The organism is Salinimonas marina (genome assembly GCF_015644725.1).
Taxonomy (GTDB): Bacteria; Pseudomonadota; Gammaproteobacteria; order Enterobacterales; family Alteromonadaceae; genus Alteromonas.
In genome coordinates this window covers 2,680,099-2,737,769 of the sequence record NZ_CP064795.1, presented here as the reverse complement: position 1 = coordinate 2,737,769, position 57,671 = coordinate 2,680,099, and the positions used below count along the sequence as shown (strand labels likewise).

Annotated in this window: 45 protein-coding genes, 3 tRNA genes, 1 other RNA gene and 1 pseudogene; 38 read left to right on the top strand and 12 right to left on the bottom strand. The window is 48.5% G+C overall.

Translation table 11 applies throughout. The annotated features are described in order from the left end of the window. Nucleotides 1–55 precede the first annotated feature (55 nt). Nucleotides 56–2,077, top strand: a complete 2,022-nt coding sequence (locus tag IT774_RS12210) for a methyl-accepting chemotaxis protein (RefSeq protein WP_195810010.1) — start codon at nt 56–58, stop codon at nt 2,075–2,077. A gap of 1,694 nt (nt 2,078–3,771) precedes the next feature. Here IT774_RS12210 and IT774_RS12205 read toward each other — a convergent pair. Then, nucleotides 3,772–4,725: a hydrogen peroxide-inducible genes activator gene (locus IT774_RS12205; RefSeq protein ID WP_195810009.1), complete on the bottom strand. Its 954-nt coding sequence runs from the start codon at nt 4,723–4,725 to the stop codon at nt 3,772–3,774. A 128-nt stretch (nt 4,726–4,853) separates the two neighbouring features. On the opposite strand from IT774_RS12205, the gene IT774_RS12200 reads away from it, so the two are divergent. The 3 genes from IT774_RS12200 to IT774_RS12190 all read left to right on the top strand — a co-directional run bounded on the left by IT774_RS12200 (nt 4,854) and on the right by IT774_RS12190 (nt 7,985). Continuing rightward, nucleotides 4,854–5,480: a carbonic anhydrase gene (locus IT774_RS12200; protein ID WP_195810008.1), complete on the top strand. Its 627-nt coding sequence runs from the start codon at nt 4,854–4,856 to the stop codon at nt 5,478–5,480. 209 nt (nt 5,481–5,689) lie between these two features. Beyond that, a complete protein-coding gene (locus tag IT774_RS12195) occupies nt 5,690–6,328 on the top strand; it encodes a carbonic anhydrase (RefSeq protein WP_195810007.1) in 639 nt (212 codons plus the stop codon). A gap of 19 nt (nt 6,329–6,347) precedes the next feature. Beyond that, nucleotides 6,348–7,985, top strand: a complete 1,638-nt coding sequence (locus IT774_RS12190) for a SulP family inorganic anion transporter (RefSeq protein WP_195810006.1) — start codon at nt 6,348–6,350, stop codon at nt 7,983–7,985. 131 nt (nt 7,986–8,116) lie between these two features. Here the strand turns inward: IT774_RS12190 and IT774_RS12185 are convergent, their stop codons facing one another. Both IT774_RS12185 and IT774_RS12180 read right to left on the bottom strand, forming a co-directional pair. Next, entirely contained in the window at nt 8,117–10,192 is a 2,076-nt protein-coding gene (locus IT774_RS12185) for a M13 family metallopeptidase (RefSeq protein ID WP_195810005.1), read from the bottom strand. A 29-nt stretch (nt 10,193–10,221) separates the two neighbouring features. Then, on the bottom strand, nt 10,222–11,400 hold the full coding sequence (locus tag IT774_RS12180) for a GNAT family N-acetyltransferase (RefSeq protein WP_195810004.1): 1,179 nt from the start codon (nt 11,398–11,400) through the stop codon (nt 10,222–10,224). A gap of 59 nt (nt 11,401–11,459) precedes the next feature. Here IT774_RS12180 and IT774_RS12175 point away from each other — a divergent pair, with 59 nt between their 5' ends. From IT774_RS12175 to IT774_RS12135, 9 genes are all read left to right on the top strand, one after another. Further along, nucleotides 11,460–11,933, top strand: coding sequence for a regulatory protein RecX (locus IT774_RS12175; protein WP_232364979.1), 474 nt, complete (start codon nt 11,460–11,462; stop codon nt 11,931–11,933). A gap of 135 nt (nt 11,934–12,068) precedes the next feature. Then, entirely contained in the window at nt 12,069–14,666 is a 2,598-nt protein-coding gene (gene alaS / locus IT774_RS12170) for an alanine--tRNA ligase (protein WP_195810003.1), read from the top strand. Nucleotides 14,667–14,801: 135 nt separating this feature from the next. Beyond that, nucleotides 14,802–14,999 carry a carbon storage regulator CsrA gene (csrA, locus tag IT774_RS12165; protein WP_195810002.1) on the top strand — a complete coding sequence of 66 codons (198 nt, stop codon included), beginning with the start codon at nt 14,802–14,804 and terminating at the stop codon, nt 14,997–14,999. 538 nt (nt 15,000–15,537) lie between these two features. Next, a tRNA-Ser gene (locus IT774_RS12160) sits at nt 15,538–15,628 on the top strand. Between the two features lie 39 nt (nt 15,629–15,667). After that, nucleotides 15,668–15,744, top strand: a tRNA-Arg gene (locus IT774_RS12155). A 51-nt stretch (nt 15,745–15,795) separates the two neighbouring features. Continuing rightward, nucleotides 15,796–15,872 (top strand) — tRNA-Arg (locus tag IT774_RS12150). A 368-nt stretch (nt 15,873–16,240) separates the two neighbouring features. Continuing rightward, complete coding sequence (locus IT774_RS12145) at nt 16,241–16,513, top strand: OadG family protein (RefSeq protein ID WP_195810001.1); 273 nt, start codon at nt 16,241–16,243, stop codon at nt 16,511–16,513. Nucleotides 16,514–16,527: 14 nt separating this feature from the next. Continuing rightward, nucleotides 16,528–18,342 (top strand): sodium-extruding oxaloacetate decarboxylase subunit alpha, encoded by a 1,815-nt coding sequence (gene oadA / locus IT774_RS12140; protein ID WP_195810000.1) that lies wholly within the window; start codon nt 16,528–16,530, stop codon nt 18,340–18,342. Nucleotides 18,343–18,345: 3 nt separating this feature from the next. Then, entirely contained in the window at nt 18,346–19,476 is a 1,131-nt protein-coding gene (locus tag IT774_RS12135) for a sodium ion-translocating decarboxylase subunit beta (protein ID WP_195809999.1), read from the top strand. Here IT774_RS12135 and IT774_RS12130 read toward each other — a convergent pair. From IT774_RS12130 to pspF, 6 genes and pseudogenes are all read right to left on the bottom strand, one after another. Next, entirely contained in the window at nt 19,473–20,279 is an 807-nt protein-coding gene (locus IT774_RS12130; protein WP_195809998.1) for an ATP-binding cassette domain-containing protein, read from the bottom strand. The two genes, IT774_RS12135 and IT774_RS12130, sit on opposite strands and share 4 nt — an antisense overlap. Then, nucleotides 20,276–21,270 (bottom strand): annotated as a pseudogene (locus tag IT774_RS12125) (oligopeptide/dipeptide ABC transporter ATP-binding protein). The gene IT774_RS12130 and the pseudogene IT774_RS12125 overlap by 4 nt, the downstream one beginning before the upstream one ends. Continuing rightward, the gene (locus IT774_RS12120) at nt 21,270–22,163 is read right to left on the bottom strand and encodes an ABC transporter permease subunit (protein ID WP_195809997.1); all 894 of its coding nucleotides are present in this window, start codon (nt 22,161–22,163) and stop codon (nt 21,270–21,272) included. The pseudogene IT774_RS12125 and the gene IT774_RS12120 overlap by 1 nt, the downstream one beginning before the upstream one ends. Continuing rightward, nucleotides 22,150–23,181: an ABC transporter permease gene (locus IT774_RS12115; RefSeq protein WP_195809996.1), complete on the bottom strand. Its 1,032-nt coding sequence runs from the start codon at nt 23,179–23,181 to the stop codon at nt 22,150–22,152. The genes IT774_RS12120 and IT774_RS12115 overlap by 14 nt, the downstream gene beginning before the upstream one ends. Continuing rightward, nucleotides 23,178–24,761 (bottom strand): ABC transporter substrate-binding protein SapA, encoded by a 1,584-nt coding sequence (gene sapA / locus IT774_RS12110; protein ID WP_408641218.1) that lies wholly within the window; start codon nt 24,759–24,761, stop codon nt 23,178–23,180. The genes IT774_RS12115 and sapA overlap by 4 nt, the downstream gene beginning before the upstream one ends. A 58-nt stretch (nt 24,762–24,819) precedes the next feature. Further along, nucleotides 24,820–25,914 carry a phage shock protein operon transcriptional activator gene (pspF, locus tag IT774_RS12105; RefSeq protein WP_195809994.1) on the bottom strand — a complete coding sequence of 365 codons (1,095 nt, stop codon included), beginning with the start codon at nt 25,912–25,914 and terminating at the stop codon, nt 24,820–24,822. 197 nt (nt 25,915–26,111) lie between these two features. Here pspF and pspA point away from each other — a divergent pair, with 197 nt between their 5' ends. The 9 genes from pspA to maiA all read left to right on the top strand — a co-directional run bounded on the left by pspA (nt 26,112) and on the right by maiA (nt 34,394). After that, nucleotides 26,112–26,783, top strand: a complete 672-nt coding sequence (gene pspA / locus IT774_RS12100) for a phage shock protein PspA (protein ID WP_195809993.1) — start codon at nt 26,112–26,114, stop codon at nt 26,781–26,783. A gap of 87 nt (nt 26,784–26,870) precedes the next feature. Further along, a complete protein-coding gene (gene pspB, locus IT774_RS12095) occupies nt 26,871–27,110 on the top strand; it encodes an envelope stress response membrane protein PspB (RefSeq protein WP_195812288.1) in 240 nt (79 codons plus the stop codon). After that, nucleotides 27,107–27,565, top strand: coding sequence for an envelope stress response membrane protein PspC (gene pspC, locus IT774_RS12090; RefSeq protein WP_195809992.1), 459 nt, complete (start codon nt 27,107–27,109; stop codon nt 27,563–27,565). Before pspB ends, pspC begins: the two co-directional genes overlap by 4 nt. Nucleotides 27,566–27,785: 220 nt before the next feature. After that, entirely contained in the window at nt 27,786–28,595 is an 810-nt protein-coding gene (gene phhA, locus IT774_RS12085) for a phenylalanine 4-monooxygenase (RefSeq protein ID WP_195809991.1), read from the top strand. An 80-nt stretch (nt 28,596–28,675) separates the two neighbouring features. Further along, nucleotides 28,676–30,232: a transcriptional regulator TyrR gene (tyrR, locus tag IT774_RS12080; protein ID WP_195809990.1), complete on the top strand. Its 1,557-nt coding sequence runs from the start codon at nt 28,676–28,678 to the stop codon at nt 30,230–30,232. Between the two features lie 203 nt (nt 30,233–30,435). Continuing rightward, entirely contained in the window at nt 30,436–31,542 is a 1,107-nt protein-coding gene (gene hppD / locus IT774_RS12075) for a 4-hydroxyphenylpyruvate dioxygenase (protein ID WP_195809989.1), read from the top strand. Continuing rightward, complete coding sequence (locus tag IT774_RS12070; protein WP_195809988.1) at nt 31,535–32,677, top strand: homogentisate 1,2-dioxygenase; 1,143 nt, start codon at nt 31,535–31,537, stop codon at nt 32,675–32,677. Before hppD ends, IT774_RS12070 begins: the two co-directional genes overlap by 8 nt. 21 nt (nt 32,678–32,698) lie before the next feature. Continuing rightward, nucleotides 32,699–33,712, top strand: a complete 1,014-nt coding sequence (locus tag IT774_RS12065) for a fumarylacetoacetate hydrolase family protein (RefSeq protein WP_195809987.1) — start codon at nt 32,699–32,701, stop codon at nt 33,710–33,712. 19 nt (nt 33,713–33,731) lie between these two features. Then, on the top strand, nt 33,732–34,394 hold the full coding sequence (maiA, locus tag IT774_RS12060; protein ID WP_195809986.1) for a maleylacetoacetate isomerase: 663 nt from the start codon (nt 33,732–33,734) through the stop codon (nt 34,392–34,394). Between the two features lie 16 nt (nt 34,395–34,410). Here maiA and IT774_RS12055 read toward each other — a convergent pair whose 3' ends face one another. Beyond that, nucleotides 34,411–34,878, bottom strand: a complete 468-nt coding sequence (locus IT774_RS12055; RefSeq protein ID WP_195809985.1) for an Lrp/AsnC family transcriptional regulator — start codon at nt 34,876–34,878, stop codon at nt 34,411–34,413. 190 nt (nt 34,879–35,068) lie between these two features. On the opposite strand from IT774_RS12055, the gene IT774_RS12050 reads away from it, so the two are divergent. Next, the gene (locus IT774_RS12050) at nt 35,069–36,127 is read left to right on the top strand and encodes a Glu/Leu/Phe/Val dehydrogenase (protein ID WP_195809984.1); all 1,059 of its coding nucleotides are present in this window, start codon (nt 35,069–35,071) and stop codon (nt 36,125–36,127) included. Between the two features lie 79 nt (nt 36,128–36,206). Continuing rightward, nucleotides 36,207–36,303, top strand: an RNA gene (gene ffs / locus IT774_RS12045) — signal recognition particle sRNA small type. Nucleotides 36,304–36,318: 15 nt separating this feature from the next. Here the strand turns inward: ffs and IT774_RS12040 are convergent. Next, nucleotides 36,319–36,591: a late competence development ComFB family protein gene (locus IT774_RS12040; protein ID WP_195809983.1), complete on the bottom strand. Its 273-nt coding sequence runs from the start codon at nt 36,589–36,591 to the stop codon at nt 36,319–36,321. A gap of 97 nt (nt 36,592–36,688) precedes the next feature. Between IT774_RS12040 and IT774_RS12035 the strand changes: the two genes are divergently transcribed. From IT774_RS12035 to IT774_RS17480, 8 genes are all read left to right on the top strand, one after another. Next, nucleotides 36,689–37,780, top strand: a complete 1,092-nt coding sequence (locus IT774_RS12035) for a tryptophan 2,3-dioxygenase family protein (protein WP_195809982.1) — start codon at nt 36,689–36,691, stop codon at nt 37,778–37,780. A 235-nt stretch (nt 37,781–38,015) separates the two neighbouring features. Then, nucleotides 38,016–38,372 (top strand): hypothetical protein, encoded by a 357-nt coding sequence (locus tag IT774_RS17500; protein WP_232364978.1) that lies wholly within the window; start codon nt 38,016–38,018, stop codon nt 38,370–38,372. Nucleotides 38,373–38,381: 9 nt separating this feature from the next. Next, nucleotides 38,382–39,806, top strand: a complete 1,425-nt coding sequence (locus tag IT774_RS17495) for a TonB-dependent receptor plug domain-containing protein (RefSeq protein WP_232364977.1) — start codon at nt 38,382–38,384, stop codon at nt 39,804–39,806. Between the two features lie 47 nt (nt 39,807–39,853). Continuing rightward, nucleotides 39,854–40,933: a TonB-dependent receptor gene (locus IT774_RS17490; RefSeq protein ID WP_232364976.1), complete on the top strand. Its 1,080-nt coding sequence runs from the start codon at nt 39,854–39,856 to the stop codon at nt 40,931–40,933. Between the two features lie 469 nt (nt 40,934–41,402). Next, complete coding sequence (locus IT774_RS12025; protein ID WP_195809981.1) at nt 41,403–44,336, top strand: TonB-dependent receptor domain-containing protein; 2,934 nt, start codon at nt 41,403–41,405, stop codon at nt 44,334–44,336. A gap of 1,111 nt (nt 44,337–45,447) precedes the next feature. Beyond that, nucleotides 45,448–48,336 carry a TonB-dependent receptor domain-containing protein gene (locus IT774_RS12020; RefSeq protein WP_195809980.1) on the top strand — a complete coding sequence of 963 codons (2,889 nt, stop codon included), beginning with the start codon at nt 45,448–45,450 and terminating at the stop codon, nt 48,334–48,336. A 567-nt stretch (nt 48,337–48,903) separates the two neighbouring features. After that, nucleotides 48,904–50,007: a tetratricopeptide repeat protein gene (locus tag IT774_RS17485; RefSeq protein ID WP_232364975.1), complete on the top strand. Its 1,104-nt coding sequence runs from the start codon at nt 48,904–48,906 to the stop codon at nt 50,005–50,007. A 41-nt stretch (nt 50,008–50,048) separates the two neighbouring features. After that, nucleotides 50,049–50,288: a putative 2OG-Fe(II) oxygenase gene (locus tag IT774_RS17480; RefSeq protein WP_232364974.1), complete on the top strand. Its 240-nt coding sequence runs from the start codon at nt 50,049–50,051 to the stop codon at nt 50,286–50,288. Between the two features lie 4 nt (nt 50,289–50,292). Here IT774_RS17480 and IT774_RS12010 read toward each other — a convergent pair whose 3' ends face one another. Further along, on the bottom strand, nt 50,293–51,000 hold the full coding sequence (locus IT774_RS12010) for a 2OG-Fe(II) oxygenase (RefSeq protein WP_195809978.1): 708 nt from the start codon (nt 50,998–51,000) through the stop codon (nt 50,293–50,295). Nucleotides 51,001–51,610: 610 nt separating this feature from the next. Between IT774_RS12010 and IT774_RS12005 the strand changes: the two genes are divergently transcribed. Genes IT774_RS12005 through IT774_RS11980 form a run of 6 tightly spaced genes read left to right on the top strand, consistent with a single transcriptional unit; the run spans nt 51,611 to nt 56,557 of the window. Further along, nucleotides 51,611–52,375: a DUF3450 domain-containing protein gene (locus tag IT774_RS12005; protein ID WP_195809977.1), complete on the top strand. Its 765-nt coding sequence runs from the start codon at nt 51,611–51,613 to the stop codon at nt 52,373–52,375. A gap of 6 nt (nt 52,376–52,381) precedes the next feature. Then, a complete protein-coding gene (locus tag IT774_RS12000) occupies nt 52,382–53,740 on the top strand; it encodes a MotA/TolQ/ExbB proton channel family protein (RefSeq protein WP_195809976.1) in 1,359 nt (452 codons plus the stop codon). Nucleotide 53,741: 1 nt separating this feature from the next. Then, a complete protein-coding gene (locus tag IT774_RS11995; protein WP_195809975.1) occupies nt 53,742–54,266 on the top strand; it encodes a MotA/TolQ/ExbB proton channel family protein in 525 nt (174 codons plus the stop codon). Nucleotides 54,267–54,277: 11 nt separating this feature from the next. Next, nucleotides 54,278–54,676 carry an ExbD/TolR family protein gene (locus IT774_RS11990; RefSeq protein ID WP_195809974.1) on the top strand — a complete coding sequence of 133 codons (399 nt, stop codon included), beginning with the start codon at nt 54,278–54,280 and terminating at the stop codon, nt 54,674–54,676. Nucleotide 54,677: 1 nt separating this feature from the next. Then, nucleotides 54,678–55,289, top strand: a complete 612-nt coding sequence (locus IT774_RS11985; RefSeq protein WP_195809973.1) for an energy transducer TonB — start codon at nt 54,678–54,680, stop codon at nt 55,287–55,289. A 2-nt stretch (nt 55,290–55,291) separates the two neighbouring features. Continuing rightward, nucleotides 55,292–56,557 carry a tetratricopeptide repeat protein gene (locus tag IT774_RS11980; protein ID WP_195809972.1) on the top strand — a complete coding sequence of 422 codons (1,266 nt, stop codon included), beginning with the start codon at nt 55,292–55,294 and terminating at the stop codon, nt 56,555–56,557. Nucleotides 56,558–57,671: the final 1,114 nt, after the last annotated feature.

The window sequence follows — 57,671 nt, the reverse complement described above, 5'->3', positions numbered from 1 at the left end:
GTATTAGCAGGTCTAGTCGACAAAGAGATCATGGATGCAGTCAGGTAGGGAATAAATGAAGTCGTTATCTCTTCGCAAAAAATTTATGTTAATCGTGGGTGGCAGTCTTGCAGCAATAATGCTGGTTACGGCAATTGTCACAGTCAGCTATGTGGGCGACCAGACTCGTCAGTCGGTGGAGCAGGATCTTACCAGCCGGGTGGCCATGGAAGCTGAAAAAATTGAGGGGTTCTTTTCTCGCTATGGGGAAGTCGCCCGAACATTTTTAAACAGTCCCTTCGTCACAGACTTTTTTGCTGACCACACCCAACGTGGTACAGCCGATTCAGGCCTGAATGATGCCCCGCGCATTTATTCCATGTTCGAAAACATCAGTCAGGCAGATGAAAATATTAAGTCTGCTTTTTTTGGTTCCGCCGCGACCGGTGAATACTTTTACGAAGCAGGCCGCGTCGGTGTGGACACCAGCGGTCCCACTGCCAATGATCCCACTCAAGGCTATTTTGCCAATCAGCGACCCTGGTTTAAGCAGGCGATAGAAACCGGTGAGCTCTATGTCAGTAAGCCCGCGGTGGACTCCCAGGATGGCAGCGTGTCGGCGGTGGTACAGGCGCCGGTATACCGTGATAATGAATTGCTGGGTGTGGGCGGTATCGATATTCTCATCAGCACATTGGGTGAAGTGTTAAGCAAGGTGAAGTATCAGGGTGAGGGGACTGCATTTTTGTTAGATGCCTCACAAAACCTGGTCTACTTTCCCACTACCGACAAATCCTTGCCGCTGCATACGCCACTGAACCTGCTGGATACCACCTTCGATGACACCAAAGGGTTTGCTGAACTGGCAGGCACCATTCAAAATCAGGCAAATGGGATGGTCCGACTGACATGGCGTGGTGAGGAGTATGTCGGGGTGTTTGAGCATGTGACCCTGGACAATGTCCAAATGGACTGGACCATGGGGCTGCTGGTGCCTGAAGCACTGATAAGCGAGCCGGTCGAGCAAACCTTTACCTGGGCGATGCTCATTGCTATCGCAATTATTCTGGCGGTACTGGTTATCACCTACCTGACCGGAAGCGCTATTGTGGCACCCATTCTGGCTATGAAAAACGCCATGGCTGATATTGCCCGGGGAGATGGCGATCTTACCCAGCGTTTAGAAGTCAAATCCGATGATGAGCTGGGGCAGTTAGCGGCCGAGTTTAATCGTTTTACCGACAAGCTGCGTGACTTACTAAGCCAAACTGCAGCGAATACCGATGCTGTCGCGGCGGCGGCTCAACAGCTTAAAGCTGTGTCTGAAAATACCAGCCAAGAGATTTCTCAGGAACGCGATCAGGTGGATACTGTATCGTCGGCGGTGACCCAGATGGCGGCTACGGTAAATGAAATTTCTGAAAATGCAGCGCAGTCCAGCGCTGCAGCCACCAGTGCCGATGAGCAGGTACGCGCAGGTACGCAACAAGCACAGGATACCATGGAAGAGATAGCCGCTCTGGCAAAAGCCAATAACGAGGCAGTATCGGTGGTGCGCGAGTTAAGTCAGGAGTCTGATAATATCGGGGCTGTAATTGATGTCATTAATAGCATTGCCGAGCAAACCAATCTGCTGGCCTTAAACGCGGCCATCGAAGCAGCCCGGGCGGGAGATCAGGGCCGCGGTTTTGCCGTGGTGGCCGATGAAGTGCGGTCCTTGGCCAGTCGGACTCAGGACTCTACCGATGATATCCGGCGCATGGTGGAGCGGTTACAAACCATGGCCAGTCAGTCTGATGCGGCAATGCGCGATGGCCAGACACGTTCTGAACGAACCGTGGAAAAAACCGCCTCGGTGGTCACCACCTTAGAGCTCATCAGTCAGAGTATTGGCACAGTGCAATCGCAAAGCGGCTATATTGCAGAAGCTACTGAGCAGCAGTCTGTTGTGGCTGAGGATATCAATCGTTCACTGGTTAAAATTACCGGGTTAAGCGATCGAACCAATCAGCATGCGTATGAATTGGCGGCTCAGGCTACGCAGCTTAATGGCGTAGCCGAAGAACTGCAGTATGTGGTAAGCCAGTTCAGAATCTAAATCTGCACACCTTACTGTTGAGCCAAACAAACAACGCCTGAGGTGCTCCTTCAGGCGTTTCTTTTTGATAAATAGCGGATGCCAGGGTTTGACCATGCTGTATCTTCTATCCACTTTCCATACTCGGCTTTAGGGTAAGTAAATGCTCACTGTTGTGCCGGCCCGATACGGCCAGCACATCGCTTTGGACACTTTGTATTTACAGCAAGATATTTGTGGTTTTAATATATTATAACGCCCGATCCCATGCCGTCTGGTGCCAGCAACTGATTAAACTTTGTAGCCGAAAGGGACCACCGGGTAGCGAAGCAACGCCTCATCGATTTATTACTCCGTTGTAACCCAGGCGTGGTTGCTTGATAAGCAACCAGTTCATGTTTCAACAATACGTCGCCGTGCAATTCAACGGGCCTAAGCCCCTGAGAAGCCCCTGAGAGACACCCACTCACTTAGCCCTCAATGGACACCCACTCAATTAGCCGAAAATTATTTGAACAAGCTCTGCTACCTTGAGCCTCCCACTGATAGCAAAGCCACACTTCATGTCTATATAAAAGCCCCTGTTTGTTGTCTCAGGTTTGCGCGCCAAATTGTGAGTCCCAGTTGGACACCCACTCACTTTGCAGAAAGCGTATCAGTGAGTCCCAGTTGGACACCCATTCACTTTGCAGAAAGCGTACCAGCACAAGCTTTGCTACCTGCAGCTTCCACAAATAGCAAAAACAACATCCATATTTATTTGCAGACCAGCCTGTTTGGCTGGTAGCTGTGTGCGGCAGATTGGCAAATCTGGGTACAGCAGAAAGTTTGCCGTTGTATCGAAACGTGCCGGCCTCTGAAGGCCCGTGTATAACGAAGCCCAGCACAATATTTGGGACGAGTTGCAGAGGGATTTGAAGGTCTGAGATCATTTTGTTGGGCTGGCTACCCCATTATGGTTCATGTTGTATAATCGCCCCTTTGAACACGATCACCTATTTGACGCAGGACCCATGTCCGCCAGCCGGGCCATTTAGTCCCGATTCAATCCCTTGTCGGCAATCCAATAATGGGCGTGCTCAGCTATCCGGTGCTCCTCCCCGGGACGTTTGTTGGGTGAGAGCTACCCTCTTGCAATAAAATAACGGGGCAGCTGGCTTTAGCAAAAAACGATCAGCGCCCGGGTTCAAAACGGGGGAGCGCCAACATTGTGTAGATGGAAAGGGCTGTACGTCGTAAAGACTTCCCCTTACGGGGGCCGGTAAGCAAGATTATACAACCGGGCCCCTCACTGTCTTTCGGTTTGCTATTTGCCACCGTCCGGAGCGGGGATAAAGCACGGCTGCATTTCTTTTCTGGCGATGCCGTGACCAGCAATTATCATTAGCAACTATTGGCAAAGAGGTGCTGATGAGGGGCATCCCCGATACCGGCTACTCACACCCCAGATTGTCCAATGTATTTGAAAGCATGGGCGCTTTGCACTGGTGAGGCCCGGGGAGCAATGGCCATACCAAAGCACCCTCTTGCAAACTTTCGATTAAAGAGCTTTCAATTTGTAGAGGGCGCCAACCAGAGCAAGGTGCGTTTAAAATAAACGATAGGAAATCTTCGTGATACCTGAACGTACAAGCCGAAAAGGTGGGGGCGGTCAGGCCTGATAAGATGCCTTGAAGCCATAAAAGCAGACTGATACTAGCTTGCCCCATTCTGAATCAGGATGTGGCTGGCTCGGTTACTGCGACGGCATCGCCTAGCCTGTCGCGGATAATAGTGCGCATGAGAGCCGACAAATCCCGAAAAAAAGCACGGGCGGGCGAGGTATTACGCCAGGCCAGCACGTGCTGCCTGACAACCGGCATATCCGCCAGCTCGCATACATGTAATGCTTCTGGTTTATGCAGCTCAGAATGAACATACAAACCGGGTAAAAAGGCCACACCCATGCCCATCACCACCATCTGACGTAACGTATCCAGACTGGTGCCCTCGTAATCCCGGGCCACATTCGCACCCAACTGCAAACAAATCTCCTGTACCTGATGATGAAAATGGTGACGATTTTCCAGCGTAAGGACTTGCTCATTTCTAATCTGCTCGGGGTGGATATGAGTTTTGCCGGCCTGCGGGTGGTCGAAAGGCATGACAAACTTAAGGGGCTCATAAAACAATGGCTGGCTTTGAATCTGGCTATTGGTGGTCGACATCGGTGACAAAATCAAATCATACTCACCGGTCAGCAACCCCTGAAACAGCTGATCGGGGGCTGCTTCGCGGACATAAAACTTAAGACCAGGCTTCAGCCGATGAATATCAGGCAGAATATGAGGTAATAAGTAGGGCCCTAGCGTCGGGGGGATGCCTAGCCGGTACATGGTATTTTCGCCATCGGAAAGATTGCGTGCCACTTCATGAAAATGCAGGTTCGCTTTTAGCACCTGTTCAGCATAATGTAATAAGGCGTGACCGTGGGCACTGAGCAGGGTACCTGAGCGTGAACGTTCAAATAAAATCAATTCCAGCTGCGATTCCAGCGTATTAATCTGGCTGGTGAGCGTTGGCTGGCTCACCCCAAGTTCGTGAGCCGCGCGCCGGAAATTAAGTTTTTTTGCAACAGTAACAAAGTACCGAAGTTGATTAAGTGAAGGATTTTTTCTATCAGAGAGCATAATAAGGCTTAGAAAACAGGGGGCGTAATAGCCCGATTAACTGATAGCCTTAGCTTATCACTATATGAAGCGTAGCAATAAGTAGTAACCTTAACCGCGATTTTTCCTTTTAGCAGAGCAGGTAAACTATGAAACATTTGATTAAAGGCGTGGCTAAATTTCAGCATGATGTTTATCCCGACAAACAGGCAACCTTTAAAAAACTCGCCAACGGCCAGAACCCCGAAGTGTTATTTATCACCTGTGCCGACTCGCGCATTGATCCTAACCTGATTACCCAGACCGATCCCGGTGAATTGTTTATCTGCCGCAATGCCGGGAATATCGTGCCGCCCCACTCAAATCAAACCGGCGGCATGACCGCCTCGATTGAATTTGCCGTGGCAGCCCTGGGGGTCAGTCATGTGGTAATTTGCGGTCATACTGACTGCGGGGCGATGAAAGGCGCGATTGCGCCAGAAACGCTGGACGCACTGCCACATGTAAAAGAGTGGTTAGGTCATTGCCGCGGTGCCACCGAGGTTGTCCGAGAAAAGTATCATGAAGTCGGCGAAGCGCAACTTAAAGCCGTGACCGAAGAAAATGTATTGCAACAAATCCAGCATTTGAAAACACACCCTTCGGTCGCTGCAAAACTGGCAACCGGCAAGTTACAATTGCATGGCTGGGTGTATGATATCGAAACCGGCGATGTGCTGTGCTTTAACGATAAGACCAATGGATTTGCCCCGATGGCAGAGGTCTACAAATCATAAAAACGGCGTTTGTGGGCTGGCCTTAGGGTTATTTGGGTCGGTTAACAACATCCATCTCTGAATACATAATTAACGATTTTGAGGGCCACCTCGTGATAGCTTAGAGCTATCACGAGGTGGCGTATTATTCTATAAAGCTATCAGGTGACACTTCTATAACACATTGTTAAGATTTTCGTACACTGATCGAAATTCACAGGAGTATCACTATGGATCATGTCATCTCAGGCGTTGCCAAGTTTCAAAAAGACGTTTTTCCAGAGAAAAAAGCAACATTTCAAAAGCTGGCAAGTGGCCAGAACCCTGAAGTGCTTTTCATCACCTGTTCTGATTCGCGTATCGACCCCAACCTGGTTACCCAAACTGACCCGGGTGAACTTTTTATTTGTCGTAATGCCGGCAATATTGTCCCGCCCCACTCGAACCAAACCGGCGGTATGACAGCATCTATCGAATTTGCCGTTGCTGCTCTGGGCGTCACCCATATTGTGGTCTGCGGTCACAGTGACTGCGGTGCGATGAAAGGGGCGATCAACCCCGAAGGATTAGATAATCTGCCTCATGTTAAAGAATGGCTGGGTCACTGTCGTTGTGCCACAGAGGTAGTAAAAGAGCGCCGTGGAGAAGTGACCTCTGAGCAATTAGAAGAAGTTACGCAAGAAAATGTAATTCAGCAACTGCAGCACCTGCGCACGCATCCGTCAGTAGCAGCTAAACTGGCCACCGGTCAGGTTAAGCTTCATGGCTGGGTTTATAACATTGGTTCCGGTGACGTACTTTGTTACGACGAAGCCAATGGTGAATTTGAGCGCATGAGTCAGGCTTACGCAGAACAAACGCTCGCGTAAGACATAATTAGGGTCTTAAATGATTAAAATTAGTACATCTAACATTCGAGGCGATCTTACCGGCGGTTTAACTGCCGGTATCGTGGCATTACCATTAGCTCTGGCGCTGGGTGTGGCCTCAGGTCTGGGCCCTATGGCCGGGCTGTATGGTGCCATTGCCGTAGGCTTTTTTGCCTCATTATTTGGCGGTACCCCTTCTCAAATTTCCGGCCCCACCGGGCCGATGGTGGTGGTGCTTGCAGGCTTGTTCGCCAGCTTATCGGGAAATGTTGAGCTGATATTAACCGCTGTGGTGTTAGCCGGGGTTTTCCAGATTGTCTTCGGGGTCCTGGGCGTGGGGCAGTATATCCGTCTGGTGCCTTACCCGGTAATATCCGGCTTTATGTCCGGTATCGGTGCCATCATTATCATCTTACAGCTGGGTCGATTGATGGGGCATGAGCCTCCGGGCGGCACCATTGGTGCGTTAAGCTATCTGCCCACCGCACTGGCCGATATCAATATTACCACCCTGGCCCTGGGCATAGGAACGTTGTTAATTGCTTATAAATGGCCAGCCAAGCTGGGTAAATACGTGCCCGGCGCTCTGGCAGCACTTATCATTGGTACCTTAGCCAGCCTGATGCTGACGAACGTGCCTATTTTGGGTGACATCCCAACCGGACTGCCAAGTATCCATCTACCGGTGTTCGAACAAGGTCAGGTGTTTATGGTGGTGGAAGCAGCCTTCATTTTGGCGGTGCTGGGTGCAATTGATAGTTTGCTGACGTCGCTGGTAGCCGACAACATGACCCGTACACGTCATGACAGTAACCGTGAACTGATTGGCCAGGGTATCGGTAATACCATTGCCGGATTAATTGGCGGTATCGCGGGAGCTGGTGCCACGATGCGTACTGTGGTCAATATTCGTAGCGGTGGTAAAGATCGTATTTCGGGCATGACTCACGCCCTGGTACTGCTGGCTATTGTACTGGGATTAAGCCCGTTGGCAGCGCAAATTCCTCACGCCGTGCTGGCCGGTATTCTGGTTAAAGTTGGCCTGGATATTATTGACTGGGGATACCTGAAACGTGCCCATACCGGACCCCGCTGGGACTTTGGTTTGATGGTGCTGGTATTAGGCCTGACCGTCTTTGTCGATCTTATCACTGCGGTGGGCGTGGGTGTGGTGTTAGCGGCACTGGCTTATGTACGCCAGGTAGCCCAGCTACAGATTGAAGAAGTGTCGAAGATACCCGCCTATCTGGCCGACGCCGAAGAAAATGCGTTGTTAGAAAAAGCCAATGGCAAAGTCAGTTTGTTCAGCTTCGGGGGACCACTTAGTTTTGGTGCTGCAGCAGATCTTGGCCACCATGTTCGTGAAAAAGTACAGCCTGGTTCGCAGGTTCTGATTCTGGACTTTAGCCGGGTGCCCGTGGTGGATGTATCGGCTGCCATGGCGGTGGAAACCATTACCTCTGACGCTACGGCGGCAGGGCGTGAGCTGGTTATTAGTGGTGCCACCGATGACGTGAAAAAGGTGCTCGACAGCATCAATGTACATCAGCCAAATGTGCGTATGTTTAGTAGCCGCCTGGAAGCGCTGGATTGTGCATTGCGCATCATAGACAACAACGAAAACAGCGAGTCGGAAGATAATCTGGCCAAGGCCTGATCGTTCTTTGCTGGTGTCAGCACCGGGTGCTGACACCACACCCACAAAAAAAGCCACTTCAATATGAAGTGGCTTTTTTATTTTCAGTGCCTCATCCTAAATAGCGTTGACACTTTTCTAACCGGCATTCCTTACCAGATTTTCACCCGGTCTTCAGGAGCCAGATACATTGCATCTCCTGGTTTGACATCAAATGCCTCATACCAGGCATCCAGGTTTCTGGGGGCCAGGGTACGGTAGCGAGCAGGAGAATGGGGATCAGCACGCAGCTGATTCATCAGACTTTCCTGCGTGCGCTTTTCACGCCACACCTGAGCCCATGCCAGGAAGAATCGCTGGTCGCCAGTAAGACCGTCGATGACCGGTGCTTCCTTACCATCCAGACTCAGTTTATAGGCTTCATAAGCCATGGACAGGCCACCTACATCACCAATGTTTTCGCCCAGCGTTAAGCGTCCGTTGACATGGTTGCCTTCAATGGGCTCATACTGACTGTATTGTTCGTCTAGCTGATCAACTTTATCGGTAAAGGCTTTCAGGTCTTCCTCGGTCCACCAGTTGCGCTGAATACCATCCGCATCTGATTTTGCCCCCTGGTCGTCAAAACCATGGCCCATTTCGTGGCCGATTACCGCACCAATGGCGCCATAATTTACCGCCGGGTCGGCGTTGGGATCAAAAAATGGTGGCTGCAAAATAGCGGCCGGGAACACAATTTCGTTAAACGAAGAATTGTAATAAGCATTAACCGTTTGAGGGGTCATGCCCCAACGCTCACGATCGGTAGGCTTCAGCTCGTTTTGTACATCTTTTTGCATAAAGAACTTACGCAGGTTACGCACATTAGCAATCAGATTGTCTGGGGTGATCTGAATATTATCCAGTTCAATCCATTCATCCGGATAGCCAATCTTAGGTCTGAATGCAGCCAGTTTTTCTTTGGCCGCTTTTTTGGTTTCCTCACCCATCCAGTCAAGATTTTCAATCCGTTTTTTCAATGCCGCGCGCAGATTTTCTTCCAGCTCGGTCATTTGCTCTTTTGAGCTTTCCGGGAAGTACTCTTTTACGTAGGTTTTGCCAATAGCGAAGCCCAGGGACTCGGTTCCCGACATCTGTGACAGGGCCCGCTTCCAGCGTGGGCGAGGCTCCTGCTGTCCGTTTAGAGTTTTGCCGTAAAAGTCAAAGTTGGCCTGAAAAACATCCTGCGACAACATACCGGCATTATTTGAAATAGTGTGGTAGGCCAGATAATCCTTCCAGATCTGCATGTCTTCAGAGCTAATCAATTTGATGACTTCTTTAACCGGCTCTGGCGTGGTGACATTGACCTGTGGCGCTTGCAGGCCGGTTTGTTCGAAATACAAATCCCAGTCAAAACCATTATAGGAGTCTGACAATTCCGCCCGTTCAATCTGGTTGAGTGTCAGATCCCGGTCGCGACGTTTTTCACGGGGCCATTGCGCTTCAGCAATTTTTGTTTCCAGTGCCAGTATCGCTTTAGCTTTTTCTGACGAATTTTCCGTCTTGGCAAAGCCAAGCATTTGTTCAATATGTTTCAGATAGGCTGTGCGGATGTCCTTGAAGCGGGGCTGGTCAGATAAATAATAGTCACGATCAGGCAGACCTAAGCCACCCACACCAATGGACACCTGATACTCGTTAGGATCCAGGCGGTTATACCAAAGACCGGCATAAATAGGTGTGGCATTACCATATAACCAGGCATTACCAAACAAGCGGGTCAAATCCTGTTGATTCTCAGCCGCTGCAATCTTGTCCAGCACATCGGCAATGGGCTCAATGCCTTTTTTATTGATGCTCTCTACATCCATATAAGCGGTGTAGTAATCATGGATCATCTGTTCATCGGCATTCAAATTTTCTTTCGCCATGATGTCATCAATGATGGTTTTGACCTGCTCCTGGCTACGATCGCGAAGCACTGTGAAGGCGCCATGGCGCACTTTATCGGCAGGCAGTTCAAAATTGTCGTACCAGTTGCCGCTGGCATAACGGAAGAAATCTTCGCCCGGGTCAACCGATCTATCCATTGCACTTAAATCCACCCCAAAGGTGCCTAGCTCGGCTTCACCCTGGTTTTGGGCGGTGGTTTCGGTTTTGACCTGTTGTTGGCTCTGTTCCGACTGGCCGCAACCGGTCAGTCCCAGAGATGCTGCCACCATGGCGGCAATTACACTATATTTCATTATTGTTTCTCTGTTTTTTGGTGATGCTGTCAGGGTATGACAGACAGTGTTGTGGTAGTAACAAGACGCGATGTAAAGGCGTCATTGAACGGTAAAATACTTCGGGCCTGCTCATAATACGCTTCGATAGCGGGGGTTTCCCGTTGCACAAAATCGCCCACTGCTGCATGAAACGCAGGCTCGTATAAATAATGGTGCGAGCAGCATATAACCGGCTCAAAACCGCGCAATATTTTATGCTCACCCTGGGTGCCGGGATTAAACATCGGCAGTTGCTGCTCAATGGCAAATTCAATGCCCTGAAAATAACAACATTCAAAATGCAGCCCGTCAATCTCATGGGTGGCGCCCCAGTAGCGTCCGTATAACCCGTTGCTATCAAAAAAGAACAACGCGCTGGCACAAGGTTGTTGTTGCTCATAGGCAATCACCAGTAACACGCTATCTGCCATAACGGTAAATAGCTCGCGCAAGAAACCTTCACTGAGATAACCGGTATGACCGCTGCGTTTGAGGTAAGTACGCTGGTAACACAAAATGAAAAAGTCGATATCGCGGGCCGTGATGGCTTCACATGTTTTGCGTTCAATATGAATGTGTTGCCGGGTAAGTTGCTGTCGGGACTTTTTGAAAGACCGGCGCTTACGAGAAGTCAGGGCCGCCAGAAAATCATCAAATTGCTGATACTCATAGTTGTACCACTGAAACTGTACACTGTAGCGCGAGTGCCAGTCGGCGCTAGGGGCAGGATTACCGGCCGGGGGGAAAAGCAGATGCAGCGACGACACCCTGGACTGTAGCAAAACACTGATATCGGTGCACAACTGCGTACGCACCTGTTGCCCCGGATAATCAGGGTGGACCAGCATACGTGGGCCGGTTACCGGGGTAAATGGAATCGCACTAATCCATTTCGGATAGTAGTTCAAGCCATGCTGATGATAGGCCTGTGCCCAGCCCTGATCAAAAACATACTCTCCATAACTGTCTGTTTTTAAGTAGCCGGGCATGGCCGCAATCAGGGTCGGGCCATCATGCAGTACCGCAAAATAAGGCTGCCAACCGGTATTTTCACCTACGCACTGATGTTGTTCTAATCCTAACAAAAACTCATAGCGTAAAAACGGATTCGCCGCTGCGCTTAGATTCTGCCACTGGCTGCGCGGAATTTGCGAAATGCTATTGAAAAATGATGTCTGGTATCCCATAAAGAAACGATGCGCCGCAGGGTGTGAATTTATCGTTATTGTAAAAAGGGAATAAAAGTTTGCCCTGTGATAGCCAAAGTACCATGTCAGAACCCGATCGAAAAATCATTATCGACGCGATTACCCGCATGTTGGCGCGACGAGAGCATAGTATCGCCGAAATTGTCCGAAAGCTGGCTCAAAAAGAGGTCAGCGAGGCCACCGCATTGCCCATAATCAACGAGTTTTGTGAAGCCAATCTGCAAAGTGATGAGCGCTATGCCGAGGCAAAAATTCGTTCATCGATGGCGCGCGGGGTAGGCCCGCGTCGGGTGAAGGCCGATTTAAATCAGCATGATATCAGTGAAGCTATGGTGGAGCGGGCGATGGATGAGGTCGACCCTGACTGGTTTGAGCTGGCACGCGCGGTACGTGAAAAAAAGTACGGCTTGAGCGAGCCCGGGGACTTTAAACAAAAGCAGAAACAAATGCAGTTTTTGCAGTACCGTGGTTTTTATCAAAGCCATATTCAGTATGCGATGGATAGCGATTAGGTGCCGATGCAAGTTGCTTAACAAAACCCGGCATTCCATGGTATTGTTGCACCAGCCCAGCGCCTGCCATAACTGGCTTTGTGGCGCTCTTAATTTATGTTTATTAACAGTTTTAGATAGGAAGTTTGGATCTCAATGACATTATCAACTGCCCAGATTCGTCAGAAGTTTATCGACTATTTCAAACGTCATGGTCATCAGCCAGTGGCCAGTAGCTCGTTAGTACCGTCAGACGATCCAACGCTGTTATTTACCAATGCCGGGATGAACCAGTTCAAAGATGTCTTTTTAGGCTCAGAGAAACGCAGTTATACCCGGGCTACCTCATCACAGCGCTGTGTACGTGCCGGGGGCAAACACAACGATTTAGAAAATGTGGGTTATACGGCGCGTCACCATACCTTTTTTGAAATGATGGGTAACTTTAGCTTTGGCGATTATTTCAAGCAACAGGCGATTGAGTTTGCCTGGAACTTTTTAACCCAGGAGCTGGGGCTGGCCAAAGAAAAACTGTTAGTTACGGTTTTTAGTGATGACGATGAGGCGTTTGATATCTGGGAAAACCACATTGGCGTACCCAAAGAAAAAATCATTCGTATCAGCACCTCAGACAACTTCTGGTCGATGGGTGATACCGGCCCTTGTGGTCCCTGTTCAGAAATTTTCTATGACCACGGCGAACACATCTGGGGTGGGCCACCAGGCACCCCCGAAGAAGACGGTGACCGCTTTATTGAAATCTGGAACCTGGTTTTCATGCAGTACAATAAGCAGTCAGATGGCACCATGGCGCCATTGCCTAAGCCTTCAATTGATACCGGCATGGGCCTGGAGCGGATTTCTGCTATTTTGCAGGATGTGCACAGCAATTACGAAATCGACCTGTTTCAGAATCTTATTAAAGCCTCAGCTGAGGTAGTCGGAACCACCGACTTACAAGATAAGTCGCTGCGGGTGATTGCCGATCATATTCGCTCATGCAGCTTTTTGATTTGTGATGGAGTGATGCCTGGCAATGAAGGTCGCGGTTATGTACTACGGCGCATTATCCGCCGCGCAGTCCGTCATGGTTACAAGCTGGGCGCCAAAGATATTTTCTTTTACAAGCTGGTAAAGGCATTAACCAGTGAAATGGGCGAAGCCTATCCTGAACTGGCCGATCAGCGTCCGGTAATTGAAAAAGTGCTCAAAGTAGAGGAAGAACAGTTCAGCAAGACCCTGTCCCGGGGCATGGCGATGTTAAATGATGTACTTCGTGATCTGGAAGGCGATGTTGTTCCAGGCGAAGTGGTCTTCAAGTTGTACGATACGTACGGCTTCCCGGCTGATTTGACGGCCGATGTGGCCCGCGAGCAGGACTATACCATTGACGAAGCTGGCTTTGAGGCCTCAATGCAACAACAGCGTCAGCGGGCGCAACAGGCCAGCAACTTCGGGGTGAATTATAATAGTCAGCTGACCACCGACCATACGACTGAATTCACCGGTTATACCGATGAACAGGGTGAAGGCCAGGTGCTGGAAGTCATTTGCAATGATGAATTTTGCGAAGCGCTCAGCGACGGTCAGGAAGGGGTAATCCTGCTGGATAACACGCCTTTTTATGCCGAAGCCGGCGGTCAGATCGGCGACAAAGGCGTGCTTGAAGTCGCCAATGGCGAATTTGTGGTTACCGATACGAAGAAGATGGGCAATGCGTTTGCCCACTATGGTACCGCGCGCGGCACCGTGCACAAAGGCGATAAAGTGAGCGCCAGTATTGACGCTTCAAACCGGGCGGCTATCAAGAAAAACCACAGTGCCACGCATTTGCTGCATGCCGCTTTGCGGGAAGTACTGGGCGAGCATGTGACGCAAAAAGGCTCACTGGTGGAAGCTGAGCGCATGCGTTTTGACTTTTCCCATTTTGAAGCCCTGACCAGTGAACAGCTGGCGTTAATCGAACAACGTGTTAACGAAGAAATTCGGGCAAACCATACTCTGACCACCGAACTGATGGAGTTGGATGAAGCCAAAGCATCGGGTGCGATGGCCTTATTTGGCGAAAAGTACGAAGAAAAAGTTCGGGTGGTAAAAATGGGGCCCTTCTCTATCGAACTGTGTGGCGGCACGCATGTTCAACAAACCGGCGAAATTGGGTTGTTTAAAATTGTCGGCGAAAGCGGTATTGCTTCAGGCGTGCGTCGTTTAGAAGCGATTACCGGTGAGACGGCCATTGCCCATGTACAACATCAACAGCAGCTGCTTACTGAAGTCAGTGGCCTGCTTAAAAGTGATATTTCCGGTATCACCAGCAGAATTGGTCAGTTACAGACCCAACAAAAAGAGTTAGAAAAAGCCCTGGCGGCTGCCAAACAAAAACTGGCCAGCCAGCAAGGCGCCGATATGCTCGGCCAGGCGGTAGACATCAACGGTACCAAGGTGCTGGTCTCTAAGCTCGATGGGGTCGAGGCCAAAGCATTACGCGGTATGGTTGATGATCTTAAAAACCGAATGGGTGAAGGCGTCGTAGTATTAGGGGTGGCAGGAGAAAGCAAGGTGAACCTGATTGTCGGGGTGACAAAAGGGTTAACCGCCAATGTCAAAGCCGGAGAGCTGGTGAACTTCCTGGCGGGACAGGTAGGCGGAAAAGGTGGCGGCCGTCCAGATATGGCTCAGGCCGGGGGCGATCAGCCTGATAATCTGGGCGCTGCACTCGACTCTGTTAACGCTTGGTTGTCAGATAAGCTATAATCTACTGTGACAGGTAAACAGCGAGTTTTTGCAAGTGACACAAAAACAAGGAATCGCTGCTGCCTTCATCGGGTCGTGCCGGTGTGGGGTGTTAAAGAATGGAAGTGTCCATAAGTAAGGAACAGGAGCAAACGAATGCTTATTTTGACTCGTCGTGTGGGTGAAACATTAATGGTAGGTGACGAAGTCACTGTGACCGTGCTGGGTGTGAAAGGCAACCAGGTTCGGATCGGAGTTAATGCGCCAAAAGAAGTATCGGTACACCGTGAAGAAATCTACATGCGGATCCAGGCTGAGAAAGGCGGACAAGCCGGTTCTGCTGATTCAGAGTAATCTGAGGTAACCACGTAGTATCAAAAGGCCGGTTATTGACCGGCCTTTTTTTGTGCGCATGTTTTGGGAGCTTTAGCATACTGGCCCCGCATGCCCGGGTACCGCGATGCTCTTCTCTACAGCAACAAAGCGTCGGCCTGGCGCCCTGGGGAAGTAATAAGTGTTTTATTATTTCGGCAGGTTTGGCCGCCCCTATTTGCAGGGGATAAGCTCATGTTTTGTTGAAAAAGCAGCCATTGTGGTTACTTTTTGAGTAAACAGTTCAAAAGTTTCATCTTATCGTTTTTCTTATGCCAGATCTTTGCTATTATTCTTCGCGTTGACAGGGCAGGCGCTCTTATGACTTCTCATTTAATTAATGACAAGTCCGGCTAATGTCCGACAATTTAATGCAGGATGGCAAAGAGTAAATTCACTTTGACTATCCAGGTTGAAGCATATTGTTTTAACTCGCTTAAATTGTCACCGGGTATGCATTTTTCTTTGAAAAAAGAATTGACACCAACAGGTGAATCCGTAAAATGCAGCCCCACGTCACGGAGAGGTGGGTGAGTGGCTGAAACCAGTTCCCTGCTAAGGAACCATACCTATTACTGGTATCGAGGGTTCGAATCCCTCCCTCTCCGCCATTATTCAGGTTGGATGTGGCAACCAACAAAAAGTTTTGCGCGTGTGTAGCTCAGCTGGATAGAGTACCTGGCTACGAACCAGGCGGTCGGAGGTTCGAATCCTTCCACACGCGCCATATTTTGCAAATGCCACCTTGTGTAGTAAAATACATAAGTAAAAGTTTTACGCGTGTGTAGCTCAGCTGGATAGAGTACCTGGCTACGAACCAGGCGGTCGGAGGTTCGAATCCTTCCACACGCGCCATATAAGAAAACCCACCCTAGCGGTGGGTTTTTTTCGTCTATAAAGCCTATCCCCAGGCGTATCTCGCAGCGGTAACTCCTCATGGCCGTACTACTCGTGTTGGTTCTTCCCTATTTTTTAGCTGGCAACAAATTCCTTTCACTAGACAATTTACTGCGCCTGGGTGAACAAAAGCAGAGTTTTTCACTTATTATCTATTCATAGAAGGGGAGTACGCCAAAAGCGCGGCAGTCTGGCATAAATCAAAATGGCTGAATTAGCTCAAAATATGCGCTTTTCTTGAATATGTATTCAATTTTGGCGGTTCAGATTTGTGCTCAACGGCCAATCATGTTACTAAATGCATTCCTCAGAAAAATGGGCGTGTTATGAATAGTGAGATTACAGCTCAGCTTTATGAAGCCGCCAGTCTGATGTTGGTGGGAATGGGCTTTGTATTTGCATTTTTAACGCTGCTGATTGGCGGCGTTAAAAGTATAGAATTATTTTGTCGGCGATTTGCCGGGCCGGTAGCCGCCCCCGATCAGCGCACCCCCCGGCCCAAACCCGCTGCTGCTTCCAGGCAGGACGCTTCACCCGACCCCGCGACAGTGGCTGCTATTAGCGCTGCTATCCATCTTCACCGCCATTCTAATAAGTGATATCAGGAGAAATCATGACTAAACCTCTGGCGCTAACCGAACTGGTACTGCGCGATGCTCACCAGTCCTTACTGGCCACCCGCATGCGTGTTGAAGACATGCTCCCCATTGCCAAAGAACTGGATGAGGCCGGCTTTTGGTCGGTAGAGTCCTGGGGCGGGGCCACGTTTGATTCCTGTATTCGTTATTTAGGTGAAGATCCCTGGGAGCGTATCCGTCAGCTCAAAGCAGCAATGCCCAATACCCGTCAACAAATGTTGTTACGTGGGCAAAACCTGCTGGGCTATCGCCATTATGCAGACGATGTTGTAAAACGGTTTGTCGAGCGAGCCCATAGCAATGGCGTCGATGTGTTTCGCATTTTTGATGCCATGAATGATGTGCGCAACCTGGAAACGGCGATAAAAGCCGCCATCGATTGCGATGCCCACGCGCAGGGCACCATATCGTATACCGTCAGCCCGGTACATACTCTGGACACCTGGCTGACCATGGCCCGCCAGTTGGAAGACATGGGGGTGCATTCTATTTGTATTAAAGATATGGCCGGTTTGCTTAAGCCCTATGACTGCGAAGCACTGATCAAAGGCTTAAAAGAGACGGTTAAGGTGCCTATTGCGATGCAATGTCACGCCACCACCGGACTCTCTACCGCCACCTATCAAAAAGCGGTGGATGCGGGCATAGATATGCTCGATACCGCTATCTCGCCAATGAGCATGACCTATGGGCATACGGCGACCGAAACCATGGTGTCGATTGTCGAAGGGACTGAACGGGACACGGGTATATCGCTGCCACAGTTAGAGCCCATCGCGGCGCATTTTCGTGAAGTGCGCAAAAAATACGCACAATTTGAAGGCAGCCTTAAAGGCGTGGATGCCCGTATCTTACTGGCCCAGGTGCCAGGTGGTATGCTGACCAACATGGAAAGCCAGCTTAAAGAGCAGGGCGCCGAAGACAAGTTTGATGAGGTACTTAAAGAAATACCCAAAGTGCGCGAAGATTTAGGGTTTATTCCGCTGGTCACGCCGACCTCACAGATTGTGGGTACGCAGTCGGTACTGAATGTTTTAACCGAAGAGCGCTACAAAAGCATCACCAAAGAAACCGCTGGGGTGCTAAAGGGTGAATATGGCGCCACCGCCGCGCCGGTAAACAAAGAACTACAACAGCGAGTACTTGACGGTGCCGAACCAATTACCTGTCGGCCGGCGGACCGTCTGGAGCCCGAACTTAATAAACTTGAAGATGAGCTGGATGAACTGGCACAGACAAAGTCCTTTAGTCTGGCGGATGAAAAAATTGATGATGTACTGACCTATGCGCTGTTTCCGCAGATAGGACTGAAGTTTCTGGAAAACCGGGGTGATGCCAGTGCGTTTGAGCCGGCACCGTCTGCCGAAAACGTGGCTGCAGCCAAACCGGAGTCGTCGGAGCCAGCTGCTAGTGCCACCGGTGCAGCCAGCTACGATGTGCGGGTTGATGGGAAAGTCTATCAGGTTGAAGTTGCCGCCAGCGGTGAGCTGGAAACCATCAATCAGAAACCCGCTGCGGCCAGCACCGCCAATACCACGACCAATGCCCCACCACAAGCTAAAGACACCTCCGGCACCGCTCACACCATCGCAGCGCCGCTTTCGGGTAATATATTTAAACTGATGATTAGTGAAGGCGATGAGATTCACGATGGTGATGTGGTGATGATTATGGAAGCCATGAAAATGGAAACCGAAGTGCGCAGCGCCTATACCGGCACGGTCTCCCGTATTCTTGCCAAAGAAGGCGATGCAGTCACCAGCGGTCAATCACTGATAGAGCTTAGTTAATCCATGGAACAACTTGCCATACTCTGGGACAGTACCGCACTGGCCCACTTCCATTTCCAACAGGTCATTATGATGGCGGTAGGCCTGTTATTGTTGTATCTGGCTATCGTCAAAAAATTCGAGCCGTTACTGCTGATCCCCATCGGCTTCGGGGCTATTCTGACCAATATCCCGCTAGCGGGTTTCTCCGAAGCAGAAGGTCTGCTGCACTATATCTATGCCGTGGGTATCGAAACCGGGGTGTTCCCGTTGCTTATTTTTATGGGCGTGGGGGCCATGACGGATTTTGGAGCCTTGATTGCCAATCCGCGCATGCTGTTACTGGGGGCCGCGGCGCAGTTTGGTATTTTTGCGACCTTATTTGGAGCTATTGCCTTAAACGCGGTGCCCGGCTTTGAGTTTACGCTGCAAGATGCCAGCGCCATTGCCATTATCGGCGGCGCCGACGGACCCACGGCTATCTTTCTGGCCTCCCGGCTGGCGCCAGATTTGTTAGGGGCGATTGCGGTAGCAGCTTATTCTTATATGGCGCTGGTGCCCATTATTCAGCCGCCTATCATGAAAGCTCTGACGACGCCGGCGCAACGCGAGATAAAGATGGAGCAATTACGGCATGTGTCGCAACGGGAAAAAATCATCTTCCCGCTGGCGGTTCTGATGCTGACCATTTTATTTCTGCCATCGGCCACGCCGCTGGTAGGTATGTTTTGTTTTGGTAATCTGATGAAAGAGTGTGGGGTGGTCGACCGGCTCAGCAGAACGGCGCAAAATGAACTTATTAATGTAGTGACCATCTTTTTAGGACTGGCGGTGGGCTCGAAGTTGTCTGCCGAGAAATTCTTAACGGTAGAGACCTTAGGTATTCTGGGGCTTGGCGCCGTCGCATTTGCGATTGGTACCGCTACCGGGGTACTGATGGCCAAACTAATGGCGCGTTTTTCGGCTTCACCCATCAATCCACTTATTGGCGCGGCCGGGGTCTCGGCCGTACCAATGGCGGCGCGGGTGGTGAATAAAGTTGGCTTGCAGGCGAACCCGCATAACTTTTTGCTGATGCATGCCATGGGACCCAATGTAGCCGGCGTACTGGGCTCGGCTGTGGCCGCCGGGGTATTACTGGCGCTGGTGGGTTAGTTCAGCTTTTGCTGAGGTACCAGCGACTGATACGCCATGATCAGCTTTTTGGTCATGGCGTGTTGGGGCCAGCGAAAAATCGTCTCGGTTTTGCCTGACTCCACAATCTGCCCATTTTCCATCACAATCACTTTATCCGCGATATGTCGCACAATACCCAGGTTGTGTGAGATAAAGATAAACGACAACCCCAGGTCCTTTTGCAGCATCAGTAACTGGTTAACCGTTTGCGACCGGATAGACGGATCGAGGGCGGCAAAAGGCTCATCGGCCACCAGAATTTTGGGCTGCAGCACCAGGGCTCTGGCCAGCGCAACCCGCTGCTGCTGGCCATCAGAAAGCATATGCCGATAAAAATACACATGGTCCCGTAACAGCCCCACTTTGTGCAAGGTGTCCTCAATGCGGGCGCGGCGCTCTTTTTCCGACAAGCGGGTATTCAACCGCAGGGGTTCATCTAGAATCATCCCCACTGTGATCCCAGGATTCATAGCCTCACTGCTGTGCTGGAAAATCATGCGGATGTCATTACAGCTATTATAACTTTTGGTGGCTTTGCGCTTGGCGGCATTGTAAATGGTATTGCTAAGATAAATTTCACCTTCATCCGCCGCCACCGCACCTACCAACATTTTTGCCAGCAACGATTTTCCAGCCCGGTTTTCGCCGATGATAGCGATGGTTTCTCCCCGATTCACCGTCAAATCAATTGGTCCCAGCGCAAAGATTTCAGGCTTTTTAAGCCAGCGTTTGCTGTCACTGTGGCGAAATATCAGCCCTTTAACATGCATCAGTTCCTTCATAATTTTTCCATATGCAGAGGAAAGTGGCAGCTGTAGGTATGGTCGTGAATGCGCCGTACCGCCGGCGTGATTACGCAGTCTTTTTGCGCTCTGGGGCAACGCGGGCCGAGACGACACCCAATGGGCACATGTTTAAGTGAAGGGATGGTGCCGTCCATATTAGGCAAAATACTTTTGGCGGTAAATCTTTTCGAAAGCTCGGCGCACTGTCCAGCAGGGCCTTGGTATAGGGGTGCAACGGCCGTTTACGCAGCATCTTCATACGGCCTGATTCCACACTCTGGCCGCAATACAGTACCGACATCGTATGCGCCATACTGGAGATGGCCAGTAAGTCATGGCTGATAAACAAAATGGATAGAGAACGGGTTTGATTCAGCCGGGTCAACAGCTTTAACACCTGAATCTTGGTGGTGGTTTCCATGCCCCGGGTCGGGTCATCCACAATTAATAATTTTGGCTGCGAGATTAGCGCCATGGCAAGCATAAACTTCTGGCCGATATCATTGGGAATCTGATGCGGATAGGCATTCAGATAATGCCGGTGATGCTTGATGCCGACCTTATGCACGGTTGAGATCGCTGCTTTGCGCCGTGAGGCTTTACGCTGCCAGAACCAGTTTCCCGACACCAGCTCATCAGGAATACTTTCTTCAAGCTGCTCACCCAGAGTCGCAGAAGGGTCCAATGCATTAATGGGATTTTGAAATACCACGGCAATATCCCGGCGCATAATTTCCCGTCGCTGCTCGGTCGACATGCTCAGCAGACTTTCACCATTCCAGCTCATGCGATCAGCGGTAAGGTGAAACTGCTCAGGCAGGGCGCCGGAGATCGCCGCGACAATCAGGCTTTTGCCCGAACCTGATTCGCCCACTAATGCCCGTATTTCGCCACTTTTAATGGTCAGGTTAACCCGATCCAGCGCTTTCACCCGACTGGTGCCGTTGTCTATTTCCAACGTGAGGTTTTTAATATCAAGCATTGGCATTAGCGACTGACCCTCTTACGTAGTGCCGAGCGTAAACCATCACCAACCACATTGATGGCCAGCACCATTAAAAAGATAGACAAGCCAGGCAGTGCAACGTTCCATGGTGCCAGATAGGCGACATCCAGACCATCGGCCAGAATAGCGCCTAACTCCGGCAGGGGCGGTTGTGCGCCCAGGTTCAAAAAGCCCAGCGCCGACACATCAATCACCGCAATGGATAAGGCCAGCGAGCCCTGAACCACCAGCATTTCAATCATATTGGGTAAAATGGAATGGCTGAACAACTGCCAGGCATTGGCCCCATCCAGGCGTGATGCCAGGATATATTCTTTTTTCATTTCACTGCGCACAAATGTGCGGGTGAAATGGATAAATTGCGGCGTCAGGGCCAGGGTAATGGCCCACATACTATTCACCAGACCGGTTCCGACAATGGCCACAATGATAATGGCAATCAGCAGGGTAGGAATTGCCATCAGTGCATCGAGCAGGTGATTAACAATACTGGAACGAACCCCACTCATCATGCCGGCGACGGTGCCGATAGTCACGCCTAACACCATCGCAATGATAACCAGTACCAGACTTGAACCAAAGGTGACCCGGCACCCATAAATAATTCGGGTAAAAACATCACGGCCCAGGGCATCGGTTCCAAACAGATGATCAATGGTGCCGTTGCGCTCCCAGCTAGGCGGGATCAATAAGGAATTCAGGTTTTGCTGAATCGGATCGTACGGGGCGACCAGGGGCGCAAACAAGGCAAAAAAGAAAAATATGGCTAAAACCACCAATCCGACAAACGCAATATGACTGGCACGAAACTCCCGCCACGTACGCTGCCAGGGGGATGGATGATGTTCTTCCTCGTAAAGACTAAACTGTGGCACGTTCGTATTTTTCCCTGCTCGGATCAATGATCCGGTTGAACAAATCAATGAGAATGGTCAGTGTAAATACCATAAATGCCACTGCCAGCATGCCAATGCGAAGCGCCGGATAGTCTCGCTGGTAAATAGCCTGAATCAGCCAGTTGCCAATGCCAGGCCAGGAAAACAGCGTCTCTACGATCATCGCGTTGGTGATAAGGGTGGTGATCTGAATCGCCATCAGCGGCAAAATTGGCAACAGCGCATTTCGCAAAATGTGACGAAAAAATATTTGTGATTGCGACAAACCGCGGGTACGGGCGGCGGCCACATACGGTTTATTAATGACATCGATAACCGAACGCCGGGTCAGGCGCACCATCGAGGCAATCGAGATCACACTGATGGCCAGTGTCGGCAACATCAAATGATGCAGCGCGTCCCGCAAGGCAAGGCTCCGGTTAATATTGTCAGCCAGCAAAATATCTACCAGAATAAAGCCGGTTTTAGGTGGGATATCAAACAGCAGACTGATACGGCCTGATAATGGCGCAATGTTCCATTCAAGGCTAAACATCAGGATAAACAACAAGGCCAGCCAGAATACCGGAAATGAATAGCCCACCATGCTGGCTGAGTTTATGGTGTAATCGGCGGTTGTGTAGCTACGCAAACCGGCATAACACCCCACCGGGATCCCAATAACGATGGCCAGCACCATGGCATAGGTGGCCAGTTCAATGGTCGCCGGCAAGGCCAGGCTAATTTCTTCGCTAAGGGGCAGCCCTGAGATAAAACTGTAGCCCCAGTTTCCTGACAGTAAATCGCCCAGGTAATGATAAAACTGCACCGCATAATTGGCGTCCAGCTGAAACTGGCGTGCCAGTGCTTCACGCTGAATATCGTTTTGTGGGGTGATGCCGGTCAGGTTGGTCAGCACATCCCCGGGAAATAAATACGCCAGCGAAAACGACAGAATCGCTAACACCAGCAGGGTCAGCACAAACAAGATGATATAACGCGCTAAAATTTGTATCACAGCTTTTTGGTTACCCCGCCAAATCGTATTCCACCATACGGGTTAATTTGCATGCCCTGCAACTCTTTACGATAGGCCTGATAGCGAAAGGCATGGGCGATAGGGACAATCGGGAGCTCTTTGAACAACAGACTATTAACGCGCTGGTAGATGGCCTTACGACGGGTCAAATCCTCTGTTTGCAGCGCCTCATTGATTAGCGCATCGTAGTTTTTGTTACACCACATGGCCCGGTTGGTGCCAGAAGGAATAGCGCCACAGCTTAGCAGGGGCCGGTAAAAGTTGTCCGGATCGCCGTTGTCTGCCGACCAGCCAATCAGCACAGAGTCATGTAAACCTTCGCGCAGATGTTTTCTGAAGGTGGTCCAGTCGTAGGTGACAATATTAACATTGATGCCGACATCGCCTAAGTAACGCTGGATGAGTTCGGCCATTTTAGCCGCGTTAGGATTGTAGGCCCGCTCGATAGGCATGGCCCAAATGGTCATGGTGAAACCAGGCTCTATGCCTGCTTCTGCAAGTAATTCACGGGCGATGACGGGGTTATACGCGGTATCTTCGGCATCGGCCTGGTAGGCCCAGCTGGCCGCTGGTAACAAACTGCGGGCGCGGGTGGCACTGTCAAAATAGACCGCCTCCAATAAGGTGTTTTTATCTATGGCGTAGGCTAGGGCGCGTCTTACATCGGGATCATCAAAAGGCGGGCGCTGGGTATTGAAGGCCCAGAACCCGATATTCAGGCCGGGTTTTTCTGCCAGTTCCAGCTCTTCACGTTCACGAATGATATCCAGCTCGGTCTGGGCGGGAAATGCAATGGCATCACATTCACCGGTAATCAGCTTTGCCAGCCGCAACGAGCTTTTGGGGGTAATATCGTAAATCAGCCGTTCTACCTGTGGTTTGGCCTTCCAGTGCTGAGGATGACTTTGATAACGGATATTATGATCTTTGCGATAGCTTTCGAATTTATAGGGGCCGGTACCAATCGGAAAATGGTCGAGCCGTTGCGGCGCCGCTTCCTGCATCAGTGATTCAGCGTATTCTGCCGATAAAATCACCGAAAAATCCGTGGCCAGATTGGCTAAAAAAGAACTGTCTCGCTGGGCCAGGGAAATTTCGATCCGATAGCCATTAATGCGTTTTACCTGCTTAATATTTTCAGCCAGTCCCAGACTTTCAAAATAGGGATAACGCCCGCCCGATATCTGATGGAAGGGGTGATCTGGTAAACGCCAGCGGTTCAGGCTGAAAATAACATCATCGGCATTGAAATTGCGGGTGGGAGTAAAGTAGTCGGTTTCGTGAAACTGCACATTTCGCCGCAGCTGAAAGGTATAGGTCAGACCGTCATCCGAGACTTTCCAGCTGCTGGCCAGACTGGGAATGATGCGTCCGGAGTCAGCATCAAAGTCGAGCAAGCGATCGTAAATCTGATGTGATGAAGCATCGGAAGTGGTGGAGGAAGTATCCAGCTGCGGGTTGAAATTAACCGGGTTACTTTCAGAGCAATACATGATGCCGCTCTGGTAAAACGCCTCTTTCGGTGGCTGACTGCACGCAGTTACCCCCAGCAGGGCCATCAGACTGATAAGCAAAACTTGAGGAGTTTTCATTATTGGTATCACAAGATTAGCTTCACTAGGCATCGACCGTCTCTGGAGCAGAGTCTAACAAATTGTATTTCTTAAGATAACCACGCAATTGATGATAGGTGAGCGATAATTTCTCAGCGGTCTTTTTTTGATTGTACTGGCTATCCGCCAGGGCCTGCTTAAGCATGTCGATTTCGTATTGCTGGGAACGCTCTTTTAAATCGATAGGATAATTGGCTGTGCGCGGCCCAGACTCTGGTGTAGGTGCCTGAGTCTCAGTAACGTTGTCTGCCTCGTTAACGGACGGCGGAGCCGGGGCTGAGCAGCGGTCCTGGGTTTTAATACGGCCAGTAGGCCGGAAGGGCGACTCAAAGGGGTCAAGAATAATCTCGTGCACCGGCAAGTGCGGGTTATTACACCGATACACCGCCCGTTCCACCACATTTTTAAGCTCGCGGATATTACCCGGCCAGGCATGCTCCAGTAAGGTTCGGCGCGCTCTTTCGGTAAAGCCGCTAAACAGTTCCATCTCCAGCTCGCGGGCCATATTTATGGCAAAATGCTCAGCCAGCATCAAAATATCATCCCGGCGTTCACGTAACGGCGGGATGGTTATAACATCAAAGGCCAGCCGGTCCAGCAAATCAGCCCGAAACTCGCCGGCCGCGGCCAGTGCCGGCAAGTCTTCATTAGTGGCGGCCACCAGACGAACATCGGTTTTGATGGTTTTGCTGCCACCCACCCGTTCAAATTCGCCGTACTCGATAACCCGCAGCAGCTTTTCCTGAATCAGCCCGGAGGTATTTGCCAGTTCATCTAAAAATAAGGTGCCATTGCTGGCGACTTCGAAGCGGCCCTCCCGACGCTTGGCGGCGCCGGTAAATGCCCCAGCTTCATAGCCAAATAGCTCACTTTCGAGCAGGTTTTCATTCAACGCTGCACAGTTAAGCTTTACATAGTTTTGATCCCAGCGCTGGGATAAAAAATGCAGCCGCGCGGCAACCAGTTCCTTGCCGGTCCCTCGTTCTCCGATAATGAGTACGGGTTTATTCAGCGGTGCCAGCTGTGAAATTTGTTCCAGTACTTCTAAAAAGCTGTTGGCCTGACCCAGTAAATTGTCAGATTGGCGAAATCTACTCATCTATATCCTCAAAGTTAGCCAATTCGACCAATTAATAGTGTAGATGAAAAACAAACCAGAAACGACGATTAATTGCACAATTAAAAGTCTTTCAATTCAGTAGGTTAAATTATTGGCTTAGGTGGCAAGCAAATTGAATAGTGTTATACCAGTAAGTGCATTAAGCACTATTCCTAACATGAGTCAGAGGAAATTTTATGGGTATCTTCTCGCGTTTCACCGATATAGTGAACTCAAATATTAATGCAATACTGGATAAAGCAGAAGATCCAGAAAAAATGGTGCGACTGATTATTCAGGAAATGGAAGACACGCTGGTTGAAGTACGTTCGGCATCGGCGAAAACACTGGCCAGTAAAAAAGAGATTTCTGCTCAGATAGCCAAGTATGAAGCAGATGCCAGTGACTGGTCTGCCAAAGCAGAACTGGCACTGAGTAAAGAACGCGAAGACCTGGCGCGGGCTGCGTTGCAGGAGCGTAAAAAGTCGGCCGAAGCAGCTCAGGCGCTTAGCCAGGAACTGCATGTAGTGGATGAGCAGATTAGCAAACTGCAGGAAGATATTGGTCAGTTGCAGGAAAAACTGGCCGACGCTAAAGCACGTCAGAAAACCATCCTGATGCGTCAGAAAACCGCCAGCTCGCGGCTTGAGGTTAAACGTACGCTGGATAGCAGTAAAGTTGATGCGGCGATGGGGCGTTTTGAACAGTATGAGCGTAAAATAGATGATCTGGAGTCGCAGGTTGATGCCTACGATTTAGGCAAAAAGACCCTCCAGGATGAGTTTGCTGATTTAGAGTCTGATGATAAGATTGATGAAGAATTAGCCGCTTTGAAAGCAAAAATTCAACAAAATAAGACAGCCGAATAAGCTGCCGGCCGTCGCCTGCCACTTTGCTCACAGTGGCAGGCCGGTTTGATCTGGTGAGCATTTCACCCGATATGGAGGAAAAATATGATGGATGAAGCAATTCTAGGACTGTTAATTACGCCTATCATCCTGTTCATGATTTTGGTGGCACCGATTTGGCTTATTTTGCATTATCGCAGTAAAAAGAATATCAATCAGGGGCTTAGTCAGGAAGAGCATGCGGCATTGGAAGAGCTGGTGAAAAAAGCGGACACCATGGCTGAACGCATCAAAACCCTTGAAGCCATCCTGGACAGTGAGGCTCCTGAGTGGAGAAACCGCGCATGAAGGTAAATCGTCAACTCTATCGCGATACCGAGCATGGCCAGATTGCTGGCGTATGTGCCGGGATAGCCAACTTTTTTGGTTTAGAGCGTTGGCTGGTTCGCATCCTGGTGGTTACGGCCTTTTTTCTGTTGGCAGGGCCGTTCATTTTTGTAGGTTACATTGCCTGCTGGTTTATCCTGGAGAAAAAACCCAAGCATCTGGATGCTGAGCCGATTTATAGCAACGGCCAAACCTCGGGGAAGGGCTGGCGCAATAGTCAAAGCCAGAATGAAAGTAGTGACCACGACAGCAGTGTGGAAGTGAAAACCAAGGTCTGGCAGGCTGGGCAGCCGCCCGGTCAGGTGCTGACCCGCTTAACCGAACGTTTTAGCGACAATGAACAGCGATTACGGAAAATGGAAAAACACGTAACCTCCCGTGAGTTTTTGCTGAATCGTGAGATTAATCGCCTGTAACGCTCAGGTAATAATAAAGACCGCCCCGGGCGGTTTTTTTATAAATATGACCTGTATCGCCTTGCGCAAAAGACCTGATTTTTAAAGCACTTCCCCATCGCTTGTAAAATAAATGTTACGCCAGGATGAAGCATTGAGTTTTTCAGATCACTGTTGTCTGCTGACGATTTCGATAAACTGATTCGTACCAATTATAGATTTATTTGAAAGGTTCGTAAGTATGGCAAAGTCAACTGGCTACAAGTCAAGAGAATCTGACGCTCAGGGCTATATACAGTGGAGCGATGAGGAAAATCAGATTTGGTCTGAGCTCTATGAACGTCAGGCGGGACTTATTCAGGGACGGGCCTGCCAGCAATACCATGATGGTCTGGAATACATCGGGCTGAGTGCGCATGAAATCCCGCAGTTACCCGATCTGAATAAGCGCTTGCAACAGGCAACGGGTTGGAAAACTGCCGAAGTACCGGCACTGATTAATTTTTCTGAATTTTTCCGGTTGCTGGCCAATAAAGAGTTTCCGGTCGCCACCTTCATCCGCACCCGGGAAGAATTTGACTATCTACAGGAGCCGGATATTTTTCACGAGGTGTATGGGCACTGCCCGTTACTGACCAACCCGGCTTTTGCCCACTTTACTCATACCTACGGCAAGCTGGGGCTTAATGCCAGTAAGGAAGATCGGGTCTATCTGGCGCGTTTGTACTGGTTCACGGTGGAGTTTGGTTTGGTCAATACCCAGGAGGGCCTGCGTATTTATGGTGGCGGTATTCTGTCTTCACCGGGAGAAACGGTGTACTCGCTGGAAAGTGATAAACCGGTACGTGCACCCCTGGACCCGGTGGACGCCCTGCGCACACCTTATCGCATAGATATTATGCAGCCGCTGTATTATATTTTGCCCGAATTTGACGATCTGTTTACGCTGGCTGAGCAGGACATTATGGCGCTGGTGGAAAAAGCAAAAACCATGGGCTTATTCGAGCCGCGCTTTCCTCCGAAAGACAAGCAGGCTAGCGGACAGAACTAAATCGTTTAAGACGAAAAAACGCTTCACATGTTACAGGCCTGTGATACTCTGTAAAATATACTTTACATGCAGAGTGAGCTATGCGTTTAGAAATATGCTGTCAGGACCGACTGGGAATTGCTCAGGACGTGCTGGATATCCTGGTCGCCCATGAAATCGATTTACGCGGTATTGAAATTGATGTGGGCGGCAAGATTTTTCTTAATTTTCCCAATATTGAATTCGCTGACTTTCAACATCTGATGCCAAAAATTCGTCGGATTGAAGGCATCGACGATGTTAAAACCACCCCTTTCATGCCGGCCGAGCGAGAGCGCAACCAGCTTTCGGCTATTTTACAAACTCTGCCTGATCCGGTGTTTTCGATTGATACCCGTGGCCACATTCTCATGTGTAACGAGGCGGTAACCAGTGGCCTGGAGCTGAGCCTGGCTGAGGTAAAACATACTGAGGTTGAAGAGTGGGTGACCGGCTTTAACTTTCAGCGCTGGATTGAAGCCGATGATATTCGACCGCAATCTATCAAGGTGCAGTTTATCCAGCAGGATTATCTGGCAGATGTATTGCCTATCCATGTCCCTGATGGCGAAGACGGCACGATCATCGCCGGGGCGGTGGTATTGCTTAAATCGGAAATGCGGCTGGGTCAGCAGTTTACGGCTTTCCATCAAAGCGACCCGGACAGTTTTGATCATTTCATTACCCATTCTCCGGCAATGACAAAAACGGTACGCGAAGCCCGCAAAATTGCGGACCTGGATGCGCCGATTCTGATCTTTGGTGAAACCGGTACCGGCAAGGAAATGATTGCCAAAGCTTGTCACCAGGCCAGTCGTCGAAATGAGGGAGCGTTTTTGGCGTTAAACTGCGCATCGTTACCAGACAGTGTGGCCGAAACCGAACTGTTTGGTTATGCCGCGGGGGCGTTCAATCAGCCCGAAGGCAAAGCCGGTTTGTTAGAGCTGGCGGCAGGTGGCACCTTACTGCTGGATGAAATTGCCGATATGTCGACCCAGCTGCAGGCCAAATTACTGCGGGTTATGGAGCATGGTGAATTCCGCCGGGTAGGGGATGACAACCCGGTGTGTATTGATGTGCGCTTTATCTGCACCACCTGCCGGGATCTGGGACAACTGGTAGAAGAAGGACAGTTTCGTAAAGAGTTGTACTACCGACTAAATGTGCTGAGTCTGGTCATGCCGTCTTTAAAAGAGCGCAAGCCGGATATTGTGCCACTGGCAGAAGCTTTTATTGTTCAGCATAGCTCGAAGCTGGGCCGGCGGCCGGCCAAGCTCAGTAAATCCTGTGTGGAGTTTTTACAGCAATATCCATGGCCGGGTAATGTCAGACAGTTGCAAAATGCCTTGTTCCGGGCCTTGTCTCTGCTCGATGGCAAAGAAATCACAAAAGAAGATATCCAGCTGCCCAGTTGTGCCCCCAGCATGACCTACATCGATGAAAACTTTGAAGGCACGCTGGATGAGGAAGTGAAAAAATTTGAGCGGGATTTGTTGCGGCGTCTTTATCCTTCTTATCCCAGTACCCGCCAGTTGGCTAAAAAACTGGGCCTGAGTCATACCGCGATTGCCAATAAGTTACGGGACTATGGCATCAATAAAGCCACTGTAAAGTTTTAATTCCGCAGTAGTCAGTTTTGCTTTACGCCTGTCGCCCCACGACAGGCGTTCTACACCACTCTATTTGCTACTTTTATCAGGTGGCAAATTTTCTATACACCTATACCGTCCTTGACCCCTTGTCTATTCGCAGCAAAAACTTTTCAGCATCGTTATTTTGGTGTTTAGTGTGTAAATACATTGTAAATAATTAAGGCGTTATTATGTCTCAGGAACAGGCTAAAACTGATTTTTCTTACAACCCATTGGGTACCGACGGCTTCGAGTTTGTGGAATACACCGCCGCCGATAAGGCTGGTATTGATGCATTAAAGCAGCTGTTCTCCTCCTTAGGCTTTGCCGAGGTAGCCAAACACAAATCCAAAGAGGTTTGGCTGTACAAGCAAAACGATATTAATTTTATCGTGAATGCAGAGCCGACTTCGCAGGCTGCTGAGTTTGCGCGGCTACGGGGCCCGAGTGTTTGCGGGATGGCCTTTAGAGTGCAAGACGCTGCCAAGGCCTTAAACCATGCCCTGGAAAATGGGGCGAAGCGATTTACCGGTAACTTAGGTCCCATGGAGCTTAATATCCCGGCGGTTTACGGTATTGGTGAAAGTACCCTGTATTTTGTCGATCGTTATCAGGACGGCAATATCTATGAAGTGGACTTTCACTTTTATGATGATGCGTCTGAGCGTATGGGCAAAGCGAATGCGGGTCTGACGGTGGTGGATCATCTGACGCACAATGTGCGTCGCGGTAATATGGCCGTGTGGGCCAACTTTTACGAACGTCTGGGTAATTTCAGAGAAATCCGCTATTTCGACATTGAAGGCAAACTTACCGGGTTGGTCAGTAAAGCCATGACATCTCCGTGTGGCAAGATTCGTATCCCTATCAATGAATCGTCTGACGATAAATCACAAATCGAAGAATTTATTCGCGAATACAATGGCGAAGGCATTCAGCATATCGCGATGACGTCAGATGATATTTACCAGACCGTGGCGGATTTGAAGCAACGTGGCATGAAGTTTATGCACACGCCGGACACTTACTACGAAGCCGTCAATGATCGGGTAGAAGGACACACAGAAGATTTGGAAAAGCTGCAGGATTTGAAGATACTGATTGATGGCGCGCCCATGAAAGACGGTATTTTGCTGCAAATTTTCACTGATACCGTCATCGGTCCGGTGTTTTTTGAAATTATTCAGCGAAAAGGCAACGAAGGTTTTGGTGAAGGCAACTTCAAGGCATTGTTTGAGTCCATTGAAGAAGACCAAATCCGTCGTGGCGTAATCACCCAAGAGCAGCAAGATGCGTAACTGGGTTCGGTTTCCTACCGCGCAGGGCACCCATTCACGCCAGGCCCATGCTGATTTTCCCGAAGAGGGCATTTATGAGCGTGAGCTTGGCCGCAATGGCTTTTTCGGCCCTGCCACACACATGCACCATAAACACGCCCCTACCGGGTGGACCGAGTGGGAAGGACCGTTGCGGCCCCGGGCATTTGATCTGAATCAATTAGCGAGTACCGATCATAAACCGGATTGTGACAGCCCGTTCAATGCGCCGCTTATCCTGAGCAATGCCCATTGCCAGTACCGGTTGTGGCATTGCAACAAAGCGATGACAAAACTGGCCCGCAACGCCGACGGCGATGAATTATTGTTTATCCACGAAGGGGAAGGTGAGCTTTTCTGTGACTACGGCCATCTGCATGTACGCGATGGCGACTATGTGGTCATTCCCCGTTCTACCATGTGGCGTCTGGTACCGTCGACAGCGATGCAGGTGCTGATGATTGAAGCCACCAATGATGCCTACCAGTTACCGGAAAAAGGGATGGTGGGAGGTCATGCTATCTTCGACCCTGCGGTGCTTGATACCCCCCAAATCAACGATGTTTTTCTGGACCAGCAGGATGAAAACCGCTGGCAGGTAGAAGTTAAGCGCCATCAGCAATGTTCGTTGATTACCTATCCGTACAATCCGTTGGATGCCATCGGCTGGCACGGCGACCTGTCTGTGGTAAGACTGAACTGGCGGGATATCCGGCCATTGATGAGTCATCGCTATCATTTACCGCCTTCTGCGCATACCACCTTTGTGGCGGCCCGTTTTGTGGTCTGTACCTTTGTGCCCCGACCGATAGAATCGGACCCCGGCGCGCTGAAAGTCCCGTTTTATCATAACAACGATGATTATGATGAAGTGCTGTTTTATCACGCCGGTGACTTTTTTAGTCGCGATAACATCGAAAAAGGCATGGTCACGTTTCATCCAGCCGGGTTTACCCACGGCCCGCACCCAAAAGCCTTTGCGGCCGGCCGGGCCCATAAAAAAACCTTTACCGATGAAGTCGCGGTAATGCTGGACACCCGTGATGCGCTTACCGCAGGCCCGGCCGCTTACGCGGTTGAAAACCCGGAATATGTTTATAGCTGGCGCGAAAAATAGCGCCAGAGGAGAAAGATACCTATGAAGTTAGCAACCTATAAAAATGATACCCGCGACGGCCAGCTAATGCTGGTTTCCCGGGATTTAGCGGTAACCTGCGCGGTACCGGATATCGCCGCCACCATGCAACATTTGCTGGATAACTGGCATCAGCTTGAAGGACCACTTCGCCAGCGCTACGAAGCCTTAAATGATCGTCAAACCGATCATGAAGAGTTTGTTCAAAGCCGGTGTGAATCGCCGCTGCCCAGAGCGTATCAATGGGCCGATGGCAGTGCTTATGTAAACCATGTGGAACTGGTGCGCAAAGCCCGGGGCGCGGAAATGCCAGAAAGCTTCTGGAGCGATCCCCTGATGTATCAGGGCGGCAGTGACGACTTTATCGGCCCCTGTGACGATATCTTATTGCCCAGTGATGAGTGGGGTGTGGATTTTGAAGGCGAGGTGGCAGTGGTCACTGATGATGTGCCTATGCAATGTTCTGCAGCAGACGCCGCCAGCCGCATTCGATTAATTATGCTGGTGAATGACGTGTCTTTACGTGGCTTGATCCCAGGAGAACTAGCCAAAGGGTTTGGTTTTTTCCAGTCAAAACCCGCCTCCAGCTTTTCACCGGTGGCGGTGACACCCGATGAGCTTGGTGATGCCTGGCATGACAACAAAGTACACCTGCCGTTGCGCTCTACTTATAATGGTCAGTTGTTCGGTAAGCCTGAAGCCGGCGAGGATATGACCTTTGATTTTGGCCAGTTGATTAGCCATGCTGCCAAAAGCCGTAATCTTGGTGCCGGAGCCATCATTGGCTCAGGAACGGTCTCCAATAAACAGGGCACCGAACATGGTTCAGCAGTAGAAGATGGCGGGTTGGGTTATTCGTGTCTGGCCGAGGTGCGCATGATCGAAACCATCCGTGATGGCAAACCCAAAACCCCGTTCATGCAATTTGGTGACAAAATCAAAATTGAGATGCTGGATACCGCCGGCAACAATATTTTTGGCACCATTGAACAGCAACTTAAACCGCACAAAAAATAAGTAAAGAAGGCACCTGTTTATGGCGTTAAAACTGTATGGATACTGGCGTTCTACTGCCAGTTACCGGGTTCGCATTGCCCTGAACCTGAAACAGCTTGAGTATGAATATGTGCCCATTCACCTTGTGAACCAGGGCGGCGAGCAGCATCAACAGCACTATTTGCAGCTCAACCCTGCCGCGCTGGTACCCACTTTGGCGGACGATGATGAGGACATCATCTTAAATCAATCTCTTAGCATTATTGAATATCTTGACGAGCGATATGATCAGGGCACCAGGTTGTTGCCTTGCCATACGCTGGAAAAGGCCAGGGTGCGGGCATTAGCGCAGGACATTGCCTGTGATATTCAGCCGTTAGGGAATTTGCGGGTTATGCAGGCACTGGAAACGCAGTTTGGGGTGGCGAAACCCGAGCAGCTAAAGTGGGCCGCCCACTGGATCCATAAAGGCTTTAGTGCGCTGGAGCAACGCCTGGCCACTCAGTCCGGCAACTACTGTTTTGATTTTGCCGTCTCGCTGGCGGATGTGTGTCTGGTCCCGCAGGCTTACAACGCTAAACGCTTTGGTATCAATCTGGAAACCTATCCACAAATTCATAAAGTGGTCAGCAATTGCGAACAACTTGAGGCCTTTGTGGCGGCACGGCCTGAAAATCAGCCCGACGCGCCGCCCGGGTCGTAACGCATGATGCGTGCTGTTATTGTTGTTTGATCGGAAGCTCAGTGGTGTTTTTAACCTGTTTTAACGCAAAGGTGGAGCTTAAGTGGTCTACCAACGGCAAATGGGTCAGCTTGGCTTTTAGCAAGGTTTCGTATTCTTCAATACTTTCTACCACCACTTTGAGCAGGTAATCCTTCTCACCACTGGTGGTATGACATTCCACGATTTCATCCACTGACTGCACGGCCTGTTCAAAGTCAGTCAGTGAGTCCCCATCATGATTCTTTAAGGTTACAAAAATAAATACAGAAACACCGAGATTCAGCTTTTTACTATTGAGTAAAGTCACTTTGCCCAGGATTATGCCCTCGGCTTCCATTCGCTTTACACGGCGCCAGCAGGGGGTGTGCGAGAGACCTACTTTCTGACTAAGGTCAGCCATAGATACGGTGGCATCGCACTGCAAGACCCGCAAAATTTCGCGGTCAAATTTATCTAATTTCATTCTAGTCTGGTCCAACCAATTATGATGTTCATTATACAATAAAAAACTTTATAGGATAAACGTCCTAGCGGATATTCAATTGTAGAAAAATTATCTCACGGTGTTAAAACCATTAACAAACTTCGCAAGGCATATCCTCCGTGCTTTTCGCTATCATTGCGTAAACTAAATTCTACATATTAGAGGGTCTATGGCGGTTTTCGATCACCCAGAGTTTGATAAACACGAGCACGTAGCATTTTATCACGATGAAGAGGCCGGCCTGAGTGCCATTATTGCCGTTCACAATACCAACCTGGGCCCGGCCCTGGGTGGGTGCCGGATGTGGCCCTATATTAATAGTTCCGAAGCGTTAACGGATGTGCTGCGTTTATCCAAAGGCATGACCTATAAAGCGGCGATGGCCAATTTAAATCTTGGCGGCGGAAAATCTGTTATCATCGGCGACCCTCGTAAAGCCAAAACACCAGAAATGATGACCGCCATGGGCAAATTCGTCGACTCTTTAGGAGGTAAATATTTTACCGCAGAAGACTCTGGTATCGCGGTGACGGATCTGCAAATCATGGCCGAAGAGTCTGAGTATATCGCCGGGGTCAAAGCGCAATATCATATCGCCGGCGAAAAGCCCGACGGCAACCCGGCGCCCTCCACCGCTTATGGGGTGTTTGTGGGTTTGCGTGAAGCGGTTCAGTACAAGTTGAACCGGGATCTGCAGGGCGTAAAGGTGGCGATTCAAGGCATGGGTCATGTGGGCTACCGTTTAGCTAAGCATTTAAAAGATGCGGGCGCCGAATTATTTGTTACCGACATTTATCCTGAAGGTGTGGAGCGGGCCGTTACTGAACTGGGTGCGACTGCCGTGGCACCCGAAGAGATTTATACGTTGGATGTGGATGTGGTGGCGCCTTGCGCCATGGGTGCCTCAATCAATGATGAGACCTTGCCAACCATCAAGGCAAAAGTGATTGCCGGTGCGGCCAATAATCAGCTGGCACGTGAAGAGCTGGGCGATATTTTGCAGCAGCAAGGCATCTTATATGCCCCCGATTACGTAATTAATGCAGGCGGCGTTATCGATATCTATCATCAGCGTATGGAGAGCTCGTCTGATTCGGCGATGCGCGAACATATTGAGCGTATTGGCGAGACCCTGAATGAAATCTTCACCCGAGCTGATAAGGAACAAAAAGCCACTAACCGGGTTGCCAATGTGATTGCCGAAGAGCGATTTGCAATCAAGGGTTGAAACTTAGTAAACAAGACGTCATAATGCGCGCCGCTGGTTAGGAAGCGAATGCTTTCAAACCAGCGTTTCAATGGTGGGCTTTTGGTCCTCTTGCAGTGATACTTTGTGAACTCGGTCAGGCCTGGAAGGGAGCAGCCGCAGCAGACGACTCATGTGCCGAGATGTGGCTGGAAGCCCGCCACCCACCTTTTCTATTTTTTCTCCTGTGGTTGGCTCTTAAGAAAACCCACTGCCTTTTCAACCGCATGGCTCACATTCATTTCCATTTGACGACGCTCACTTTGTGGCAGATAAAACGCCATATCTACCTCATAGCGAATGTAGCGGGGCGGAACCTGGTTTAGCGCCAGACAACAGATGTCAGCCAGATAATCCGCCGAGTAAAGTTTGTCCAGGCCTTTTTGTTCAATGTGTTCAGTGACCAGATGCTCATAATAATTGTGAATATCATCATGCAACTTCATTGCGCGCTTCCCTGTTAATTATTTGTTAGTTCAAAGCCTCATTCTTGTATCATAAATGGTAGACTAAGTGTACCTAAAACAACAAGAAGCCAGAATTATGAAACGCAACAAAACCCCTGTTTATTATGGTGATTACCTACAACTGGACAAGATTCTGGGCGCCCAGAAAATGCAAAGCGCCAATTATGGCGACCCCGCCCACGACGAAATGTTGTTTGTAATAGTGCATCAGGTTTACGAGTTATGGTTTAAGCAAATTCTGCATGAGCTGAACGCGGTGATTACCGTGTTTAATCAGGACGAAATTCCCGACAATGCGTTGATTGAGGTGGTCCACCGACTGCATCGAATCATTCAAATCCAGCAATTACTGAACGACCAGATAAGCGTAATGGAAACCCTAACGCCCCAACAGTTTCTGGCGTTTCGTGATTACCTGGTACCGGCCTCCGGTTTTCAATCCATTCAGTTTAAGCGGCTGGAAATATCATTAGGCTTAAAGCGCGAGTTTCGAATCGACTTCGACAAACAAAGCTTTTATAACCGTTTAACCGCAGAAGATCGCCAGATTCTGGAAGAGTTGGAAAGCAAGCCAAGCTTATTTGAGTTGGTCGAAAAATGGCTGGCCCGCATGCCATTAATGGAACAAGACGAATTTGCCTTTTGGCAACACTTCAAAAACGCCTCCGACGACTGTCTGGAATCAGATAAAAATATTATCGAAAATAACGAAACGCTCTCTGATAAAGAAAAACGTCAGGAGCTTAAAGATCTCGAGTCTACCCGCCAAAGCTTTGCGGCATTGTTTGATAAAAATGCGTATAGGAAATTGAATGAAGACGGCACCTTTCGGTTAAATCACGAGGCGATGATGGCCATGCTGTTCATCAAGCAATATCCTGAAGAACCTATTTTTAATCTGCCATTCCAATTGATTACTGCACTAACTGAAATTGATGAAAAATTGACCATATGGCGATACCGCCATGCGATGATGGTGCAACGCATGCTTGGCACAAAAATAGGCACCGGCGGCTCATCAGGTCATCAGTATCTCAAAAAGACCACAGACTCTAATCGAATTTTTGTCGATTTTTTCAATGCAGCGAGTTTTTTGTTGCCCAAAGATATGTTGCCACCGTTGCCAGAGCAGGTAAAAGATTACTTTGGATTTTATAAGAAAAAATGAATATGATTGGCGGCGATAAGCATAAGTTGATCGAGTTATAGCTAAATCTTCAGGCTGTGCACAAAATGTTACTCGTCGTTACGAGAATATATGTGTTTGTTGTTGAAAATTTGTTCCCATTATGGTTTTTATAATAGGGCGGGAAGGAACAAAACCCTCGCCCTAATTGGACAATAATAAATATCATAATAGACAAAAGCAAAATGGACGTTTTTGCTTTTCAGGGAGACAATTCATGTTTAAAAACTCTAAACTGGCTTCGTCAGTTAAGATCGCGTGCGCGGTTGGCTCAACTGTGGCGCTTTTATCTTCAGGCAATGTATTCGCTCAAGAAAATAGCAAAGATAGTGAAGCTACCGTCGAAAAAATCTCAGTTACCGGTTCACGTATTGCCCGGCCAGAACTATCTACGCCAGCGCCTGTAGTGACTATCGATGCTGCCGAAATTCAGCGTTTCGGTGCCCCCGATCTGGGAACTCTGTTGGCTGAGCTGCCGGCTATCGGAGCCGCCAGCACCCTGATTGGTAATAACAATAGTAACGCCAATGCAGGTATCAGCTCACCCGACTTACGTGCTCTAGGTGCAACTTGAACCCTAACTTTGGTAAATGGCAAGCGTCACGTTGCAGGTTCGCCATTCTCTAACGCGGTTGATACGGGCACCATCCCTACCGCAATGATTGACCGCATTGAAGTCATCACCGGCGGTGCTTCAGCTATCTACGGCTCAGACGCGGTAGCAGGTGTTATCAACGTAATCCTAAAAGATAACTATGAAGGTTTTGAGGCGCGTTATTCACATGCTTCGGATCTAGAGGATGTAGGCACTCAAAATTCTGCGTTTAGCATTTTAGCCGGGGCTACCTCCCAAGATGGCCGTGGTAATGTTACATTTTTCGCGGAAAAAAGCTCAATATCTGAAGTCTTAAAACCTAATCTCCAGCAATCTCAATTTATCGGTACGGTAAACAATCCTGATGACGGCGGAGAAGACGACGGTATTCCGGATAAATTCAGAGTTCCAAATGTAGGATCCGAAATGATCAATGCATTTGGTGTTCTAAACCCATTCTCAGGGAATCCGCGCATTACCTTTACTCCGGACGGTACTGGCATCACTCAGGTCGAACGAAACCGCACCAACAGTTTCGCCTTTGGTAATTTTGACGAAGCTTACGACACGGTTTTCTTTCCTGACCGGTACGAAAACTATATCCCTGCACAGGACACCTTAACTTTAGCCAGTACCTATCGTTATGACCTTACCGACAACATCCGTTTTTATGGGGATATGAAATACGTTGATAAAGATATCGAGCAGCAATTCCAGCCATCATTTCGATTTGGCAATATCGCCATCAATGCTACCGACAACCCGTATCTGGACGATGCTACCCGTCAGCAACTATTTGATGCAGGCCAAACCGGCGAAGTATCAATGGCACGTTTCTTTGACGATATAGGTAACCGTTCTGCGGCCAATGATCGACGTTTGTACCGTATTGTTTCAGGCTTTAAGGGTTACTTTACGCTGTCCGATACAGACTTTGACTACGACACCTATTATACCTACGGCGAAACATCTAACGTGCGTCGTACCCTTAATGATTTGATTCCTACAAATCTTGATGCTGCGATAGATTCAGTAATAGACCCGGAGACCGGAGAAGCCGCATGTCGTAGCCAGGTAGCGTCAGCGCAGGGTGATGATTACGAAGATCCAGCTGCCGTAAACGGTGGCGACTGTGTACCGTTTAACCCATTCGGGTTTGGCAATGCCAGTGCAGAGGCTTATGACTTTATTTCAGGTGATGTAACGCGCGAAGATCAACTTACTCAGGAAATGTATGGCGCCACGGTATCCTTTGATACTGCTGAGTTTGTTACATTGCCTGGCGGCCCAATTGGCTTTGCATTAGGTTATGAGCACCGCAAAGAAGACGTTCGGACAACTACGGATGAATTCACCAAAGCTGGTTTTTACACCGGCGCGGCAACCCCTGACTCGTCTGGGGATATGATGTAGAAGAGTTCTTCATTGAGACTCGTCTCCCAATTCTGTCAGGTGTATTTTTGGCGGAAGAGTTATCTGTGGATGCCGCGTTCCGCTCTGCCGACTATTCTCACGCAGGAAACGCGGATGCTTGGCAAATTGGCTTTTTATGGTCTCCAATCGAACAGGTTAGTTTACGAGGAACCGTGGGTGAAGCAGTTCGTGCACCGAACGTAGACGAAGCATTTAGCCCTATATCTCCAGGTTTTGCGCGTGTATCAGTTCCTTGTGATGCCGATAATATTGATGAGGATGAAGATCGTCGTGCGAACTGTATGGCGCTTGGCATACCAGAAGGCTTCGAAGCAAATGATAATGTAAGTGTGGATACCCTATCTGGCGGTAATCCCGATTTAACACCTGAAGAAAGTGAATCTCGCACTTTTGGTGTAGTGTGGCAGCCGACATTTGTTGAGAATTTGTCTATCACTTTAGATTGGTACGATATCGAAATTACTGACGCTATCACTGATGTTGATGCACAGGATATCGTCAATAATTGCGTCGATGCCACGGGTGGCCCTGATTCCGCGTTCTGTTCACAGGTTGATCGAAATGAGAACTTTGATGTGGAGCTGGTTCGTTCAGGCTTTGTCAATGCTGCGGCTTTGCAAACCTCAGGTCTTGAAATGCAAATTCGGTATACCACGGATTTAGCTCAATATGATTTACCGGGTGAGCTTCGTTTTAACATCCAGGGTAATTATGTCGATGAATTAGAAGAGTTTGCCTTCCAAAATCGTCCAGATGAAATTGATGTTGAAGTCGGTGAAGTTGGTGACCCTGAACTTCAGTTCAGAACCAGTGTTGATTATCGATTAGACAACTGGAAGTTCAACTACACCAGTCGTTTTATTGACCGCAGCGCACTGTTTGACGTCTCCCCTGACGGAGGTAGCGAAGAAGATGTAGACATTAGCTACATTGGCTCTATCTGGACCCATGATTTGGCAGCAAATTATTACTTTGGTGAAAACCTGGAAGTGTACGCCGGCATCCGAAATGTGTTTAACAAGGTACCGGCAGGTTATACTTTTAACCCATTATACGATTTGGTCGGCAGACGCTTTAATGCAGGGGTTATCTATCGCTTTGAATAAGCAACTAAGGTAGGCCCTTTCATAAGGTTGATTCTATAACTGATGAACCAGGTAAAAAGCCCAGCATTATTAGCTGGGCTTTTTTGCTCATGCTTTCAAATCACCTGCTGGTAATAAAACGACCTCATGGTAAAGGTAAAGGGAACACTGAATGCGGCGGTTAAACAACTGCATATTTATTCTATATAGCAAAGATCCAATGAGAAATGCCGCATAGGACTATGTAGCTTTTTTTTACAATAAAATGTCCTTACGCAGCCTATATTTAGCGTGTATGAAACGCATTTCACAAAAAAAGTACAAAAATAGATGGAACTTTTTACTGAACATGTTCTTTAGTCGATTGACCCCATGTGAACAATGTGGTTATTATTTAGCGCCAACCAAAAGTTATAATGAATAAATAGTTGCTGTAGCAACATACAAACCAAGGCACTTTATCGTGCTATTACGTTCTAGGGAGACGAACATGTTTAAAAATAATAAGCTAGCTAGGTCAGTCCAGCTGGCATGCGCTATTGGTGTAACTTCGGTTTCACTGTTTTCTTCAGCACTGGCCAATGCCCAGGATGCTGCAGTAGAAAAGGAAGAAGCGGTAGAAAAAATACAGGTCACAGGTTCACGGATTCGTTCTGCCAGCCTGGAATCTCCTTCACCATTGCAAACATTTGACGCATCTGACATCGATGCTGCAGGTGTAGCCAATATTCAGGAACTGCTGTTACAAAACCCAGCATTTGGTTCGCCAGGCATCAGCCGCACTAACTCAAACTTCAGCACTTCAAGTGCTGGTGTTGCCACAGTTGACTTAAGAAACCTGGGCGCCTCAAGAACCTTGGTTCTGGTCAATGGTCGCCGTTATGTTTCAGGTGTTCCTGGTAGCTCTTCAGTAGATTTGAACACCATTCCTGCGCAATTTATTGAACGTGTTGAAATTCTGACGGGTGGCGCATCATCAGTCTATGGTTCTGACGCGGTTGCCGGTGTGGTTAACTTTGTCTTAAAAGACGACTTTGAAGGTGTTGAAGTTGATCTTAAATACGGTGAGTCAGCTGAAAGCGACGCCACTGAGCGTACCTTTAATATCACCTCGGGCATCGGCGCGGACAAAGGCAACATGATGTTCCATTTGTCCTATTCAGATGAAGGGGCAGTATTTAGCCGCGACCGTGATCGTAGCGCAGTGGATCAGCTTTCTAATGTATATTTTACTAATGAACCTGAAGATATCTTTAACCCGGTGCGTCCATTCTTCTCGTCATTCCCGCCTCAGGGTCGTTTCGACTTAGGTGGCACACGTTACACATTTGATTCAGACAATAATTTAAAAGACAGCTTCAGCACTAATGGTGACGCTGATAATGCCGCTGACGGTTTTAACCGTAGTGCATTCCGGACCATTGCCATCCCCACCGAACGTTACTTGTTTGCTGCCCTGGGTGACTATGAATTGTCTGACAACCACAGTGTTTTCTTTGAAGGCACCTATGCTTCAACCAAAACACAAACCAAACTAGAACCATTTCCGTTTGCCTCTGATGATATTTACGCCGATGGTTTGGTCCCTTATGAGTTTAATGTAACCAACACTGCCACTGGCGAAGAAGCGTTTTTACGTAACCCGTTTGTTCCAGACAGCATTGCCGGGTTAGGCACAGATGGCAATGGTGACGGCCTGCGGGATTATTTCTTCGCTAAGCGACTGGCTGGCATCGCTGCACGCGGTAACGTAGCTGAGCGTGACACTTATCGCTTCACGGTAGGTATGGAAGGTCTTATTTTTGATGACTGGTTCTATGAAACCTATTATATCTATGGTCAAACCAACGAGTCTCAGGTGTCTTCTGGTCAGGTAAACGTACAAAACTTCCGTTATGCGCTTGAAGCGGTTTCAGATGACCTGGACCTTGATGCCGACGGTATTACTGACGAAGCAGTATGTATTGATGCCACTGCCCGTAGTTTTGGCTGTGTACCTATCAATGTATGGGGCAATGGCTCAATCACACCAGAAGCCGCGGCGTATGTAAATGCACCGGGTCTGTTGAACACCTCGTTAACTCAGGAAGTTATTGGTGCCAACATCTCTGGCGATTTGTTTGAATTACCAGCTGGTTATGTAGGTATTGCTGCTGGTTTTGAATATCGTGAAGAAACCAGCCGCGATGAGTTTGATGCCTTGCAGCAAGCCGGTCTGAATGCGGGTAACGCCATTCCGGCCACCTCAGGTGAGTTTGATGTTACTGAATACTATGTAGAAGCGAATGTACCGATTGTTGAAGGTCTGAGCGCTCGCGGTGCGTACCGTGCATCTGATTACTCAACCGTAGGAAGTACTACAAGTTACAATTACGGTTTAGAGTGGGAAGTGACAGACTGGTTGCGTTTACGAGCTATCGAGGCACAATCAACTCGTGCGCCCAATATTTCCGAATTATTCGCGCCACCATCGCAAACCTTCCCATCTGGTCTGACCGATCCTTGTACCCGTGAACTGACTGACGCATGTCTGGCGGCGCCAGGTGTGCAGGATAATGTTAATGCTAATGGCGGCACATTTACCCTAAACCAGTCTGACATTCAGGGTATCAGTGGCTTCAACCTGGGCAACCCGAATGTTAAGGAAGAGAAGGGTAAGTCTACCACTATTGGTATGATCATTACCCCAGATAACAGTGGCATCAAAGTTCTTGAAGACATGAGCTTTACCATCGATTACTTCGATATTGAGATTGAAGATGCGATTGTATCTACACCACGTCAGTTTATTCTTGACCAGTGTTATGGTGGCGGCGATAGTTCGTTCTGTAACTTTGTAACTCGTCGTGCAACTGACGCAGGTAACAACAGTGCCGGTTCTATCGAGTTTATCGACAGTGGTGTAACAAATTCTGGTGGTTTCAACACCGAAGGTGTTGATATTACGTCTCAGTACAGCACTGAAATCATGAACGGTACGTTCCGCAGCAAATTGGCTTACACTTATCTGATTGACGGAGAAACTATTCCGTTGCCAAATGCAGCAGCTGACCCGTTTGGTGGTGAAGTTGGTGCCTCTGAGCATAAGTGGAGCCTGTACCTGGGTTACACTTACGAAGATATTTCTGTAAATGTAAATACGACCTATATTGGTGAAGCTGCAATTGATGACCAGTTCCTGGCAGGCTTCGGTTTCGAGCCAGAAAGCGTCACAATCGGTAAAGAGGTTTATGTTGATCTTCAGGTTAGCTATTTTGCCACCGATAACTTCGAGTTTTACGGCGGTGTAGATAATGCGCTGGACAATGATCCACCGGCTATTCTGAGTGGTATTGCTGGCAGTGATACAGGTACTGAAACAGATGCAGGTACATATGACCCAATCGGTCGTCAGTATTATGTTGGTGTTCGTGCCACGTTTTAAATAGTGGTCTGAGGGCAGAGCATCTCGTTGCTTTACAATAAATACAAATGCCAGCCAGTTACCTGACTGGCATTTTTTTTGGTGCAGCTACTATTGCTTTTGCAATGATTTACCGCAGACCATGGGGTGTTCTTATTGAGTCACTCATCGATCCTGCATTGGCAAAGTATCAGCCTGCCAATTAAGTCGCCATAACTGACGGACGGTCCCAGCGTGTGATTGGCGGGGCAGTAAACCCATAACCTGTGCCTGTTAAAAAGCGGATTACCTGAGGTAACTCAATGAATAGCTACCCCGAAACAGTTAAAGGCCACTAAAGCTTGGTAGTAGCTTATGCAATAAAGCATAAATAGTACTCGCACAATACCGGCTGCACCCGGAGCCCCCACCAGAGTTACAGCCCCCACTACGGATAACTTGTCTTGAAGCATTCTCACATTATTAGCCGCAGGTTTAGCATTGGCCTAATCTGTTAGTCGTAGGCAAATTGGTTACGGTACACGAGCCTGAGTCTCATGCTGTCACTTACTGATTAGTCACTACGGCGTTAATCATGAGCGTTCATATTCAAGGTAGACAATTTTCGGCCTGGTCATTTGTGGATATTTTCAAGATCCGTATTGACTGCATGGGCTTCAAAGCAGGTTTTATGGGAAAAAATGTTTAGGGAAAGGACGTCATTACCAGCTTCTTCGTTCTTGCTCAACAATATATGTTTTTAATTTGTTAAAGGGTATAGGAGAACCCAGCATTACGGCGATGGGGAGTAGGTACCTTGCAGCCAGTGAGCGATAGAAATCGAAAAAATTCGCATAAAAATTCTTTTGTAATGCTTGGAGGCGCTATTCTGAACGGCAAGCTATTAACGCTTTATTCATATATTCGCTCGAATGAAAGTTGGACTATTAACATCTTATTAATTAAAAGCGTAAAAAAAACACAAAAAAAAATGGAACTTTTATTTCATCCCAGAACAATGGTAGTTGACCGCATCAAGCCGATGTGGTTATTATCACCTCAGGGTTTAGTGCCTTAACGAATAAAAAGTCGTTTTAACGTCTTATATTATAAACACTGAGCATAATGTTTTGGTGGTCCAGGGAGACAATACATGTTTACAAATAATAAACTGGCGAAGTCAGTGAAGCTGGCGTGTGCGTTCGGCGCAGCATCAGCTGCCATTTTTTCTACAAATATGGCGGTAGCTCAAGAAGACGTTACAGCTGAAGAAGCTGTAGAAAAGATTTCCGTAACGGGTTCGCGTATCCGTAAAGTCGATTTTGTTTCTAATGCACCGGTTGCAACGGTAGGTGAAGAGCAATTTGAGCTTACCGCAACGGTTAACACCGAATCACTTTTGAATACGCTTCCTCAGGTTGTTCCTGGACTAGACCGAACGTCTAATAACCCGGGTAACGGCACCGCAACGGTGGATCTGCGCGGTCTGGGCACTAACAGAACTTTGGTTCTGATTGATGGCCTGCGTGCGGTTCCTACCACCGCTGGTGGTACGGTTGATATTAACTCTATTCCAACCGCCTTGATTAAAGATGTTGAAGTATTAACTGGTGGCGCATCAGCCGTATACGGTTCTGACGCGGTGGCTGGTGTTATTAACTTCATTCTTAAAGATGATTTTGAAGGCGTTGACATTGCCACAGGTTACGAAGTAACAGAACAGGGCGATGCGGAAATCTGGAATGCGGACTTCACTATTGGTGGCAATTTTGCAGACGGTAAAGGTAATGTGGTTTTCAACATCAACTACACCGACCGTAGCGATTTGTTCCAGGGCGATCGTGGTTTTGCATCTGTTGCTCAGTTTGACGATGGCGCGGGTGGTCTGGAGCCAGGCGGTTCTTCTGGTGTACCAGGTACGTCAATTTTTGCAGGTGGGCTTTCCGATGGCATCCCAGGCTCGCCGGGTATTATCTTCAACCAGGATGGTAGCCTTCGTCCGTTCGTAGCTAGTGGTCAGGTTAACGATTTCTATAACTTCGCCCCGGTTAACTACATTCAGCTTCCTCAGGAACGTCATCAGATTACCGCTTTGGGTTCATATGATGTTACTGACAATGCCGAAATCTATGCCCGTGCAATGTTTACCGACAGCAATGTACCGCAGCAATTAGCGGCCACGCCTATTTTCCAGACCTCAACCTTTACCCTGGATGGCAACCCGTTTTTAACAGCTGATGCTCAGCAGACTCTTTCTGACGGCATTGGTGATGATGTTGATACCGACGGTGATGGCATCGCAGATACAGCGACAGCTTTGGTTCGTCGTCGTATGCTGGAAGTGGGTCCACGCCGCTCAGAAAGTAACTTCCAGTCTTATCAGATGGTTACTGGCCTGCGTGGTAGCTTTGGTGAGTCAGCCTGGACCTATGATGTATTCTATCAAACCGGTCAGGTAACCCAGACAGAAGCCCAGCTGGGTAACGTCAACCGTGGTCGTTTTGATCAGGCTTTATTACTTGAAACCGATGAAGCCGGCAATGTTGTGCTTGACGCCGACGGCAACCCTTCATGTTCCGATACGTCAGCAAATGGTTCAACCCTCGGTTGTACGCCTTTAAATATCTTCGGTGAAGGTAATATTTCACCAGATGCAGCGGCGTTCCTGCGCACCGCGGTTTCTTCCTCAGCGGTATTTGACCAAATCATGTGGGGCGGTAGTATCGCCGGTGACTCTGGTGAATGGTTCGAGTTGCCAGGTGGTCCGGTAGGTATTGCGATTGGTTATGAGAACCGTAGCGAAGACTTCGAATTCTTACCTTCACAGGATTTAGCGGCGGGCACTATTGCCGGCTTTAATGGCGCGCCTCCTGTAGCCGGTGGTTACTCAACCTCTGAGTGGTATGCAGAAGCTTATTTGCCAATTTTATACGGTCTGCCATTTGCTGAGTCGGTTGACATGGAACTGGCATATCGTTCTGCTGACTACAGCACAGCAGGAACGGTAGAAAGTTATAAGATCAGTGCTTCATGGGCTGTGAATGACGACTTACGTTTCCGTGCAGGATTCAACACGGCAGTTCGTGCGCCTAATATTGCCGAGTTGTTCTCACCAGCGGGTGAAAACTTCCCGGGTGCCGCGGATCCATGTTCTGCGTCAGGTGCACCAGCATCTCAAAGTGCCGAACTTGCCGCCTTGTGTCAGGCCACCGGTGTACCAGAAGATGTGCTGTTTGGCTCGGCAATCGATCCGGCTTCAGGCCAGGTTCGCACCAAAGTTGGCGGCAACCCGGACCTGAAAGAAGAAGAAGCTGAAACACTGACAGTGGGTATGGTTGTTACCCCGTTTGAAGATTTCACTTTCAGTATCGATTATTTTGACATTGAAATTGAAGATGCGATTGCAGTGGTTGGTACTAATAACATTCTTAACCTGTGTTATAACACAAGTGCCGGTGGTGTAGGTTCACAATACTGTGATGCGGTAAATCGTCGTCCTGACGGATCTATTGACTTTGTAGCTGATGCGTCGCAAAACGCGGCATCGGTAAAACTGTCTGGTATTGACCTTATCGCCAGCTACAACGTTGATGCGGGGCCGGGCAACCTGAGTTTAGATTACCTGGGTACCTATACCGACGAGTCTAGCTTTGAAGCCTTCCCAGGTGCTGACCCAATCGAATGTGCCGGTAACTTTGGCGCTGATTGTCTGGAGCCATTGCCAGAATACAAACACCGGGTAACGGTTAAGTACAGCATTGATGACTTCACTGGTCAGCTATTGTGGCGTTATGTGGGCGAAGTGAACGACGACGACGATGGCACTGATTACACCGTTGAACAGATTGATGGACACAGTTATTTTGATGCATCAGGTACCTATTACCTGGGCGAAAACTACCGTGTAACCGCAGGTATCGACAACGTGTTTGATAAGCAGCCACCTATCATCGGTGACAACGATCAACAAGCGAATACTTATCCTGCAACATACGATGTATTTGGTCGTACGTACTACGTAAGAATCGCAGCTTCATTCTAATCTATCACTAATTGAAAAAGGCTCCCAGTGGGAGCCTTTTTTTTGTTTATCAAAAGCCTAAGTGAACAAGTCAGCTCAAAAACTAGCCTAAGGAAGTATTGTAATTGGTTAATTTTTAGATAGTATAAGGTAAAGCTTAATAACAAAAAGTGCATAGCTTTGACGTCAGGTAATGCGATTCTCAACAGACTGCAACAATGCCTAGTAACAAAGAACTTTGCTAATCTCGATAGATTATTAGCACAGCTGCTCCTTCGTAATCCCACCAACCCAATGCTGTTACGTTTTCGGGCTGCCAGCCGGTTTTCGCAGGGGGCCTATCAGCCTGCCATTGACGATCTGCAACACTGCATATCCATAACGGGTGGCGATGGTGAGCTATATCTCAACCTGGCAAAATGTTACTTTTTTGAGAACCAAAGTGACCGTGCGCTTACCTGCCTTAGCCAATCTATAGCGTTGCAGGACGGGGCAAGGGTGCCATCGCTCTGTTTTTTCTTTCAAAAGTTACAGCACTGCAGCAAACGGGCTGAGTTTGAGCGCAACCTGCAGCTTGCGGCGTCACTTATGGCTTCCTCCAGAGTATTGTTTCTGGCAGCCACCCGGGCTCTTGTTGACCGTGGGTGTGGTACGCAAGCCCAAAAGCTGGTGGTCAATTTCGCTGACAACTTTAATCAGGATGCCGAGATGCAGTTGCTTAAAGCTCAGGTCGCTAATACCGCGGGTGACTTTCAAACAGCGTATACTTATCTTAGCGAATTAATAAAATCGCATTCGCAAGCATTTGCAATACACCATAATTTTGCAAATTGTTTGGTAGGTATGCAACAATATGACAGCGCGATCTCGCACTATAAAACAGCACAATTATTGAATCCGTCCTACGCCCCGAGTCACAAAAATTTGGCCCAGCTTTTGTTCGAACAGGGCAAGGTTGCCGAATGTTTGCATTCCTATGAACTGTTACAGCAAAACAAACAATTTACGGCCCAAACCCTGGATGATTATTTAACCTTACTCATAAAAATGAAACAACATGATAAGGTGTTGGGGTTACTCGAGTCAGCTGGTGCCCGGGTTGATGGGACGACGCGTAACTATCATCTGGCCCAGGCATACCGGCTCAGCGGTGATAGTACTCAGGCGACCGTGGCCGCCAAACGGGCTATGCAAGGGATGCTAACCGAGGATCGTTTGTGTCAATTGGCCCAGCATCTGATCAGTGCCGGCGAATCTACGGCTGCCCAACATTGTATAGAGCGGGTTTTGTCAGTAAATCCTGCTCATCAATGGGGGCTGGCATTGCTGCCGTTTTTCCCCACTCTGCCAGACGGGTATAAGGCGGCTTTTCAGTGCCGCACCAATTTTATTTATGAAGGTACAATTAGACCACCGTCAGGCTATGCCTCGCTAGCAGCGTATTTAGCAGCCTTGCAAACTTATCTTTTTCTTTGCATCAGTCGCTTCAGGCCCCTCTTGAGCAAACCCTGCATCACGGTACGCAGACTGGGGGTAATTTGTTTGCCCGGCAGCATCCGCTTATTGAGCATCTTCAGCAACAATTTAACTGGCATGGCGCGCAGGCACACCAGCAGTTTTCGCGGTTACCTTCTCCGTATGCCGACTTCAATAAAGTCAGCCAATGTCGGGCGGAACATGCGTGGTCGGTAAACCTGCAAAGCGGTGGCTATCATAATAACCATATCCATCCCATGGGCTGGCTAAGCTCTGTTTGCTATATTCAGCTTCCCCAGCTTAACGATGAGCAACAAGAAGGCTATTTGAACTTTGGTCAGCCTAACTTCCAGGTTCAGCAAAACACTGTTTTTGCGAAGGTTAAACCCGAAGCTGGCAAGCTGGTAATTTTTCCTTCATTTTTTTGGCACGGCACCACGCCATTTAGTGATAACCAGCCCCGCCTGACGGTGGCCTGTGATTTTACCAAAGACTAGGGCTTCACAAGGCAGTGGCACGAAACCACCCTGAGAACGCGTAGCGGGACTGCTGAGCAAACGGTGTTACATAGGTCACACTATGCACCCGAGTTACATCGAACAGGTTCAGACTGTTGAAAAAGGGTGCCCAGCTTTCCTGTGGCTGTCCATGATTGGAATAAAATTGCAACAAACCGCCCCAGTCCGGGTGCCAGGCTCGGCTGAAGTTGGCGACATAGGCGACCCGGCGCTCTTCCGTCGCATGCACATCATTGTGCCGGGTGAGAAAGTGGCCAGGTTCGAAACAGCTGGCTTGCAGCGAGGCGGCGCAAATATCGGTATGACCCGAAAGTTGCTTCACCCAGTCTAATACTTGCGGGCCATTCAGCCATTCAGAAAACTGTTTGAATACGGCGGTTTGGGCGCCGGCATCCGCAAGTGTTGAACGTCCATAACAATAGCCGATTCCCTGTGCGGCATTATTGTGCATCAACTTTTGTATTTCACTTCGTTGCTGGCTCGATAATGCTTGCCATTGTGATGCAGACAGGTTTAACACCTGGTTGTTGATGAAAGCGGCCATCTTATAGTGCCTGTGCGATTCTAATCCTGTCGCCATTGCCTGAGCAAAATCAGTATCAAATGCCTGGGGAATATTAATATGTCCGGCAGACTGAAACAGCGCCGTGTGGCGGCCGTCATGTACCGGCGGATTATTCTGGTTAAACACAGTATTCTCATAATAATAATGGTTAGGAGCATAGCTTAACAAAATATACTGTAGGGTGAGGAAGGTTAGGTACCCAAAAAGCACCCTTTTGTAAAAATAGAAACCATAATTGAAGGGACAAGTCTTTATCTGGCGCCACCACGAGCTAGGTTCAACATTGTCAATCTGAGACGCACCTTATAGAAAATCCCGTGGTAACATTAAGTTAACGAGCGTCTATGTTTTTTGCCGTTAACAACTTTAAACTGCTATATTCAACTGGTTATTTATGCCGCTAGTAATGTAGAGCCTCCCCCCTCCTCGGGATGAATTTTCTGGAGAATACGCTACGTCACATTGTGTTTATCCTTTCATCTTTGGTTATTTATGCTAAATCATTGAATGTTTCGCTCAGCAATTGAACAAACCTCCCGTCCCATGGGGTGTTAAGACTGTGTTACTTGACTCTTTTAGTCATTCCGTGTGACTATTACAGATTCGTAGTGTTGGCGCGACCACGCCACCAGCTACCATTCCGAAAACTAAAAATTGTAAAAGTTTATACGCCCCTTGCTCGAGATAATCTCAGCAAGGATTTAAATAAGAAATTTGGTTGGGAACTATGTCCAAGATGAGCAAGAGAACTCTTATTGCTTCTACTGTCATGGGTGCATTTGCACTGACAGGCAGTGCAGCCGTCTCTGCAGTTACTCTTAACGATCTTCATAAAGAAGAAGCTAAGATCCATGCGGCTGCAGCGAAATCTCAAGAAAAAATCAACGCATTATTCGAGCAGTCACAAGAGTTGTTGGTTGAATATCGTCAAACTGTTGACCAAACAGAAAACCTGAAAGTTTACAACGATTACATTGCCAGCCTGGTTGCAGACCAACAGCGCAGTATCGAGTCGTTGCAACGTCAAATCGACAGCATTGAAGAAACAAAGCAAGGCATCGTGCCGTTGATGTTCCGCATGATCGACAGCCTGGAAAAGTTTGTCGAGCTGGATGTACCGATTCATCTGGAAGAACGTCGTGAGCGCATTCAACGTCTGCGCGATATCATGGCGAACTCAAACGTTACAGTTTCTGAGCAATTCCGCCAGGTTATCGAAGCATACTTGGTAGAAGTGGAATACGGCAGCAAGATGTCTTCTTACCAGGGAACTATTGATGACAACGGTACTGAAGTAACGGTTGACTTCTATAACCTGGGCCGTACGGCTTTGCTGGCTCTGTCCCTTGATCAGACAAGTGCATGGGTTTGGAACAAAGATGCCCGTGAATGGCAGGCTTTGGGTGATGAATATCTGGCGTCAGTGGTTGATGCTGTGAAGATGGCCAACGGCACTATCACACCAGATCTGATTAAGTTACCAATTGAAGCAGCGGAGTAAGTTTTAATGAAACTAGTATTTAAATCTCTTGTAGCCGCTGCAACGTTGGCGGTTATGGCGACCGGTGCGCAAGCACAGGAAGCAGCAAGTCTGTCAGACCTGCTAGATCAGGTGAAGAATAATCGGGTATCTCAGGCCCGTATTAACAAAGAACGCGAAGCCGAGTTTCGTTCAGAGCGTTCAGACAAACAGGCGATGTTACGTAAAGCCCAGTCTGAGCTGAAATCTGAACAGGATCGTGGCGATCGTCTGCAACAGCAGTTTTCTGACAATGAAACGACTTTGAACGACAAGTCTTCAGAGTTGGAACAAGCTACGGGTACGCTGGGTGAGATGTTTGGTGTGGTACGTCAGGCGGCTTCTGAAGCCTACGGTCGTATTTCAACGTCAATCGTGAGCGCGCAGTTCCCGGGTCGTGACGATTTCCTGGCTGAAATGTCTGAAGAGTCTAAAGGCTTGCCGAACATTCAGGAACTTGAAGATCTGTGGTTTGCTCTGCAAACTGAAATGACTGAATCTGGCCAGGTTGTTCGCTTTACTACTGACGTAGTTCTGCTGGACGGCGGTAGCAGCCAGCAGGAAGTAGTTCGTGTTGGTACCTTTAACCTAGTAAGTGAAGAAGGTTACCTGACCTTTGATGCTGAAAACGAAGTGGTACAGCCGCTGGGCCGTCAACCTGAAGGCCACCTGGTTTCTTCTGCGCAAGAACTGGCAACTGCAACCTCTGGTATCGTGCCGTTCTATGCCGATCCTTCACAAGGCGCTATCCTGGGTCTGTTGAAAGAGAAAGCAACAATGATGGAGCGTTATCATGCAGGTGGTCCGGTTGGTTACACCATCACAGTAATGCTTATCATTGGTCTGCTTATCGGTGTTTACAAGCTGGTTACGCTTGGTATGACTGGCAGCAAGATCAAGTCTCAGGTTAAAAACCCTGGCAATCCTTCAAGCAGCAACCCTCTGGGTCGTATCCTGCAGGTTTATCAGGAAAACAAACACGCGGATGCCGAAAATCTTGAGCTTAAGCTGGACGAAGCGATTCTTAAAGAATTGCCTTCAATTGAAAGCGGAATCAATGTAATTAAGATCTTCGCCGCGATTGCCCCACTATTGGGTCTGTTGGGTACGGTTCTTGGTATGATTGCAACCTTCCAGAGCATTACACTGTTTGGTACAGGTGACCCTCGTCTGATGGCAGGTAGTATCTCAATGGCGCTGGTAACAACAGCTCAGGGTATTATTGCAGCTCTACCACTGATTCTGACTCACAGCATCGTTGCTTCTCGAAGCAAATCTATTGTTCACATTCTGGATGAGCAAACTGCAGGTATCATTGCAGCTCACACAGAGGCGGGGAAAGCGTAATATGAATAGCCTGATTGGATTATGGGAATCTGTCAGGGAATTTATCGCTACCGGCGGTGACGTGTTGTATTTTGTTGCTGCCGCGCTCTTTCTTATGTGGGTATTAATGATTGAGCGCTACTGGTATATCACGGCGGTCTTTCCAAAGGTGAAAAAAGATATTATCGCCAAATGGGATGCCCGCGCTGATACTACCTCATGGTATGCGCATAGAATCCGTGAAGCTTGGATTTCCCAGGCGTCTGATAATTTGGACGCGAGGATGTTAATTATCCGTACATTGGTGGCAATGTGCCCACTGATTGGTCTGCTGGGAACAGTGACCGGGATGATTACTGTGTTCGAGACAATGGCAACGCAAGGCACCAGTAACGCACGCTTGATGGCATCTGGTATCTCTATGGCCACAATTCCGACCATGGCCGGAATGGTAGCAGCGCTGTCTGGACTGTTCATAAGTTCTCGTCTCGAAGCGAAAGCTAAGTTGGCAAAAGAAGGCTTGGTTGATAGCCTGCCACATCACTAGAGAGAGAGATTATGGCGCGGAAAGTCAGAACCGAAGAGGAAGATGCGCAGATTGATATGACGCCAATGTTGGACGTTGTATTCATCATGCTAATTTTCTTCATCGTTACCACTGTTTTCGTAAAAGAAGCAGGTATCGAGGTAAATAAGCCAGAAGCGAATCAGGCGTCACTGCACAAAAATGCCAATATCTTCATCGCTATTACAGATGATGGAAGTGTATGGCTGGATAAACGTGAAGTGGCGGTTGAAAGTGTCCGAGCAAATATAGAGCGATTGTTGACGGAGCAGCCGACAGACTATGTCATTATCCAGGCTGACGTTAAGGCCAAGCATGGTGTCGTCGTGAAAGTGATGGACCAGATTAAAGCTGCAGGTGTTGATCGCATATCAGTAGCAGCAAGGGGATAAGATGGTTCGATTTATCGTTTCTATACTACTAGGTGCCGCGGTTGCCTTTGGGTTATTCGTATTGATGGCTAAGTTGATCGAAAACTCAGGCCGCCCGGCAGATGAAATTCCCGATGCACCCGTAATTGATGTGGTGATGCAGGAGCCCGATGCTGACACGCAAACACGTCAGCGGACGCCACCGCCACCACCTCCACCGCCTCAGCAGCCGCCTAAAATGCAACCTGTTGAGCCGGATGCCTCTGAAGTAGACTCTGACGGATTCAGCCTGGCTGTTCCATCAGTTGATACCGGTGGCGTAGGGGTGAACATTGGTGCAGTTGGCGCGATGCAACAAGATGGTGAAGCTACACCAATTGTACGTATTGATCCTAAGTATCCACCACAAGCAGCACGTGATGGCCGGGAAGGCTGGGTTAAGCTTTCATTTACTATTAACGAAGCCGGCGGTGTGGAAGACATCGATGTTATCGATGCCGACCCTAAACGTATTTTTGACCGCGAAGCGCGTCGTGCGTTGAGCAAGTGGAAATACAAGCCAAAAATTGTTGAAGGTAAACGTGTTAAGCAACCTAATATGTTTGTTCAGCTAGACTTCAAACTGGAGCAATGATCATGATGAAAACAACATTCAAAATGTCAGCCCTTGCTTTAGTCATGGGAGTATCAGCTGTACTGTCTGCGCCGGTCATGGCGCAGTCATCTGCTCCGGTAGTTTGTCCAGGATATGAAAAGGGCAAAACGAAGTTGGTGGGTGAACGTGCAGGTAAAAAGGTTCAGAAAGCGTTTGATGCCTATAACGAAGACAGAGTAGGAGAAGCATTAGACATCCTTTATGATGTAGATGCATCTGATGACTTTGATAAAGCTTACGTGGGCCGTTTTATTGGTAACTTATTGGCCTCGCAAGAGGGTAAAGGTAAAGAATCACTTCGTTACCTAACCAGTGCGGTTAAACCAAAAGTACTTAATGATACCGAACATGCGCAAACCCTGAAGCTTATTGGTGATCTGAATTTACGTGAAGAAAACTACAAAGAGGCCATTAACTGGTATCAGCAGTGGATGGACTTCACGTGTAAAGAAGACAAAATGGTTTATGTTCGTATCGCACAGGCATATTTTGAAACCAAGCAATTGGACAAAGTGATTGAGCCTGCTGATAAAGCCATTGCGCTTTATGAGGAGCCGAACAAAAATCCTTATGTGTTGAAATTACAGTCTTATTATCAGCGTAAGATGTATCCTGAAACCGTCAAGGTTGCCGAAACTCTGGTTAATACGTTTCCTGAAACGCCGGGATGGTGGACACAACTTGGTGTGTTCTACATGTTGGTAGAAAACTATTCAGATGCGCTTGCCACCATGGAAATTGCCTATAACGCTGGATATCTGGAAAAAGAGTCACAATTTAAAAACCTGGCTCAACTGTATTCCACTAATGGTATCCCATACATGTCAGCAAAAATTCTTGAGAAGCACGTTGAAAACGGCGATATCAAGAAAGATGACAAGATGATGCGTAATATTGCAAACTCATTCCACCAGGCTAAGAACTACGATCTTGCTGCTAGATACTATGGTAAAGCAGCTCAATTGAGTTCTGATCCCCAGGATTTCCAAAAGCAGGGTACTCTGCTGATGGTTGCTGAGGATTACAAAGGAGCCATTACCGCTTTAAACAAGGCGTTGGAACGAGGTGCTGAAGAAGAAGCAAAAATCCATTTCTCATTAATGGAAGCAAACTTCTATCTGGGTAACTTCAAAAAAGCCTGGGACTATGTGCAGCTAGCGAAGAAAGAGAAATCTATGCGTCGCAATGCTCTGGCATGGGAACCGTACATCAAAGAAAAAGCTAAGAATCGTGGTATTAAGATTTAATTCCTGATTGTTAAGTTTAAAAAGCCCCTATCTGATAGGGGCTTTTTTATGCGTGTTAGCCTAGGAAATCTGCCGATGTCTGACAGTATCACCCTCCTATCGTTGCTTTTCATAAAAAGGCCATGCAACCAGCCAATACAGCTGATTATAATAAAAGTGCAGCCCTTAGAGGACTCAGGCTAGTACAAGTTAGATTTGTATAGATAGACCCTGATTCAGATAAAGCACCTGATATATATGCACTTTTAAATTGCCATACCTTCGTCTTCTCATTTATAAAGCATAACAGTAGCTTTCCGCCATATGTGCTTTCAACATACCAGAAGTGAGTCAGCTTTCATTCGATTCCACCATCCCTGCTAACTCCCTAACGATTAGCATAGCAGTCCTTTTCTTGGTGACCGTTGTGGGTGACCACAACTGACAATTGTTTTGGGATGAGCAAATTAAGTGGGTGTTGATGGCGAACTTTATGAAGGTGACAACTGATTCTCATAACCCCGTAGGGCCGTTGAGGGCCCATAACTGATAGTGAGTGTCCATGATTGGTGGGGGGCCAAATCCGGACTTAATGGTTACTGCAAGCTTATGAGCAGTGGCTGGCCATGATTGAATGGTTTTCTCTAGTACCACTGCGGTTGGCATAACTAGTTTCCATCTTTTCTGCAGGTCTACGTGTCGTGGGTACCCATAACTTACGCGTACCTGGCTCTCATTTGTTGTGAGTGTCCATGATTCGCTGATTTTCTCGAGTACCACTGCGGGTGTCATAAATGATTCTTACAACTTCTGTAGGTTTGGGTGGTGTGAGTGTTTCTAACTGACGTAGTGGGGCATGACTAACGGTGGGTGTTTAGTGCATACGATATGGGTCACTACTGATTCTGATAAATACCGGGCGTATATGGGTAGTGGCTGTCCACAACTGACTTTTAACGGTTATCTCCACAGTAATTTTCTCGATGACCAACTACGGCTGTCAGAACTGCTTTTCATAACTTCTTGATGTCTATGTCGTGTGAGTGTCCACAGCTGAATTTTACAGGTAGTGAGTGTCCAAAACTGACATCCATAACTCACGGTGGGTATCCTTAATGACCATCCATGGTTATTG

What these genes read in the sequence shown, in the direction of transcription:
- oadA (WP_195810000.1), top strand. Translation starts at nt 16,528, where the DNA reads ATGACTAAACCTCTGGCGCTAACCGAACTGGTACTGCGCGATGCTCAC.
- IT774_RS17480 (WP_232364974.1), top strand. Translation starts at nt 50,049, where the DNA reads ATGGGCTGGCTAAGCTCTGTTTGCTATATTCAGCTTCCCCAGCTTAAC.
- IT774_RS11985 (WP_195809973.1), top strand. Translation starts at nt 54,678, where the DNA reads ATGGTTCGATTTATCGTTTCTATACTACTAGGTGCCGCGGTTGCCTTT.
- IT774_RS12035 (WP_195809982.1), top strand. Translation starts at nt 36,689, where the DNA reads ATGAAACGCAACAAAACCCCTGTTTATTATGGTGATTACCTACAACTG.
- pspA (WP_195809993.1), top strand. Translation starts at nt 26,112, where the DNA reads ATGGGTATCTTCTCGCGTTTCACCGATATAGTGAACTCAAATATTAAT.
- IT774_RS12050 (WP_195809984.1), top strand. Translation starts at nt 35,069, where the DNA reads ATGGCGGTTTTCGATCACCCAGAGTTTGATAAACACGAGCACGTAGCA.
- IT774_RS12000 (WP_195809976.1), top strand. Translation starts at nt 52,382, where the DNA reads ATGAAACTAGTATTTAAATCTCTTGTAGCCGCTGCAACGTTGGCGGTT.
- IT774_RS17500 (WP_232364978.1), top strand. Translation starts at nt 38,016, where the DNA reads ATGTTTAAAAACTCTAAACTGGCTTCGTCAGTTAAGATCGCGTGCGCG.
- pspF (WP_195809994.1), bottom strand. Translation starts at nt 25,914, where the DNA reads ATGAGTAGATTTCGCCAATCTGACAATTTACTGGGTCAGGCCAACAGC.
- phhA (WP_195809991.1), top strand. Translation starts at nt 27,786, where the DNA reads ATGGCAAAGTCAACTGGCTACAAGTCAAGAGAATCTGACGCTCAGGGC.
- IT774_RS11995 (WP_195809975.1), top strand. Translation starts at nt 53,742, where the DNA reads ATGAATAGCCTGATTGGATTATGGGAATCTGTCAGGGAATTTATCGCT.
- IT774_RS12025 (WP_195809981.1), top strand. Translation starts at nt 41,403, where the DNA reads ATGTTTAAAAATAATAAGCTAGCTAGGTCAGTCCAGCTGGCATGCGCT.
- IT774_RS12190 (WP_195810006.1), top strand. Translation starts at nt 6,348, where the DNA reads ATGATTAAAATTAGTACATCTAACATTCGAGGCGATCTTACCGGCGGT.
- IT774_RS12135 (WP_195809999.1), top strand. Translation starts at nt 18,346, where the DNA reads ATGGAACAACTTGCCATACTCTGGGACAGTACCGCACTGGCCCACTTC.
- IT774_RS12200 (WP_195810008.1), top strand. Translation starts at nt 4,854, where the DNA reads ATGAAACATTTGATTAAAGGCGTGGCTAAATTTCAGCATGATGTTTAT.
- IT774_RS12005 (WP_195809977.1), top strand. Translation starts at nt 51,611, where the DNA reads ATGAGCAAGAGAACTCTTATTGCTTCTACTGTCATGGGTGCATTTGCA.
- IT774_RS12205 (WP_195810009.1), bottom strand. Translation starts at nt 4,725, where the DNA reads ATGCTCTCTGATAGAAAAAATCCTTCACTTAATCAACTTCGGTACTTT.
- IT774_RS12040 (WP_195809983.1), bottom strand. Translation starts at nt 36,591, where the DNA reads ATGAAGTTGCATGATGATATTCACAATTATTATGAGCATCTGGTCACT.
- IT774_RS11990 (WP_195809974.1), top strand. Translation starts at nt 54,278, where the DNA reads ATGGCGCGGAAAGTCAGAACCGAAGAGGAAGATGCGCAGATTGATATG.
- sapA (WP_408641218.1), bottom strand. Translation starts at nt 24,761, where the DNA reads ATGGCCCTGCTGGGGGTAACTGCGTGCAGTCAGCCACCGAAAGAGGCG.
- pspB (WP_195812288.1), top strand. Translation starts at nt 26,871, where the DNA reads ATGGATGAAGCAATTCTAGGACTGTTAATTACGCCTATCATCCTGTTC.
- IT774_RS12070 (WP_195809988.1), top strand. Translation starts at nt 31,535, where the DNA reads ATGCGTAACTGGGTTCGGTTTCCTACCGCGCAGGGCACCCATTCACGC.
- IT774_RS12180 (WP_195810004.1), bottom strand. Translation starts at nt 11,400, where the DNA reads ATGGGATACCAGACATCATTTTTCAATAGCATTTCGCAAATTCCGCGC.
- IT774_RS12020 (WP_195809980.1), top strand. Translation starts at nt 45,448, where the DNA reads ATGTTTACAAATAATAAACTGGCGAAGTCAGTGAAGCTGGCGTGTGCG.
- csrA (WP_195810002.1), top strand. Translation starts at nt 14,802, where the DNA reads ATGCTTATTTTGACTCGTCGTGTGGGTGAAACATTAATGGTAGGTGAC.
- IT774_RS12145 (WP_195810001.1), top strand. Translation starts at nt 16,241, where the DNA reads ATGAATAGTGAGATTACAGCTCAGCTTTATGAAGCCGCCAGTCTGATG.
- alaS (WP_195810003.1), top strand. Translation starts at nt 12,069, where the DNA reads ATGACATTATCAACTGCCCAGATTCGTCAGAAGTTTATCGACTATTTC.
- maiA (WP_195809986.1), top strand. Translation starts at nt 33,732, where the DNA reads ATGGCGTTAAAACTGTATGGATACTGGCGTTCTACTGCCAGTTACCGG.
- IT774_RS12185 (WP_195810005.1), bottom strand. Translation starts at nt 10,192, where the DNA reads ATGAAATATAGTGTAATTGCCGCCATGGTGGCAGCATCTCTGGGACTG.
- IT774_RS12065 (WP_195809987.1), top strand. Translation starts at nt 32,699, where the DNA reads ATGAAGTTAGCAACCTATAAAAATGATACCCGCGACGGCCAGCTAATG.
- IT774_RS12055 (WP_195809985.1), bottom strand. Translation starts at nt 34,878, where the DNA reads ATGAAATTAGATAAATTTGACCGCGAAATTTTGCGGGTCTTGCAGTGC.
- tyrR (WP_195809990.1), top strand. Translation starts at nt 28,676, where the DNA reads ATGCGTTTAGAAATATGCTGTCAGGACCGACTGGGAATTGCTCAGGAC.
- pspC (WP_195809992.1), top strand. Translation starts at nt 27,107, where the DNA reads ATGAAGGTAAATCGTCAACTCTATCGCGATACCGAGCATGGCCAGATT.
- IT774_RS12210 (WP_195810010.1), top strand. Translation starts at nt 56, where the DNA reads ATGAAGTCGTTATCTCTTCGCAAAAAATTTATGTTAATCGTGGGTGGC.
- IT774_RS11980 (WP_195809972.1), top strand. Translation starts at nt 55,292, where the DNA reads ATGATGAAAACAACATTCAAAATGTCAGCCCTTGCTTTAGTCATGGGA.
- IT774_RS12195 (WP_195810007.1), top strand. Translation starts at nt 5,690, where the DNA reads ATGGATCATGTCATCTCAGGCGTTGCCAAGTTTCAAAAAGACGTTTTT.
- IT774_RS17485 (WP_232364975.1), top strand. Translation starts at nt 48,904, where the DNA reads ATGGCTTCCTCCAGAGTATTGTTTCTGGCAGCCACCCGGGCTCTTGTT.
- IT774_RS12130 (WP_195809998.1), bottom strand. Translation starts at nt 20,279, where the DNA reads ATGAAGGAACTGATGCATGTTAAAGGGCTGATATTTCGCCACAGTGAC.
- hppD (WP_195809989.1), top strand. Translation starts at nt 30,436, where the DNA reads ATGTCTCAGGAACAGGCTAAAACTGATTTTTCTTACAACCCATTGGGT.